Raw genomic sequence first — 55084 nt, 5'->3', positions numbered from 1 at the left:
CGGCGCGCTGAAAAAGCGCGTCGGCGGGTTCGAGGCGGTCCCCCGCCGGTTCGAGATAACCGCCGACGGCCTTCAGGTCGGCGACCCCGTCTCGGGGATGCACGGCGTGTTCGAGGGCGTGCCCGAACGGCATGGAGACAGCGGCGGACGCTCATCCACTCGCTAACCACCGATGGCCGACGTCCAATTACTGCTGGCCGGCGACGGCAACCGGGAGGCACTCGCCTCCGTCGTCGCCGAACACCACACGCCGATCACGGACGACGAGTTCCGGGAAGTCGACCTCCACATCGTCGACGAGTCGTCGTTTCCGAAGTACAGAGAGTCGATAGAGCAGTACAAACACCGGGCAGATCCGGTGTTTTGCCCCGTGATTCTGGTGCGTCGTGAGGGGACGCCAGTCAGGATTGACCTGCCCGATATCGACGCGGCCGAGCAGCCACTCGTCGTCGATGATATCATGACAGCGCCGCTGGACACGCAGGCGCTCTTTCGAACCATCGCGAACCTCCTCGCCCGGCGCAGCCACACCGAGGACCTCGTTGCGGACCTCAGAGAACAAAACAGCGAACTCCGGCGGTTCAGGAACGCCGTCGAGCATGCGGGCCACGCGATTCTGATAACGAACACCTACGGCGTCATCGAGTACGTCAACCCGGCGTTCGAGGAACTCACCGGATTCAGCGCCGAAGAGGCAATCGGTCGAACACCGCGGATACTCAAGTCCGGTGAACAGAGCGAACAGTTCTACGAACGGCTCTGGGACACGATCTGTCGCGGCGAGGTCTGGACGAGCGAGATCGTAAACGAGCGCAAGTCCGGCGAGCGGTTCATCATCAACCAGACCATCGCCCCGATTCAGGACGCGGACGGGACGATCCAGGGGTTCGTCGGGATGCAGGACGAAATCACCGGTCGCCGACTGCGCGAGCAACAGCTCACCGTGTTCCATCGGATTCTCCGGCACAATCTCCGGAACAACGGAACGACGATCAGTGGACGTGCGGATATTCTGTCAGAGTTAGTGGATGACGACGCCGCTCTCGACCACCTCGAGACGATCAAAGCGAACGTGCAGTCCCTGCTCGACATCAGTGAGAAAGCGCACCACGTACAGGAACTGCTCGCGGACTCGCTTACCGACGATGTCGAGCGCGAACTCGAAGACGCCCTCAGTGACATCACGGACGGGCTGGCCGCAGCGTACCCCGACGCCGAGTTCGTCGTCGAGAGCGACTCCGTCCCGTCGCCGACGATAGACGCGAAGGTCATTCCGGCGTTGCAGGAACTCATCGAGAACGGTATCAAGCACTCGGACGCATCGGCACCGCGGGTCACCGTCCGGACGGAGCGCCACGACTCGACAGCGACAGTGACGATTGCGGACAACGGGCCGGGGGTCCCGGACCAAGAGCGGCGGGTCATCGAGGCGGCGGAAGAGAAGCCGCTCGAACACGGGTCCGGGCTGGGGCTGTGGTTCGCGTACTGGCTCGTCAGCTACGTCGGTGGCGATATCGACATCCGGGCCGATACCGACGGGACGAGTGTGTCCGTGACTGTGCCCGTCCGGTGACGACGGACGCGCGTTCAGATAGCGACCCAGGCCAGCACGATGACAGCAGCGCCGACCAGCGTCGACGCGACGGCGTGCGTACGGAGTTCGTCGAGCAGGTCGTGGGAGTGGTCGTGGAGTTCACAGACCTCGTCGATCTCGCTGCCGGCCTCGCAGTTCGGCAGGAAGTCCATCGCGACGTGGAGGAAGATGCCGGCGGCGAACCCGAAGATAACTGCGTTGAGAAGGGCGGACTCCGGGACCGGCAGGAGCGCGGACGGGATCGCCGTCAGGCCGACGCCGGCCGCGGGGAGCAACAGCGCGGTGGCGGACTTGCCGCTGCGTCCGAGCCGCCGGGCTGCGGCGTAGCCGGCCGGCCCTTTGTGTGAGACGATAGCGAGGCCGAGCAGGATACCTAGTTCCGGCATCGAGGCGTAGACCAGCCCGATGACCAGGCCGGCCGAGAGGGCGTGGGCGGCGATGGCAAGCGTCGTCATGTCGAAGGCAGTCTCGACGTGGGTCAGCCGGTGGCCGATAGTGTGGGTGCCGTAGCCGGTGACCAGTCCGGCGGCGATGCCGACGCCGCCGATACGCGCTGCGCCGGCCTGGCCGCCCAGTCCCATCGCCTGTGGAACGAGGAACATGGCCGCCGAGGTGACCATCGCCCCGCTCGCGAGCCCGTAGCCCCAGACCAGTCGGTAGGGGTTCGTTTCATCGGCCCGCGCCCCAAGCCACGCGCCCAGTGCCATTGCCACGAACGCGACCCAGGAGATGACCAGAACCTTACTCGCCCCGCCGGTGACTGCGACGCCGGACAGGATCACCAGGCCGACAACACTCGCGAGGCCGGCGGTGGAGATTCGGCCAGCGTTATTAAAAACTGAGGTTGAGTTAATAGACATTATCTACAATCACCGGCCTGTTGCTAATAAACCCATCGGTGGCGGTCACCGGGTCGCCGACCGATAGTCGCCCCAGTCGATGACGCCGCCGTCCAGTGCTGACGGGTCAGCGTCCCGGAGCGCCCAGAGGACCATTTCGGCGACGGATTCCGGGTCGCGTCCGCCGTCGCCGGAGAGGTCCGTCGCGACCTGTCCGGGGTCGACTGCACCGACCGGGATGTCGAGGTCGGCGGCGAACCCGCGGGCAACGGCCTCCGCGGCGGCCTTCGAGACTGCGTAGGAACCGTATCCGGGCATCCCTTCGCGGGCGACGACGCCCGTCGGGACGACGATGCGGGCGTCCGGACCGAGGTGTGGGACGGCTTCGCGGATCGTCGAGAACACGCCCCGAGCGTTCGTCCGGAGGTGGTCGTCGAAGGCGGCGTAGGATTCCTCGGTAAGCGGTGTCTCGCCGGCGGTTCCGTGGTAGACGCCGGCGTTAGCGACAACGTACTGTATTGCGCCGTCACCGTCTCGTGTGGCAGTTTCGACCAGTCGTTCCACGTCGTACTCGTCGCGCACGTCCGTCCGAATCGCGGTCACGGAGCCGCCTGCATCCCGTATATCGGCTTCGACACGCTCGAGCGCCTCCGCGTCGCGGGCACAGATGACCGTATGTGCGCCCGCTCCCGCTACCGCGTGGGCTATCTGCTCGCCGATACCTTTACTCGCACCCGTGACGACAACGGTCGCGCCGTCCATCGCTGGGACCATAGCGGTGGTACCGCTGCCAGCCACAAGGTCGTTGCTCCCACCGTCGGTGGGGTGAGAGAGCGGTAGCCTCTTGTCGAACGCCCGCTACCGACCGGGCATGGACATCACGATTACCGAATCGACGGTCGAGGGGACGGCGCAAGCACCGCCGTCGAAGAGCTACACGCACCGGGCGGTGCTGGCTGCGGGCTACGCCGACGGCGCGGTCGTCCACGACCCGCTCGTGAGTGCGGATACGAAGGCCACAATGCGAGCGGTCGAGGCCTACGGCGGGAGCGTCTCACTGGCTGAAGACGAGTCGACGGTCGAAGTGACGGGCTTCGACGGCCGGCCGGAGACGCCGGACGACGTGATCGACTGTGCCAACAGCGGGACGACGATGCGGCTGGTCACCGCGACAGCCGCACTGCAGGACGGCCTCGCGGTACTGACTGGCGACGAGTCCCTCCGGTCGCGTCCCCAGGGGCCACTGCTCGACGCCATCGAACAACTTGATGGCAACGCCGAATCGACTCGCCGGAACGGGCAGGCCCCGCTCGTGGTCGGCGGCGGCATCGACGGCGGCGGGGTCGAAATTCCCGGCGACGTGTCCTCGCAGTACATCACCGCCTTGCTGATGGCGGGGGCCGTCTCGCCGGACGGCATCGATATCGACCTGACGACCGAGCTGAAATCGTCGCCGTACGTCGATATCACGCTGGAGGTGCTGGACGCCTTCGACATCAACGCCCAGAAGACCGATACCGGGTTCACCGTCGAGGGCGGTCAGTCCTACACGCCAGCGGGCGGCGACTACAACGTCCCCGGGGACTTCTCGTCGATGAGCTACCTGCTCGCGGCCGGTGCGCTCGCCGCCGAGGACGGCCTGCGCGTCACGTCGGCGTTCCCCAGCGCTCAGGGCGACGCCGCCATCGTCGACATCCTCGACCGGATGGGGGCCGACCTCGACTGGGACGAGGAAACCGGCGAAATCACCGTCACGCAGTCCGAGCTAACCGGTATCGAGGTCGGCGTCGAAGACACGCCGGACCTCCTGCCGACCATCGCGACGCTTGGGGCCGCCGCCGACGGCGTCACCCGAATTACCGACGCCGAGCACGTCCGGTACAAGGAGACTGACCGCGTGAGCGCGATGGCTGAAGAACTGACGAAGATGGGCGCTGAGGTGGAGGAACACCAGGACGAACTGTTCGTCTACGGCGCTGACAGCGACCTCGTCGGCACGACCGTCGAGGGCCGTGCGGACCACCGCATCATCATGTCGCTGGCCGTCGCCGGCCTCGTCGCCGACGGCGAGACAACTGTGACCGGCGCGGAACACGTCGACGTGTCCTTCCCGGACTTCTTCGACGTGCTCGATTCGCTCGGCGCGGCCGTCGAGCGGTAGATAGCGGGGATACCGACGCTATCGTCGCCTATAGCGGGACAAGCACCGGCCACATCTACAAGGTTCAAATGCCCCCAACCCCGACACCACTGTAATGAACGGCAACGAGTTCGGTCGTCTGTTCCGCATGACGACCTACGGCGAGTCCCACGGGGAGGCGATGGGCTGTACCGTCTCCGGCGTCCCGGCGGGCGTCGAACTCTCAGCGGAAGAGATACAGAAAGACCTCGACCGGCGCAAGCCCGGCCAGTCGATGATTACCACCTCCCGGGGCGAACCGGATAAGGTGACGATTAACTCCGGGATTCAGGACGGGTACACGACGGGCACGCCCATCGGAATGGTTATCGAGAACAAGGACGCCCGCTCGGGCAAGTACGAGCCATTCATTACGGCTCCGCGACCGTCCCACGGCGACTACACCTACTCCGCGAAGTTCGGGACCCGAAACTGGGGCGGCGGCGGCCGGTCCTCGGCCCGCGAGACAGTCAACTGGGTCGCCGCCGGCGGCGTCGCCAAGCAGATCCTCGAACAGTCCGACTACGACGTCCAGATCAAGGCCCACGTCTGCCAGATCGGCGACGTCGAGGCCGGCCCGGTGACCTTCGAGGACATGCTCGAACACAGCGAGGAAAACGAGGTCCGCTGTGCCGACCCCGACGCGGCCAAGGAGATGCGCGACCTGGCCGACAAGCACCAGAAGGAGGGCGACTCCATCGGCGGCGCGATTTACTTCGAATGTCGCGGCGTCCCGTCCGGCCTCGGCGCGCCACGGTTCGATAGCTTCCCGTCCCGGCTCGGCCAGGCGATGTACTCGATTCCGGCGGTCAACGACTTCGAGTACGGCATCGGCCGCGAGGCCCGGACGACGAAGGGCAGCGAGTACACCGAGAACTGGGAGTTTAGTGAGGACGGCCACCCCACGCCTGTCGGCAACGACCACGGCGGCATCCAGGGGGGCATCACGACCGGCCAGCCAATCTACGGCGAGGTGTCGTGGCACGCGCCGGTGTCGATTCCCAAGACCCAGAAGACGGTCGACTGGGAGACGGGCGAAGGCAAGGAAATTACCGTCACCGGCCGCCACGACCCGGTCCTGCCGCCGCGGGCGGTCCCGGTCGTCGAGGCCATGCTGGCCTGTACGGTCCTCGACTTCATGCTGCTCGGCGGCCGCATCAACCCCGACCGGATCGACGACCGACCGGGCGAGTACGACACCGACTACCACCCGTCCAGCCCACAGAACGACCCCGAGGACGCGGACACCCACGCGAAAACCATCGACGACGAGTAAGATGGACGCACATCAGGAGTCAAAGTCGAACCCGTTCGGGATGGACGAGGAGTGCCAGAACTGCCCCGCACTGTGTGAGACGCGAGAGAACGTCGTCCACGGCTACGGGGACGTGGGCGCTGAGTTCATCGTCCTCGGCGACTCGCCTGCGGCCGGGGCCGATGAGTCCGGCATCCCGTTCACCGGCGAGAGTGAGCGCGAACTGCTCGACATCCTCGCCGCAGTCGACATGTGCTCGGACCCGGACGCCGACAGGCCGCAGTTAGAGAACACCTTCCTGACCTACGTGACCCGCTGTCGCCATCCCGAAAGGGACGCAACCGACGAAGAGGTCGTCAACTGCGAACCGTATCTCAACAGCGAGATACGGATGATAAATCCCGAGATATTGCTACCGGTCGGCCAGCGTCCCCTCGAAGAGTTAGCCTTCGAATACACGACGATGAGCGAGGACGAACTCGACATCGAGGACCGGCACGCGACGACGATCCGCGGTCGGGGATTCGAGATCCTCCCGATGATTCCGCCGAGTGAACAGACCGATGCGGAACGGACAGCGTTTCTGGAGCACCTCAGCGAGACGCTTGGACAGGACTACCGGCAGACGAAGGGCCGACGCGGGCGGTAGTCAGGTATCGGACTGGACTTCGGTCTCAGCGGACTGGAGCAACTCTTCCGGGCTCGACACTGTCCCGTACTCCGTCGCTGCCTGTAGCCGGTTTTCGGCGTCGTGGCGGTACTGGCTCGCCTGTGTCGATTCGCCCTGTTCGCTGGCGTAAGTCATGCCGCTGAGCCACTCGGCGGCCTGCCAGAGACAGGTCGCTTTCTTGCGCGCCCGTTCCGCTAACTCGGTCAGCGAGTCGTCGTCCGCTTCGCGAACAGTCGTCGTGAACTCCTCGACGCTTTCCTCGAAGTCCGACGCGGCACTGTCGAACCCACCGCGAGCGAGCGCCATCTCCCCGTCTTCGACGGTCGCTAGCGCGTCGGATAGCTGCCGGCGCGCTTCGCGATACCGCGTGTAGCCGATATGGTACGCCCGTTGTGCCGCCGCAGTCCCGGACAACGTGGCCTCGCGTTCGCAGTCGCGGCATACGATCTTGGGTCGTGGCTCCCCGAGAACCCGGTACTCCGACCCACATCCGTCACATCTGTAGGTCTGGGATTGCTCCATATAGTTTCTCTTAGTTATCAAATACTGCTAACATTTTATAATTGTTCTGTAGCTGCGTCGGAACACAAGCGACTAATCACAGTCGGGCCGAGAAGACAGTATGACTACGGTAACTGTACTGGCTGATCCGCCAGTCGAAGGGTTCGTGTTACAGGACCTGGCGGGCGACCTCTTGGACGACGCCGAGGCGGCCAAGCTGTACGAAGCCATGCTGCTCGACGTCTGTCGTGCGGTGGAGATCAGCGGGGCCGAGCTGTTGGTGAACTACCGTGCCTCGGAGCAGGTCCCGGACGGCGTAGACCCCGAGACCGCGGTGCGAGAGCCAGTGACAGAGGCCCTCGAATCACCGGGCAACGCCCGGTTCGAGGTACAGGTCGGCTCGACGTTCGCCGGTCGGGTCGGGAACACTGTCACACACCTCCTCAACCGGGAAGACGTCGCAACCGTCGCCGCCGTCGAACCGACAGCGGCACTGTTGAACCGCCAACTCATCGACAGCGCGGCGATGAAACTCCGATCCAGCGGCGTGGTACTCGGCCCTGCTGAGGGCGGCCGTGTCTACTACGCGGGTTTCGGCGAGCCGATAGATTTCGAGGACAGCTACGCCACCCCGGCGGTCGAAACCATCGGCGAGCGCGCCGCGGATGCCGGCCTCGACGTGGACTTTCTCCCGTCGACGCCGGTCCTCGAAACGCAATCGGATCTCAAAACGATGGTTCCGCTGCTACGCGCCCGGAACCGAGCTGGTCGGGTCGTACCGGAACGGACGATGACGTTCTTCGATGACCTCGGAATCCGTGTTGTCGACAACGGCGGCGAGCCGACCGTGGTCCAAGAGACCGACAGGTCTTAGAAGGCCCACGCAGTATGCCCGACTGCGGTGGGATGGCAGAGCGGCCTATTGCGCCTGCCTTGAAAGCAGGTATCCTCACGGATTCCTGGGTTCAAATCCCAGTCCCACCGTATTTTGCCACGAACAAACCGTGAGTGGCAAGTGCACCAGCTGAGATTTGAAGCCGACGAGTCGCAGCCCTCGCAACGGCGTGAGCAGGGCCGTCTCGGCTCGGTTCAAATCCCAGTCCCACCGTATTGCTCCGAGCAAATGCGCGAGGAGCCATCGTATGTACTGGCGGTTTGAACCCTGCAAGTCGCAGCTCACACAGTGAGTGCGACCGTCTTGCTCTGGTTCGAACGCAACTACAGCAACGTTCGGTCCAGTCTAAGAGCCTACAGAAGAGGTGGACAGAATTCGCTGCCTTCCGATGTGTAGGCACAGTTTACCGAACCGAAGCAATCGGGCGGTTTTATGTCGATGGTCCGGATTATATCCGTGTAATGGTACGTGAAGATAGGTCCCCAAGACAGCATCTTCCGGGCCTCCCAATCGTCTGTGTCGTCTCTCTCCTCCTCGCAGCCACGGTAGCGGGCCCCGCTGTTGCTGAACCGAGTCTGTTCGTGTCCGGCGCGTCGAAAGACGCGAACACGATACTGGCCGGTGAATCAGTAAACGTTACCGCAACGGTCCATAACACCGGCAGTTCGGGCGGTGCGATGGGTATCGAGTACGTAGTAAACGGCACGACTAGAGCGACCGAACGGGTGGTCGTCGACGCCGACTCGTCGGTCGAGCGGACGCGGGCACTGGAGTTCGATGCCCCCGGAACGTACAGGATTAAGGTCCAGAGCCCAGGGAAATCAGCTGGGCGAGTCAAGGTCAAGCCGGCACTAGTCGAGACAACGCGTACGGACTCGACTACGCGGCAGCTCAAGATACGCGGTGGGACAGTCCCGACGAACGAACCCTACGAACTGAACGTATCGGAACAAACGAACCGATCCTTTGCCGTCCAGTCCTGGACGGTCAACGCATCACGGCAGGCATTCACGCAGGACGTGACCGAGTACACTGATCCCAGCGCGGCAGACCTTGCGGTACCGTCCGGTGACGACGCATCGGTGTTCGGTGTGGTGACTGTCGGGTCGTCGGACGGCGTCGAGCCGTCGTCGATGCAGTTCGCGCTGGACCGCTCAACACTCCAGTCAGCCGGAATAGCACCACAGGATGTCCGCGTGTATCATCGCATCAACGGATCCTGGAAAGCCGCCGAAACGACCGTCGCCACGGAGCAGCCCGACCGTATCGTTTACGAGGCGGATACCGCAGGGACGACGGCCTACGCCATCGGGAAAATTGAGCCGTCGTTCTCCGTCACACGAACGTCAGTCGTCAGCGAACAGGCGACAGACGGATATCGGGTCAGCGTCAGAGGGACTGTCGAAAACGCCGGCAGTGCCCCAGGCACGTACGACGCGCAGATGCGGGTAGACGACGAGGTCGTCAACCAGACCTCAGTGACTGTCCCGGCAGACACCGAACAGACCGTGACGCTGTCGACGGTCGTGACGACGCCGGGGACGTTCCAGATCAGCTTCAACGACGCCAACGCCGGTGAAATCAAAGTAACCGAGAGCCAGCTCCAGACCGACGAGAACGGCGGTGCCGAGCCGAAGACAGAGCCGACGGGAACGGAGCCAGCAGTCCAGACCGAACCCGCGGGTGACGGTGACGGCGGACTCGGGCCGCTCCCGGCGACGGTCATGGGCCTCAGTACAGTGCTGGTCATCGGCGGACTTCTCGGTGCGTTGCTCCTGTTCGGCGTCGTCATCGTGCTCCTCCGACGGGGTGGCAGCCGGAACGACAGCGGCTTCGAACTGTAGGCGGGGAGAGAAACCCTTTTTGTGCCAGTGTCCAGAGAATCGCGTATGGATTGGCCACACGATCCGGACGGTGAGGAAGGAAGCGAGGGCCGGCGCAAGTACGGCCACGCTGTGCTGGCGAAGAAAGTCGACGAGGACGAGGACTTCCCACTGACTGCCGAGGAATACGTCGAACAGTACGGGGACCACCCGGTTCGGATCGACTACGAGACGGTCGTCAGCGTGGCGGACATCTTCGAATACGTCGATCAGGAGGAGTTCGAAGACTTCCCGGACTTCCACAAATCTCTCGGGCGCGCGCTGCGCGAAGCGGACTGGTGGCCGTACAGACTCGAACAGGCCTGACTGCGAAGTGTGTGGGCACGACACATACTTGTGGGAGGCCGATGTAGCGTCGCGTATGGCGACGACATCTTCAAGCGGCGACCGCACCGAGCAGGGACTCCCCGAGGAGGTTGTTGCCGATCTGTTGTCGGACGGCACTCGCCGTCGTGCGCTCTCGATACTGGCAGACCGCGGTGAACCGGTTGTCGTCGCAGACCTCGCGGCGGCGGTTCTGGCGGCCCAGCGTGACATCGAGCCAGCGGCAGTCCCTGACACTGACAGGGACGAACTCACCGAGGAACTGTTCACCGAACACCTCCCGAAACTGACGGCAACAGATATCGTAACATACGATTCGATGGTCGGGACCGTCGAGATACAGCGCCCCGACGCGGTGCCGACTGACCCCCGTTGAATCTGCTCGCATGTCCGGAGTCCGACACCGGCCGGACCGGCCTTCAGTCCACTCTGCCGGTTAATTTCGACAGAGCAATACCCGTTGCTTCTAAACGAACGATGGACAGTGACCAACACCCAGATCACCCATATACAGATTGATAACTACGGGCCGTGGACTGTGACGCCTGAGCCCCGCCGTGAAGTCGACCTGCAGACGCTCCAGTCCCGGTTGTACGCTGACCTCGCACAGTTGTTCGGGAACCGCGACGGCTACATCTTCTTCTCGCGGTTCGACAACATGATCGCCGTGACGAACGGACTGGACGAGGCGGCACACGCACTCATTCAGGAGTCCGTCGGCAATCGCTACCCGGTGACGATGAGCCTCTCGGTCGCGACGGGAACGACACCCGTCTCGGCGCTGGGAACGGCAACAGAGCAGCTACAGGAGGCCGGTAGCGCACAGGACAAGGGCCGGCGAGAAGTGCTACGCGGTCAGACGATCGACGAGGAGTTCCGGAAGCCCACAGACGTGCAACTCGCGCATTTCGATGTCGACGACGCCACCGAGAAGTACACCGACCAGCTCAACGAGTTCGACACGTTCATCCAGATCGAGCAGGGGTACGCGGCGCTCATGAAGTATATGCGCGAAGCCCACGACTCGTTGTCGTTTTTCGTCGGCGGCGACAACGTCATCGCGGTCTGTCCGGACCTGGACGAGGCGGACTACCACGACGCAATCAACCACGTCCGTGACGCGGTCGACGTAGAGTTGAAAGTCGGTGTCGGACGCGGGCGGACGGCAGCTACGGCCGGGATGGACGCCAAGCACGCGTTAGAGACCTGTCGGGCGACTGGCGAGGCCGTTACCATCGAAACCGAGACAACCGAGTAAGTTGTGAACCACGCGATATAAACGTAGTGGAGGTATCTTTTAGACCGGTCGTGTGGTACTTAGACACATGAACGGTGAGGTCACTGTGCGGGAGGTTATGAACAGAGAGTACGTCGGCGCAAGCGAGTCCGACGACCTCCTCGAAACGACGGAGTTGCTGATCCGAGAGGACCAGCATCCGATTCTCGTGTTACGGGGGAACGAACCGGTCGGTGTCGCGACGGACAGAGACGTACTGGCATACATCGTCGACGGCGGTGACCCGGAGACTGCCACCGTCGGCGACGTGATGCGTGAATCCATTCCGACAATCGGACCCGATGCTGGACTCCCGGCGGCCCGGGACCGAATGGCGACACGGTCCGCGGAGTTTCTCCTGGTAACGGCTGACGGAGAACCCCTCGGAACGCTGACCGAGCACGACATCCTCTCGACTGCGAGGTTAGAGAGCGAGTCGACGGAGGTCGCCGAGCAACCCTCGACGGTTGCGACGACCGGGCAGGAAGCCACCACCGACGGGATGCAGTCCGCCGTCGAGGATTCGTTCGATAATCAGGGCATCTGTTCCGCCTGTAGCACGTTTACACGGGACCTGGCGTCGTTCAACGGGCAACTCCTCTGTGCGGACTGTCGTGACGTCTGACCCACGCCAGCCGGCCCCGCCTCTCACAGCGGACGGATACGGCGGCGTAGCCGAACTGTTTTGACCGTACGACACGGAGTACCACCGTGGAAATCGCCACCGCCTCGATGGACGACGTGGACACCATCGTCGACCTGTGGGTCCGACTGGCGGAGAGCCAACGTACCCACGGGTCACATCTGTTCGGGGACCGGAACCGGACCGCGGTCCGGGAGACTGTCGTACAGCGCGTTGTCGCCGAGAACGTCCGTATCGCCCGGATAGACCGGCAGATCGTCGGGTTCGTCATGGTGACCATCGACAGCGGCCGGTACGAACAAGACGAAACGCGGGGCATCATCGAGAACATCTTCGTGGAACCGGTCCACAGGAGTCAGGGAGTCGGTAGCGAACTGCTCGATACGGCGGAGGAACTACTTCGCGAAGCCGGTGCGGATATCCTCGCGCTGGAGGCGATGGCGGACAACGAATCCGCCCGACAGTTCTACCGAGCGCACGGCTACGCACCACACCGGATCGAGCTCGAAAAGCCGACCGAAAACGATACTCTCTAAACGGTCCCCACACAACGCAGGTATGCAACCGCGCCAGGGGAGCTTGGGTGGTCCAAGCACTCGACTTGTAATCGAGAGTTCGTGGGTTCAAATCCCACCCCTGGCTTCACGTTTTTACCGCTGGGGCGCATACGGTGGCGCATGAGTGAATCCGAAGGAGAACTCCCGGACAACGACGAAGAGTGGCGCGAAATTCTCTCCGACGAGGAGTACCGAATCCTCCGCGAGTCCGGAACAGAGCCGCGGTTCAGCAGCGACCTCATCGACGTAGAAGACGAGGGCGTGTTCACCTGTGCCGGCTGTGGGACAGAACTGTTCGATAGCGACAGGAAGTTCGAATCGGAGACTGGCTGGCCGAGCTTCTGGGACGTGTATCAGGAAGGCAACGTCGAGACACAGGCGGACAACAGCCACGGGATGGAGCGAACGGAAGTCGTCTGTGCCGAGTGTGGCGGTCATCTAGGCCACGTATTCGACGACGGACCGGAGCCGAGCGGGAAGCGATACTGCATCAACGGCGCGGCGCTCGACTTCGAGTCGGAGTAGCGACCACCGGAACCCTTTTTTCCGTCATTGAAGTTGATACGGCTAGACGTGACTGAACACGGGACCGACGAGGCGGACAACGAGGGGGCCGGGGCGCCGGTCGACGAGTCGCTGGTGGACGAGCCACCGACCGCCGCTGCCGAGCAGCCACAGCCGGAGAGTCACCTGCTAGCTGAGAGCCTCCGAACGTTTCCGTGGCTCCGGGCTGCCGGCGTCGCCGCCGGGACGCTGGCTGTCGAGTATCTGCTCGTCACGCTGCTGTTTCTCGTCGGCCCGCCGGAGGTCGGCCTGCAGGAGCTGTCGGACCGGCTGATCCAGTACGGGTTCGTGCTGTACAACGCCCATCATGTGCCGACACTGGTGACTGCGACAGGTGCCGAGGTGTACGGCTCGGCCGCGCGGAACGTCCTGTACGGTGTTGAGAACGCGAGCATCCCCCCTATCGTCTATTTCCTGATACCAATCGTCTCGCTGCTCACCGTCGGCGCACTGTTCGAACGCTACCGCGGCGATTCCCGGTCGGACAGCCTGCTCGAAGAGGCGGCGCTCGTCGGGACCGGCATCGGCTTTGGCTACGTCGTCACTGGGTTTATCGGGAGCTTCGTATTCGTCCGGACAGTTATGTTCGACGGCGGGGGCGAGGGACAGGCCGCGCCAGCGGTGCTGTGGCTCCTGATTCTGATGTTCTTCCTCCCACTGATATTTGCGAGCCTCGGCGCGGCCGCCCGCTACCTCTACACCGACTGGGCTTCGGGCGCGTAGGTCGTCTCGATAAATTCGAGGATGCGCTCGGACTCGGCCATCGTGACCCCGCGGTCGTCGTCGACCAGCACCGGGACGCCCCGCTGGCCGGAGACCCGCTTCACTTCGTCACGTTCTGAGTGCAGCGCCTCGACCCAGACGCTGTCGTAGTCGATGTCGAGTTCGTCCAGTCGGTCGGCGACCTTCTCGCAGTACGGACAGCCGTCGAGCTGGTAGAGCGTCAGGCTCATACTGAGCGGTACGGACGCCGCCCTCAAGGTGGTTGTGCTCGAAAAAACGCGACAGCCGATCTGTCGTTACTCGTACAGCCAGGGCGCGTCGATCTGGTCCCAGTCGACGAGTTCGTCCTCGTCGAAGAACAGCTCGATTTCGCGCTCGTTTGCGCCCTCGTCCTCGTGGTCGGAGCCGTGGATGACGTTCCGACCGAGGTCGAGGCCGTAGTCGCCGCGGATGGTGCCGGGAGCCGACTCGGCCGGGTCAGTCTCGCCCATCATGGTGCGGACCTGCCGGGTCGCGTCCTGACCTTCCCAGACCATCGCGAACACGGGACCGGAGGTGATGAAGTCGACGAGCCCGTCGAAGAACGGCTTGTCCTCGTGCTCGCCGTAGTGCTCCTCAGCGAGCTCCTGGTCGATCTGCATGAACTTGCCGCCGACCATCTTCAGGCCGCGGTCCTCAAAACGGGAGACGATGTCCCCGATGAGGCCGCGCTGGACGCCGTCGGGCTTGACCATCACGAACGTGCGCTCGTGCTCGGACATTACGCTTCAGCCTCCTCGGCTTCTTCGTCCTCGACGTCTTCGTCCGCGTCGGTCTCGTCAGCGTCGTCGGCGTCAGCTTCGTCCGCAGCCGCTTCCTCGTCGGTGTCTGCGTCAGCTTCCTCGGCATCAGCTGCCGGCTCTGCTTCCGCCTCTTCAGCTTCGTCTTCAACCTCTGTCTCGACCGCACCGGCTTCGCCGCGGGCAGTGTCGGTCCATTCGAGGTTGCGGGCCTCGCGGCCCAGATCGGCGTTGTTCTCGCACTTCGAGGAACAGAAGTGCGTGGTCGCGCCGTCCTTGTGGACGAACATCGTGCCCGTGCCGGGTTCGATGTCTGTGCCGCAGTAGTCACATTCGCGTGTCCGGGGCATGGTTACTGCCCTCCGATGGTGTCGGCCTCGCGAGCCGTCTCGCGGAGCTGGAGCACGTCACCTTCGCGGACCGGACCGAGAACGTTGCGCGTGATGATGCGCCCCTGGTTCTCGCCTTCGCGGATGCGGCACTTGACCTGCATGGCCTCGCCGTGCATCCCCGTCCGGCCCACGACTTCGATAACCTCGGCGGGCGTGGAACCGCTGCTTTCGGATTCCTCAGCGCTCATCCGAGGTCACCTCACCGAAGCTCCTCGACCTTGTCGGCGATGTCCTCGACATCGGCGTCAGCCTCACCGGCGTCGGTGACGGCTGCGGCGGCCGAGCCGACTTCGAGCCCGGCGGCGTGTCCGAGGTCGTCCTGCTGCTCGACGAAGATGAAGGGGACACCCTTCTCGTCGGCGAGTTCCGGAATGTGCATGACGATCTCCTCGGGCTGGACGTCTTCGGCGACGAAGACGAGCTCGGCGGAGCCGCGCTCGATGGACTTGGTCGTTTCGTTTGTACCCTTCTTTACAGCGCCTGTGTCCCGGGCGACCTCGAGCGCCTCGAGGGCGTCGTCTTCGAGGTCCGCGGGAACGTCGAAATCTACGTATACTGGCATTTGTATGTTCACCTCCTGCGCGCGAGCTCAGGCTCCCCCGCCGTGTCCGGGCCGCGGGGCCCGTCACACCGTGATGGTGTGTATCCTGAAAAGGCTGGGAGCATCATCAACTCGGCGCAGGCTGTACCCCATTCTGTGCCACCGGCCCTAAAAGCGCTTTCGAAGCCGAAATCGCGTGCCAGGCCGGCACACGGGTGCTGTCGGTGGGTCTGCCTACTTTACGGCCGCCGACGCATCGGCCAGCGCAGCCCTCGCGTCGGAGACAAGACGGGCAACCACCTCACCGGCGGGCCGAACGTTCTGTGCGAGGCCGGCGCTCTGACCGGCGTAGTGGGGCAGGGCTTCGACGTCGCCGGTCATGCCCGCAAGCGGGGGCATATCAGCAAGCCGACTGATCGGCTCGCCGTCGGGCATCTGTGCGACTTGTTCGGAATCGTTACCGTCGCTTTCCCCACCTGAATCGGCACCGGCCTGCTGCCTGACCTCATCAGTTTCGAGTACCCGGTGTGGCTGGTCCGGCCAGCCCCGGTCGAACAGTTCGGTGAACCGCGTCGCCGTCTCGGGCGCGTCGACGATGCGTTCCCGGTAGGTCTCGTGTGCCCCCGATTCTGTGGTCGCCACGAACCGAGTGCCGAACCAGCCGCCGTCAGCCCCAAGTGTCAGCGCCGCCGCGAGGCCGCGACCGTCGCCGAGACCGCCGGCCGCGACCACCGGGACGGAAACCGCGTCGGCCACCCGCGGGAGCAGGGCGAAAGTCGTCACGTCGCTCTGAACGTGGCCGCCGGCTTCCCGACCCTGTGCGACCACGACATCGGCTCCGGCGTCGACGGCCGCCCTGGCCTCGGCCGCGCTCGCGACCGTGACCATTACCGTCCCACCAGCCTCGTGGACCCGGTCGATGTACGGCCTGGCATCGCCAAAGGAGAAGGAGACGACCGACGCGCCCGCGTCCAGACACGCATCGAGACATGCCGACGGCGAGAGCACGCCCGTCGACTCGTCGAGGACGACGTTGACGCCGACCACGCCGTCGGTCGCGCTCGCGGCCGCCGTGTACGCATCACGGATCGCGTCGGCGTCGCGCCACGACATCGCCAGCATCCCGAGGCCGCCCGCGTCCGCGACTGCCGCAGCCAGTGCCGGTGTGGAGACGCTCCCGACCGGTGCCTGTACGACTGGGTGGTCGATACCTATCGCAGAGCAGAGCGGGGTCTGGAGGGGTGCCATGCCGGCGACTGTGTCCGATCCGGTAAAAGCGTACCTCGATAGCGCCGTGACCGTCAGGTCCATACTGGCGCGTCCGCCACCACCGGTATGGACATCGCGCGCTCGCTCCGAGCCGAGGCCCGCCGCGCAAACGAGCGGCGACTGCTCGTGCTGGCGGGCGACCCCGACCGGACGCGGGAGCGAGCGAGGGCAGCCCTCGACGCTGCGGATATCCCCAGCGCTGAGACGACCGTCGTCGGGCCGGAGCCGTTCCTCGACTGTGAACACCACGAGCAGTCCCGCGCCGAGGAACTCCTCGGGCGGACCCGGACGGCCGTCGTCGTCGATGCGCACGAGGAACTGCGGCCGGACGCGGTCGGGCGGACCGTCGGCGCGGTCGACGGCGGCGGCCTCTACGTTCTCCTCGCGCCGCCGCTGGACCGATGGCCCGAGGAGCGGGACGGGTTCGATGGCTCCCTCGCGGTCCCGCCGTTCAGGGTCGAGGACGTGACCGGCCACTTCCGCCAGCGGTTCGTCGAAACGCTGCGAGCGCACCGGGGCATCGCCATCGTGGACGCCAACACAGACACAATAGAGCAGGACGGCCTGACGGACCCGCCACCGAGCCGCCCGGTTCCGGCACCGACACCGCCCGCTGATTCGTGGTTCCGCTCCGAGACCTACGCCCAGTGTCTCACCGACGACCAGCGGGACGCAGTCCAGGCGTTCGAGACGCTGCGGAACGAGGGCGAGGCAGTCGTGGTCGAGGCCGACCGCGGCCGGGGGAAATCCAGCGCCGCCGGACTGGCCGCCGGAAACCTCGCCGTCGAGGGGCGGGACGTACTGGTGACCGCGCCACAGTACCGTAGCGCCGGCGAGGTGTTCGCGCGGGCGGCACATCTACTGGAGACGCTTGGCGTTGATTTCACGCGCGACCGGCCGTCGGACCCCCAGCGGCTCGACGTTGCAGGGGCGGGCTGTGTGTGGTACGCACCGCCGGACGAAGCCGCGGCACTTCCGGACGACCCCGACGTGGTCATCGTCGACGAGGCCGCGGCCCTGCCGGTCCGGCGACTCGAACAGTACCTCGACGCCCCGGCGGTCGCCTTTACCACGACCGTCCACGGCTACGAGGGGGCAGGCCGGGGCTTCTCCGTCCGGTTCCGTGACCGACTTGCCGAAAGCGACCTCGCCGTCACCGACGTGTCGATGACGACGCCGATTCGATACAGCGACGCCGACCCTGTGGAGGTGTGGGCGTTCCGGGCGCTGTTGCTGGACGCGCGCCCGCCGGTCGACCAGCTTATCGCAGATGCGACGCCGGAGACCGTGGAGTACCGACAGCTGTCGGCGGCTGACCTGCTCGCCGACACGCACCTGCTCCGGGAGGTGTTTGGCCTGCTCGTGCTGGCGCATTACCGGACGGAACCCTCGGACCTGGCCCGACTGCTTGATGCACCGAACCTCACCGTCCGGGCGCTGACCCACGAAGGCCACGTCGTTGCAGTGGCGTTGCTGGCACAGGAAGGCGGGCTCTCGGCGTCGACCCGGGCCACGATGTACGAAGGTGGACGCGTTCGCGGGAATATGCTCCCAGACGTGCTATCGACACAACTCCGGGACGAAGCCGCCGGGGTTCCGGTCGGCCAGCGAGTCCTCCGCATCGCGACCCACGCCGCGGTCCGGTCCCGCGGGCTCGGCTCCGAACTCCTCTCAGAAATCAAGACGGAGTTCGCCGACCATGTGGACTGGGTTGGGGTCAGCTACGGTGCAACGCCGGAACTCGTCCGCTTCTGGGCGGATAACGGCTACAACACCGTCCACCTCGCAACCTCACGGAACGCGACCAGCGGCGAGTACTCCGTCGTGATGCTCGACCCCTGTTCCGACGACGGGGCGGCGCTCGCGGCGCGCCACAGGGAGTGGTTTCAGGACCGAATCGCGGCGGTGCTGTCGGACCCACTCGACGACTGTGACCCCGACGTGGTTCGGGCCGTGCTTCGAGCGACCGACGGCGAGCGGCCGGTATCGCTCTCGGAGTGGGAATGGCGGCTGGTCGCCGGCGTCCCCGGCGGCGCGTCGGTTCTCGACACGAACCCGAAGCCGTTCCGTGACCTCACCCGCCGACACCTGTCGCACCCAGCCGACGCGACCGCGCTCTCGCCGCGGGAGGAACGCCTGCTTGTCCGAAAGGTCTTGCAGGCACATCCATGGTCAACTGTCACCGAGGAACTGGCGTTCGTCTCTGAGCGTGAGTGCATGCGTACCCTCGGCGGAATAGTCGAAAGGTTGACGCGTCTGTACGGCGACCCTTGGGTACAGGAGGAACTCGACAGACACCTATGAGCCTGCTTGGCCTCGAAGCGCTGTTGTTTGTACTCGCGTTTGCGCTCCTGATCGGCGGTGTCATCGGCAGCCTCACGCCCCAAGTCCCCGGCGCGCTCGTCTCGCTCGCCGGCGTCTATCTCTACTGGGTCGCCAGCGGCATGACCGACCCCGGGACGCTCTTGCTGGCCCTGTTGACGCTGGTTGGCCTGCTGACGTGGGCCGTCGATATCGCGGGCGGAGCCGTTGCTGCACGCGTTGGCGGGGCGTCGAACTGGACGGCGGCCCTCGCCGGCGTCGTAGCGCTCGTTCTCTTTTTCGTCACCGGCCCGCTCGGCATCCTGCTGGGCGTCGCCGGGACGGTGTTCGTCGTCGAGTTCTATCGGCAGGAGGACGCCAGAGGGAGCGCGAAGGCCGCGCTGGTAACCACCGTCGGAATGCTGGCCTCCGGCGTCGTCCAGGCCTTGCTGACCGCGTCGATACTGGTCACTATGATTGCCGTCGCGCTCCTATGACACAGTGTGCGGAGGACGGCTGCGAAAACGAGGCCGCGGTCGAACTCCACATCCCCTGGGACGCGAACCGGGACGTGTGTCCGGACCACGCCCGCGTCTGGGCGCAGAAGGACGGCGTCGTCCCCGCGCCGATGGACGGCCACGAGGACGAGTGGCCGTAGGCCGTTGTTCTCCAGAGAGGCATATTAGTTCACACGAAGGTATCGATTCGGGCGGCTGTCAACCGTTCACGAAGAAAATATAATAATAATTGGGATTGAATACGACAAGTGAGGCGTGTTATCATGAAACGCGAGATGCTCACCACCGACTTCATCGACCGTGCAGCGGACATCTACGACGACGTAACCGGTATTGTCGCCCATGACGGTACCGAGTACACGTACGCGGAGGTAAACAAGCGGGTCAATCGACTGGCACACGCGCTGTCGGACCGGGGCGTCTCGAAGGGAAGTCGCGTGGCCGTCCTCGCGCCGAACACACACTACTTCATCGAGACGCTGTACGCGACGAACAAACTCGGCGCGGTGTTCGTCCCGCTGAACTACCGGCTCGATCCCGCGAAAATCGAGTATATTCTGAACGACTGTGAAGCCGCGACAGTCATCGCCGACTACGACTTCGCGGAAAAGGTCCAGCCGGTACGGGACGACATTCCTGCGGAGACGTTCATCGGCTACGAGCCCGACCGTATCGACGGGGAATGGGAAGCCTACAGCGGTATCCTCGACGGGCAGCCGACAGCCGAACCGGACCGGCCGGACATGGCCGAGGACGACGACGCCAGCATCAACTACACGTCCGGCACGACGGGGGACCCGAAGGGCGTGGTCAGAACCCATCGGACCGAGAGTTGGCACGCGCTGGTGCTCAATCAGCACATGGAGATACGCGACGACGACACGTACCTCTGGACGCTCCCGATGTTCCACTGCAACGGCTGGGGCCACACCTACGCCATCACCGGGACCGGCGGCACCCACGTCTGTCAGCGGACCTTCGACGCCGCGGACACCTTCCGCCGGGTCCGTGAGTACGACGTGTCGTTCATGTGCGGCGCGCCGACGGTGCTGAACAAACTCATCCAGCACTACCGGGCTAACGACGGCGACGTCGTGACACAGGGCGACCGCGACGTGCGGATCGCGACAGCCGGGAGCGCGCCGGCGACGGCGACTATCGAACGCGTCGAAGACGAGTTCGGCTGGCGCATCATCCACATCTACGGCCTGACCGAGACGGCCCCGATCATCACGACCAGCAACTCCCCGCGGCGTATCGCCGAACGGGGCCGTGAACTCAAGGTCAAGCAGGGGTCCGAGGCGCTGTGTACCGACATCAGGGTCGTCGACGAGGACGGCACCGACGTGCCACACGATGGGACGGCCATCGGCGAGGTCGTGGTGCAGGGCAACCAGGTGATGGACCGCTATCTCAACAAGCCCGAGATTACCGAGGAGGCGTTCAACGACCGCGTCGAGGGGTACTTCCACACCGGCGACCTCGCGACGTGGGACGAGGACGGGATGATACAGATCATGGACCGCCGGAAGGACATCATCATCTCCGGCGGCGAGAACATCTCCTCTATCGAACTGGAAGACGAACTGTACGATCACCCCGATGTCCTGAAAGCCGCAGTCATTCCGGCTCCGAGCGAAGACTGGGGCGAGACGCCGATGGCAATTGTCGTTCCGACGGCCGACAGCGACGTGACCGAACAGGATATTCTCGAATTTCTCAGGGAACGCGTCGCGAGCTACAAGGTCCCCGCAGGCATCGACTTCCGGGACTCGCTCCCTGAAACGGCGACCGGTAAAATCCAGAAGTACGAACTCCGCGAGGAGTACTGGCAGGAACAGGAGCGCATGATCGGCCAGGAGTGAGCCTGCCGGAGTAGAGAAGAACAGCTTCGAGTTATCAACACGATTCTTTATTAGGGTTCCAGCGGTCGGTTACACCATGCATCTGGGAGTCGTCGTGCCACGCGTCGAGGACCACAGCACAATCGACCTGGCTGTCGAGGCCGAAAACTGGGGCTACGACTCGGTCTGGCTGAACGAACTGTGGGGTGCCAGCTCCGTCGTCGAACTCACAGACATTGCGACACGGACAGAGGACATCGAAATCGGCAGCGCGATACTCAACGTCTTTTCGCGGTCGCCGGCCGTGCTGGCGATGACAGCGACGACCCTCGACAGGGTCTCAGACGGGCGAGCGGTGCTGGGCCTGGGAACGAGTACAGCCCGGTCCATCGAGAACATGCACAGCATGGAGTTCGAGCGACCGGTCCGTCGCGCCCACGAAACCATCGACATCGTCAAACAGCTCATGACGAGCGACGAGCGGGTGACCCACGACGGCGAGGTTGCGTCGGTGAGGGGGGTTCCGCCGCTAGACCGCGACGTGCCGGTGTACCACGCCGCGCTCGGGCCGGCGAACAGGCGAGTCGTCGCCAGACTCGCCGACGGCTGGCTCCCACACATGATCCCGTTCTCCGAACTGGAGTCGGCGTTCGACTACATCGTGGAGACGGCACGCGATGCCGACCGCGACCCGAGCGAGATTACCGTCGCACCGTACGTGCCGGCGGTGGTCCACGAGGATTCCGAGCGGGCGACCGAGGAACTCCGTCAGCACATCGCCTACTACGTCGGCAGCGGCGAGGGGTATCGCCGGGCTGTCGCGGAGACGTATCCGGACCGGGCGGAGCGCATCGCCGACGCCTGGCAAGCGGGTGACCGCGGGGAGGCGACGGAGCTCGTCACTGACGAGATGACGGCTGACCTCGGCATCGCCGGGACGCCGGAACAGGCACAGGAGAAACGGGATAGAATTGCGGACAGGGCTGTCATCGACCGGCTTCTGCTAACTGTGCCACAGCAGGTCGACGGGGAGCTTGCTCGAACGGCGATTCGGGCGCTGGGGCGGACGTAGCGCGCTACAGGTCGATCTCCATCATCACCTCATCGGCGTACTCGTCGCCGAACTTGTAGTGGTCTTCACGGACGGCTTCGGTGTCCCAGCCGTGGCCTTCGAGGAACTCGATCGCGTCTTCGTTCGTCGATGGGACAGAGTTGTACAGCTTCTCGTAGCCGTTCGACGCCGCCCACTCGGTGCCCCGGGCGAGCAGCTGGGAGCCGATGCCGTGACCCCGATAGCGGTCAAGCACGCCCAGCGTTAGCTCTGCGGTGTGGCTGAGTTTCTCCACTTCAGGGTGTTTGAGGTGGACCCACCCGACAACGTCGTCGTCGATGCAGGCGACGAAGAAGATGCGCGACTCCAGTTCGTTGTGCCGGAGCAGCACGCCCTCGCTGTCCACCACGTCGGCGACGGTCTCCGCGTCGACGTACTCGCCGCCGCCGATAGCGGCTCGGATGGCCCCGACAAGGCCGGTCAGGTCCTCCTGACGGGCCTGCCGAATGGTGAACTCGATGTCGTCGGCCTCGAACTCCTCCTCGACGGTGTCGTTGTACGCGATGCGGAGTTCCCCGTCGATTTCTGCCAGCACGCCGTCCCGTTTGAGTATCGCGACGTGATGGCCGAACGGGCGCGGGTCCATCTGCAGCGACGTCCGTGCGGCTCGTGGCTCAACTGACCCGTGCGATTCGATGTACTCGTAGATGTCCCGTCGGTCCTCGTGGTCGAACTGCAGTGGCTCTGTTAACTCCATGGTATCTGCTACCACGAGACAGTACTTAATCCTTTATCAAAAACCATGTACTTCTCAGTAAACGGTCGCTACTGCTCCGGAACGCCGGTCAGAAGGACTGCCACGTCACGGGCGTTATGCGTGTCGACGAGCAGTTCTGCGGCCGCTCTGACGCTGTAGGTGCCGGCTAACTCCACGCCGTAGCAGGCGGCGTAGCAGTCCAGCCAGTCGTTCATCGTCCGTTCGAGCCGCTCAAACTCCGCTTCGGAGAACCGGACCCACGACCCGCCGGTCCGGGCCTCGCAGTACAGAGCCACCGTTGGACCGAACCCCTCACGCAACAGTTCCATCGCTCGCTCCTCGTCCGGCGGGTCGGGGTCCAGCGACTCGTGGACCTGCTCGGCCCGGCGGGAGAGCGCCCGAATCCGGTCGTCGTACTGGCCGCTCATCACCGAACAGGTCACCCCTGCTTGAACTCGACGCCCTTGCCGCCGGCGGGGTGTTCCCACTCGGTATCGGCGACGATGGCACAGGTGCCACACTCGACGCAGGGCTGGGTATCGAGGCTCACGAGGTGTTCCTTGGTCCCGTTGGTCTGGACCATCTCGTCGCGGTAACAGCCACCGCCGAAGTCCTCGGCGCTGACCGGGCAGGCCGTGACGGCGGTGCCGGACGCCTCGAACGACTTGTCGACCAGTTCGATGTGGGGGTCGCCCACGTCGTAGGTCAGGTCGCCGATACGGTCGGCCAGGTCCGGCGGCGAGACGGTGTTCTCGTCGGTCACGGGCTCGCCCAGTTCCTCGGCGATAATCGTCGGGAGCGTCACGTAGGGCAGTTTCGTGTCTGGGATCATCGACACCATGCGCGGCGACGAGTAGGCCCGTTCGAGCAGTCCGCCTGCCGCGCGGACCCCGAACCGGCCGACGGCGGACTCGGCGATAGCGTTCGAGAGGTCGTCGACGGGGCCGAGTTCGCCGAGCTGTCCGAACACCTTGTATCCGGTTGGCCGGAGCTTGTCCATCACGCCCTCGTCGTGGAGTTTCTTTTCGTACAGTTTGCCGGCCTGAGACGTGTCCCCGCGTGCCCTCGCGTCGGCGAACGCCTCGGCGGCCAGCGCTCCGGCGGTGACCGCGTGGTTCATCCCCTTGATGATGGGGCCCTGAGCCTGCATCTGACCGGCGGCGTCGCCGACCAGCACGAGGCGGTCCTTGTGCGGGGAGGGATGGGCCGCCTTCTTCGAGTCCGGAACCAGTTTCGCACTGTACTCGCGCTCGTCGTACTCGTCGCCGAGCCACTGGGCCATGAGCGGATGCGTGAGCAGGCTGTCGAGCAGTTCGTGGGGCTCCGCCCGTTCCTCAGCGATAGAATCGAGGTGGAACACGGTGCCGATAGACAGCGAGGACTCATTGGTGTAGAGGAAGCCGCCACCACGGACGCCGTCGAACAGGTCGCCCGAGAACAGGTGGGCCGCGCCGTCGTCGGGAGCCACGTCGAACCGGTCGTTGATGACCTCGGGCTCCATGTCGACGACCGCCTTCACGCCCTGGAACCACTCCTCGGGCTCTTCCCAGTCCATCAGCCCGGCGTCCCGGGCGAGTTCGGAGTTGACGCCGTCGGCCGCCACCACGAGGTCGGCTTTGATTGGGTCTAGTTCCTCGGTCGTCACGCCGACGATTTCGCCCCGCTCGCGGAGCAGGCCGGTGACGTGGACCTCGGTCAGCAGGCCGCCGCCGGTCTCGCGGGTGCGCTCGTGGACCTGCTGGGCGAGCCACGAGTCCATCTTCCGGCGGAGCACGGCGTCGGCCCACGCCGTGTCGTGGTGGTGCAGGTCGCCGATGTCGAAGGATTTCACCTTGTCGCCGGCGATGTTGTGGATGAGGTTCTCCGTCACCGGCCGCTCCGTCGCTTCCTCGCGGAAGTCCGGGAACAGCCCGTCGATGGTGTAGGGGGCCGACTCCTCGGCGTAGATGAGCCCGCCCGAGACGTTCTTCGAGCCGGCGTCGACGCCGCGTTCGAGCACCAGCGTCTCCACGCCGTTCCGCGCGAGGGTCGCCGCCGCGGCCGCTCCGCCCGGTCCGCAACCGACGACGACCGCCTCGTACTCCTCGTAGGCGTCAGTCATCGCTGGCCTCCATCATCGCACCGAGTTCACCGGCTTCGACGGCCTCGGTCAACCGCGGGAGCACCTCGAACAGGTCGCCCTCGATGAGGTAGTCCGAGAAGTCCCGGATGTCGGCATCCGGATCGGTGTTGACGGCGATGATTGTATCGGACTCGTCACAGCCCACCTTGTGCTGGATCGCGCCGGAGATGCCCGCCGCGATGTACACGTCGGGTTCGACTTCCTGTCCGGATTCGCCGATCTGGCGCTCTTCCGTAACGTACTGCTCGACGTGACCGTCGAAGGAGTACGACGAGGTGATGACGCCCCGCGAGAGCCCCAGGTCGGCGTCCTCGAAGGCGTCCACGAGGTCCAGCGCCTGCTCGATGCCCCGCGTCGGGTCGTCGCCGATGCCCCGGCCGACGGCGACGACGACGTCGTTGCCGGTGAGGTCGACGCCGCCGGAGAGGCGGTCGTACTCCTCGACCTCGACTGTGAACCACTCCTCGTCGAGGTCCATCTCGTAGTCGACGACCTCGCCGTCGCGTTCGTACTCTGGGTCGGGCATCTCGAAGCTCCCCGGAATCACCGACGCCCCTTGCGGGTGGAAGTCCCGGTTGGGCTTGTCGATACAGAGAATCGTCGAGTACTCGAACCCGGAGAAGTCCGGGCGCTTCATGTGCAACACCCGTTCGAACTCCTTCTTGTCACCGGCGGTGCCGACTTTCGCGGGGTTGGAGATCATCGCGCTCTCGATGTACAGCCCCGAGCAGTCCGACGCCAGCCCGGAGTCCAGTTCGCCCTGGACGAGCGCGGAGAGGTCCCGGCCGTTGTTCGTCGCCGGGAAGACGGTGTAGCGCGGCTCGTGGTAGTCCTTCCACGCCACCTCTTCGCGGCCCTCCGCAGCCAGTTCTCCACCGGACCGGGCCATGTCACAGAAGATTTCGGTGTATGGCTGGTGACGGAACCGTTCTAGACGGGGGTCCTCGTGGTAGACGACGAGGTCCGCGCCGTAGGCGATGACGTCCTCGACGTGGTCGCTCGCGTCGGACCCGATGAGCACGGCGACCACGCGCTCGTCCTCATCGTAGTCCTCGTTGTAGGTGTCCATCAGTTCCCGGGCCTTCCCGAGCATCTCCTTCGAGACGTCGACGAGTTCGCCGGCCTGGGTCTCGCAGTACACCCACATGTCGCGGTACTCTGCCCCGACGGTCCCTTCGACCCACTGTTTGTCGTTGGTCGGGTGGTCGAGTTCGGGATACTTCTCCTCCGGCGGAACGTACTCGACTTCCGCCGTCTCCTCACCTTCGGTTTCCTCGGTCCCCTCGACGGACTCGATGCGGCTCTCTATCTGGGACTTCGCCGTCTTGCGGTCCTGGCCCGCTTTCTCGCGTTCGAGCAGGTCTCTGAGCACGTCGCCGTCGTCGACCTCTCGAACCATGTTCGCCACGTCGGCGACAGTGAGAGCAGAGAGGTCGACGCTCTCCGGATCGAGTTCGCCGTCGTCTTCTGATTCGACCTTGTCGATGCGGTCCTCGATGAGCGTCTTGACCGGGACTCGATCCTCGCCGTCTTCCTCCAGCGCCAGCATCGCCCGCAGTTCGTCCGCGTCGTCGACGTCCTTGATTTTCGGGCCTAGCTCGGCGATCTCGTGTTCCGTGGGGTCGATGTCAGGCATGGTCAGTCACCTACCGCGTACGGCGTAAGTTCGTCCAGTATCGGCTCCAGCGCCTCGCTGTCGTCGGCTTCAATAATCGTCGCCTCACGCTCGGAGGGAGCCTTCGGAATCGGGTCGACGCCGGAGACGATGGTCGGGGACCCGTCGAGACCGATGTAGTCCGGGTCGAGATTGAGGTCCTCGTGGTCCCAGACCGTGAGATAGTCCTCGTACTCTTCGGCCCGCTTCTGGGTCTCCTCGCGGAGGTCCTTGTGGTTCAGCCGGTGGCTCGCCTTCCGGTAGGTCGGTTCGAACTCGGGGTCAGCGACGATGAAACACGGCATCGGCGCTTCGACCGTCTCGATCTCGGAGATGTCGCCATCGACCAGCCGCTTGGCCCGGACGGTACCGGCGTCCTCGTCGATGTCGAGCGAGACGACGTGGGTAATCATCGGCCAGTCCAGACACCAGCAGGTCTGTGGGCCGGTGTGACCCGTCTCGCCGTCAGCAGTTTTGAACCCGGCAAACACCAGGTCGGGCTGCTCCGCTAGTTTCTGCAGGCCGGTGGCGACGGTCATCGCCGTGGCCCAGGTGTCCGCGGCCCCCATCTCGCGGTCCGAGAGGAGGTACAGGTCGTCAGCGTACACGTCCCGCATCCCCTCCTGTAAGACCTCTTTGTATCCCGGCGGCCCCATGCTCATCAGCGAGACGTGCCCCCCGTTGCGGACTTTCGTCTGGAACGCCGCCCGAAGCGCGTGCTTGTCGTTGGGGTTCATCACCGTCGGTGTCTTCCCGCGTTCGAGATGGCCATCCTCGTCGAACGATACCTGTCCCTCGCGGAAGTCCGGAACGCCTTTCGTCATAACGACTGTGTGCATGGTATCACGACCCTCGTGAGTGTATCTCACACAAGAATCTATAATAAATGTATGTTTACAAATCTGTATGACAGGTAGGCGTATCTGTCTCAGGGGTTGTAGAATCCAGGTAACACGCTGTATGACGACAGCCTGACAGCTATGGGGCGTTTATATTTAGGGTGTGGAATGCTGTAATCCCGCGGAAACAGGGGGTCCGATAGCTCAGATGCGACCGGCGCGGCCCGGGTCCACGTCGATGGCATCGACCGGACACACGTCGACACAGAGCATGCAGTCGATGCACTGCTCCTCGTGGGCGGGGTCGGCCTTGATTTCGCTCTCCGGATGATCCGGCGTGTCGACCCACTCGAATACGTCGACAGGGCAATCCTCCAGACACGCGCCGTCGGCGATGCAGATATCGAAGTCGACGGCGACGTGTGTCCCGTGGATACCCAGTTCCTCGGGTTCGTCGACCGGCCCCCAAACGTCGTGTCCGTCGTGCTGTTCGACAACGTCGCGGTTCTCCTCGAACTCCGGATCTATGGCCATTGGTATCTTATCTCACTTTTGGGAGCTACTTAACTTTTCGACCTGACCGTCAGAATCCGGGGCCGTCGCGGCGATCCGGGCCCCGAGTGTCCCCCGGTCCGAGATCATCGATACGGTCGGCCGGTCCCGGCAGGTTGCCGCCGGGCAAGCCGGTTCTCTCGCCTGCACCGGCCGCGTCACCGGTATCCGGACCGCCGACTCCGACCCGCCGGATGAACTCGACGGTCCGTTCGTACACGTCATCGTAGTTCGCCCCGTGGAAGGGGAAGCCGTGATCCGACGGCACCGTCTCGTGGACGACATCGGTCATCGGCCCGAGCGCGTCGGCCAGTAGCTCGGACTGGGCTGGCGGGACGACGTCGTCGTTGGTCCCGTGGAGCAACAGCGTCGGCGGGGCGTCGGTGTTCACCTGCCCGACCGGCGAGGCGAGGTCGTAGGCCGCGGGTTCGTCGTCGGGTCCGCCGGTGAGATACGCGCGGTGGGGCGCGTCGGCTTCGTCGTCAGCGGCGTTATCGAGTGCGTGGAAGTCGTAGATGCCGGCGTAGCCGACGACAGCCGACAGTCCCGAGGACGCGCCGGGGTACAGCTCGGGTTCAAAACCGGGTTCATCCGCCGTCAGAGCTGCCAAGACAACGAGATTCGCGCCCGCCGAGTGGCCAACGCCGACGATGTGGTCAGTGTCCGCGCCGTAGCTCTCGCCCTCCGTTCTGGCCCACTCGATAGCGGCTTTCACGTCGACCAACGCCGCCGGGAACGTCCACTCCGGCGCGAGGCGGTACTGGGGCTCAATGACGAGGAAGCCGTCCGCCGCGAGGTCGAGTGCGTGCCGTGCGAACTCGCCCTTGTCGCCGGACCTGAACGCGCCACCGCGGACAAGCACGGCAACCGGTTTCGGGCCGCTGGCCGCTGGCGAGTCGTACAGGTCAAGCGTCAGCGTCACGCCGTCCATCTCGTGGAACGGGATATCCCGCTGGACGGTTACCGACTCGGGAGCGGTATCTGTCACGGGCTACAGTCGGGCCGTCGCGGACATAAGCCCGACGCTATTCGCTCTCGACGCCGTGGTCGAGCGAGGCGTCGGCATCGCGGGCGTCCAACGACGCCTCAGCACCGACCAGTGCCACCACAGTCGCTGGATCACACGGTCGCGATAGCCGACTGGTCACTGCTGCGTTCCTGCAGGCGAACGAAGTCACCGCTGCTGAACTCGCTGTCCGCCGGAGCCTGCCGGTCGATGACTGCCATCCCACTCCCCGGCTCTCTGTTCTTGAGTGGCCTGACAGTCAGTTGCATCGTTCTGAACGAAGCGAAAAAGCTCGGTTCTCGGGCGGTACGCCTGTGGCCCGACGGTCAGCCTTCGACCTCGATCTGCTTGCCGCGGGCCGTCGCGCCTACCTCGACGGGCAGGCGCACCTTGAGGATACCGTTGGTGTAGTTCGCGGCGATACCCTCGTCGTCGACCCGCTTCGGGAACCGGAAGCGTCGGTGGTACGTCCGACGCTCGCCGCGCTGTTCGTCCTCACGTTCGGCGGCGATGTTCAACATGCCGTCGTCCCAGGAGACGTCGATGTCCTCGACGTCAAAGCCCGGGAGCTCGACGTTGAGGACGAACTCGTCGTCCTCTTCATATAGTTCGTAGTCGTCGCTACCGGTTTCGAGTAGGCGGGACGGGAGGTCAAGACCGCGCATCCAGGAACTCGGTGTGGTTGTTGGCAGTGCCATTGGCCATCACCTCGTGACCATTTGACACTAGTGTTGCAGTTCGTAAAAAGTCTTACTAACCATGGTATATGACAACAAACAGTAATTCAGCTCATCGAGAGTTTAAAATAACCACTGCAAGTAGCCCCAGTCGAGTTAGAAGGCATGATTCGGGTAATGAGGAGACCGACTACAGGCAAGCGTATTTTTTTTTACTAATAATACCCATCTATCGATAAGATGAAGTGGGAATAGGAGTATCGTTACTGGAACGATGTACGGCCGCTTCGTGACGGCCCTGTGGGTCCTGACGGGCCTTTCCGCGGTGTTTTCACTGCTCGCGTGGCGCAAGCGGGAGGACCCTGGCGGGACGCCGATGGTGGTGTTTCACCTCGCTCTGTCAGTCGGTGCTGCCAGCTACGCCGTCGACATCACCGCGACGACGCTGTCGACCCAGTTGCTCGCCCGACAGGTCGCGACCATCGCGCAGGGTGCAGTCGCCATCTCCTGGCTGCACGCCGCGTTGCAGTACGCCGACTTCGACCGGGCGGTGACGCGCCGGGCCGTCGGGCTACTGTCGCTTGATCTACTGATGCTGATGGCCGTGTTCGTCTTTCCGGGCGTATCGCTGTTCGACCTCCCGCCCAGCGGCTCCGTGGGGTCGCTGGTGGTGACGCCCGGGACCGGCCTCACAGCGGTGTTCGTCGCCCACATGGCGACGATTCTGATTGCGGCGCTCGCCGGGACAATCGTTCTCGTTCAGTTGTTCGTCCGCTCGCGACACCTGTACCGAACACAGGCCGCTGCCGTCCTCGTCGCGGCGCTGGCTCCCTGGACCATTGCGCTGACCCAGCAGTACTTCCTACAGATACCCGAAGACGCCACGATTTTCGCCTGGGGGGTCTCCGGGATAGCGATGACGACCGGGCTCTACACGTTCAAGACACTCGACCCGGTGCCAGCCGCCCAGGAGACCATCGTCGAGCAGATGGGCGATGGAACGCTCGTTCTGGACGTCGACGGTTGTATCAGCCACGCGAACCCAGCGGCCGAGACCCTCCTCGCTGGCCCCGAGGAAACGCTCGTGGGCCAGCAAGTAGACGCCGTCATCCCGACCTGGGACAAAGTCACGGTCGACGACGACGGACAGTCAGACTGGTCGGAACTCGCGCTCTCCGTGGACGGCCAGCAGCGGTTCGTCGAACTAGAAGTGTCACCGTTTACCGACCGGTTCGATGGACTCGTTGGCCGGCTCGTCGTCCTCCGGGATGTCACGGAGCGGAAACAGCGCGAACAGCGGCTGGCGCAGTACAAGACGATTTTCGAGGGCGTCAGCGAACCCGTCTACGTCCTCGACGAGCACGACCGGTTCGTCACGTACAACGACCCGTTCGCCGAACTGGTCGGTACCGTCGAGGACAGTCTCGTCGGCGAACGCTTCGAGACGGTGCTGGGACAGATGGAAACCGAACCGATGGACGACGAGCCGGGAGAGTTCCTGATCCGGACCGCGTCCGGCGAACAGGTCCCCTGTGAAGTCGATGCGGCGGACATCGAACTGGCCAGCGGTGAGTCCGGCCGAGTCGGCATCGTCCGTGACATCTCACAGCGAAAGGAAATCGAGTCCGAACTCGCAGTGACGACCGAGCGTCTGGAGACGCTCGTCGAGGCTGCCCCGCTTGCGATTATTGCGACGGACACCGACGGGGTCGTCGAAGTCTGGAACCCCGCCGCGACAGAGCTGTTCGGCTGGTCTGCCGACGAGGTTCTGGGCGAAACAGTCCCCGTCATCCCGGCCGAGAACCGACGGCAGACCGCCGAACTTCACGCGCAGGTACTCGAGGGCGAGCGTCTGGCGGGCCACGAAACGGAACTCCAGCGAAAAGACGGGAGCCGTGTCGACGTGAGTCTTGCCGCCGCCCCGATTCGCGGCCTCAGTGGTTCTGTGGTCGGTAGCGTCTCCGTCATCACGGACATCACCGACCAGAAGCGGCGGGAGCGACAACTCCAACTCCAGAACGAGCGGCTGGACGAGTTCGCCAGCCTCGTCAGCCACGACCTCCGGAACCCCTTGCAGGTCGCCAGCGGCCATCTGGAACTGGCGTCACAGGACGCTTCGGCGGACGTACGCGAGTCGATAACGGCCGCAACGGACGCCCTCAATCGGATGGAGACGCTCATCGACCACACCCTGACGCTGGCCCGCGAGGGGCGTGACATCGGCGACCCCGAACCGGTGTCGCTCCGAGACACGTTCGCTCGAGCGTGGGACGCCGCGCCAACGAGCGCGGCCGAGCGCCGGATTCGGGACCCGCCGGAGCGCGTACTGGCCGACCCCGACCGTCTCGTCGAACTGTTCCAGAACCTCGTACGAAACGCTGTGGAACACGGCAGAGACGGTGCTACTCCCGAATCCGGGCCAGCGGCCGACGGGGCAGGGGCGGTCACCATAACGCTCGGAGCCACGCCGGACGGCTTCTACGTCGCCGACGACGGCCCGGGGATTCCGCCGGACCAGCGCGACGCCGTTCTCGAATCGGGCTACAGTACGAACGATGACGGCACCGGGTTCGGCCTGTCGATAGTCGAGACGATTGCCGAGGCCCACGGCTGGGAACTGAAAATTACCGACAGCGAGGACGGCGGCGCCCAGTTCGAGTTCAGCGGCGTCGAGATCGAGACACAGGGCGAAGAACCGACCGCAGAGTCGTCGTGACGGCGGCCTCAGGGATGGGTGAAGTACGCGACGGACTCCGTGTCCGGGTCGTCCGCGACCTCGTCGAGGCGGGCGAAGCCGATGCGTTCGAACTGAACCACCTCGTCGGCGTCGTAGTGGCGCAGTCCCGGTTCGGCCACGCCTGACACGTCGCCGTCCATCGTCCGGAGGCGGACCTGTGGCCCATCAGCCGGTGCCCAGTGAATCACGTCGACGCCCTCCTCGCGGACGGCGTCGATGTCGTCGCCGGTGTACTCGAAAGCGTCGCGGGTGTGGCGGACACAGCCGTACCCCTTGAGCCAGATGCGAGCGCCGTGGTCCGGCAGGTCGTCGCCCTCGACCACGACGCCACTGGTCACTGGAATCTCACGGCGGCCACGCTCCTCGAAGTCCGGATGCAGGGGCGGTTCGCCGGCGTCCGGACCGCCGACGACCTGGCGCTCGACGAGGCCGCCATGGTCGTCGCTGTCCCGGACGAAGAACGCCCGGTCCGAGTCGTCGTCGATGAGGTCGCGGTTGTTCGAGTAGATCGACGACATCGCCAGATCGACGTTGGAGGTGGACGTGCCCAGTTGAATCATCGCGTCGACGACGGCCTCGCCGCGGATGCCGCGCCGTTCGAGGCTGGCGACGGTCGGCGCGCGGGGGTCGTCCCAGCCCGCGAGTTCGCCGTCCGCGATGAGTTCGGCGATGCTCGACGTGGACAGCGGCACGTCGTACTCGTCGACCTGGACGTGGCCCCAGTGGATGACCTCGGGGTACTCCCAGTCGAAGTAGTCGTAGACGAACTGCTGGCGTTTCGCGGAATCCTGCAGGTCGATGCCGCGGATGATGTGCGTGACGCCAAGCAGGTGGTCGTCCAGCCCGCTCTGGAAGTCCAGCATCGGCCAGCAGCGGTACTCCTCGGCCGCCGCACGCGGGTGTGGGGTGTCGACCATCCGGAAGGCGACGAAGTCCCGCAGCGCGGGGTTCTTGTGCGTGATGTCGGTCCGGACCCGCAGCACCATCTCGCCGCTGTCGTACTCGCCGTCGACCATCGCCTCGAACTCCGAGCGCGTGGTCTCGGCGTCCTTCTCGCGGTGCGGGCAGGCTTCGCCGCTGTTTTTCAGATCGGAGAACTCACCCTGCGGGCACGAGCAGGTGTAGGCCCCGCCTCTGTCGATGAGTTCGCGGGCGTACTCATAGTACGTCTCGACCCGGTCACTGGCGTTGACTACGTCGTCGGGCTCAAAGCCCAGATAGTCAATGGCGTCCAGAATCGCGTCATAGGCGTCCAGATCCGGCCGCTTGGTCTCGGGGTCGGTGTCGTCGAAGCGGCAGATGAACTCCCCGTCGTAGCGCTCCTTGTACGTCCCCACGACGGCGGCCATCCGCGCGTGGCCGATGTGCCACGGGCCGTTGGGGTTCGGTGCGACCCGCATCCGGACGGTATCGTACTCGTCGGCGTTGGGCAGGTCCGGCAGCGGGTGGTCCTCGCCCTCGTCCTCGCTCTCCAGTTCTTCGAGTTTGTCCGGCGCTAACTCCGCCAGCCGCTCACGGCGTTCCTCGGCATCCATGCCGTTGACCCGCTCGACGACCGGGGCGATAACGCCCGGAATCTCGTCGCCGTACTCGCGGAACTCCGGGTTCTCGCCCATGAGTGGCCCCATGATCGCCCCGACCTGTGCCTCGCTGTCGTGTTTGACCGCGTTGAGGAGCGCGTTCGTCTCCGCCGCCTCCGTGATTCGGTCTCGCAGCTCGTCGTCCATTACCGGGACCTGCGACTGGGAGGGTCAAAACGCCGTCGGGTTCGGCTAGCTATTGGGGCAGGGTGTCAGCAAACGGTTCACATAGCTCCTTGGTCTGCAACGATTCGCTTCATTCAGTACAGGGTGCAGACACACTGATTAGTACAGCGAGCACCGTCAACAGCCCATACTTGTGGAGACAGTCCGAGAACCAACTGTTCCGTTGCTATCGATACGGACTTCTGCAAACCGGGAATTACAGTCGAAATGGTCAGTTGTTACTGGGTACGTTCCAGTCGTCTGTGTTGATTCGTCCGTCACTGTGAGGAGGTACCCTGGAGACGGGATTTCCAACCAAAGTGTCCCGTTCGGTGGGAGTGTTTCTGTCCGGGTTACGACTGAGGAATCACTGTCATTGTGTATTATCTCGACGGATACGGTTCGATTCATCGGGCTAGCATTCCAAACCTGAATCGGCAAGCCATTCCCAGTTTCACCGACCTGGATGATGACAGAGGGTTCGGCTTTTGTTCCTTGGTATGGGGCTGGAACAGATGGATCAAGCGTCGGCTTGTCAGTCGTCGTTACATCGGGCGGGCCGCTGTGGGCAGAGAGGGTGGGAAACAGGAGTAGTGAAGCTACGATACCGACAGTGATGATGAGAAACACCGCAAGAAACGGACGAATATTCATCACGCAAGCAACTCATCTATGGCGGTATGTGTTTTCCGGTTGTTAAGTTTGCAGACGAATCGTGTATTCTACGCACGACGGGTCACCCGCAAACGGAGAGTGGTCACTCCACAGCACTTAACGAGCCCGCGACCCGTTCCAGCGCGCTAAGACCAGTCACCTCGCCGGACTGGTCGGGAATCGTCCACACGTCAAGGTCGGGCAGCGACTCCCGGAGTTGTGCTATCGCCTCCTCCTGCACCGCCTGTTTGCCCTGACAGCGCTGGCAGTCGCCGGCGTCCTCGATGACCTTGTTCACGACCAGCGTCGTCACCGGCACCTCGAACTCCCGGAGCTTCCCGACCAAGCGCTCCGTCTCGCGGACGGCCATCGTCTCCGGAATCGTGACGACCCGGAACGCCGTCTGTTCGGGGTCCCGCAGGACCATCCCGACCCGCTCCATCCGCTCGCGCATCGCGGTGAAGTCGTCCGGGCCGTCGTCGCGCCGGTTCGCCATCGGGCCGAACATCATGGTCCGGGCGGTGTTGACCTTCCGGCGGACCTGATCCCGGAGGTCCATCGCCGTCGCGACGCCGCGGTCCATCACGGACGGGAGGTCGAGCAGGCGGAGCGTGTGGCCGGTCGGCGCAGTGTCGAACACCACGCGGTCCCAGCGGTCGCTCTCGATGTACGTCGCCATGCCCTCGATGGCCGCCAGTTCGTCGCTGCCGGGCATCACGCCGGTCGTGAACAGGTCGGCGATTTCGTCCTCGTCCATCCGAATGCCGGCGTCAGCAAACTCCGACGCCAGCGCCTCGAACAGCGACCGGTAGCGGTCGATACCGGTCTGTGGGTCGATCTCGACACCCCATAGCCCCGACTTGATTTCCGTCGGGTCGCCGCCGACGTCGGTTTCGACGGCGTCGGCCAGCGAGTGTGCGGGGTCGGTGGAGACGACCAGTGTCTCGTGGCCCGCTGTTGCCAGCCGGTGACCGGTCGCCGCCGCAACTGTGGTCTTGCCCACGCCGCCCTTGCCGCCGTAGAGGAGGAACCGAGTCACACGACTGCCTAGGGGCTGACCGGTCTTAGTTGCTGACCAGCACTGTTCAGGGTCGAAGGACGCGGGAAAAACGGACTGTCGGAGCGCTCAGTAGTCGCGCTCGACGAGGTAGTTCGCGATGCCTTCGAGCAGATACCGGGACTCGTTGTCCGGCAGGACTTCGAGGTTCTGCTTGCCGCTCGCGATGAGGTCCTGCCCGGTCTGGCGGGCGTACTCGATTGACCCTACCTCTCGCAGACGCTCGACGGCGTCGTCGATTTCGGCTTCCGAAACGGCCTCGACAGAGTCCGTGTCGACGAGGTCGCCCACGTCGACGCCCTGCTGGCGAGCGTGCAGCGTCACCAGCGTCTGCTTGTTCTCGACGAGGTCGGACCCGCGCTGCTTGCCGAGTTTCTCAGAGGGCGTCGTCAGGTCCAGCAGGTCGTCCTGAATCTGGAACGCACGCCCCACGTCGAGCCCATAGTTGTACAGGGCGTCGACGGTCTCCGCGTCGGCCCCGAGCAGCGTGGCCGGGATCGAGGCGGCCGCGCCGTACAGCACGGCCGTCTTGAGTTCGACCATCTCCAGGTACTCCTCGGGCGTGACGACGTCGCGTTGCTCGAACTCGATGTCGAGGGACTGGCCCTCGCAGATGCGGGTACACGTCGTCGCGAGTCGCTTGTTCGCCTCGACGGTCCGCTCGGGGGCCGCGCCCGTATCGAGCAGGAACTCGAACGCCTTCGAGTACAGCGTGTCGCCGGCGAGAATCGCCGTCGAGAGGTCGTACTCCTTGTGGACGGCGGGCACCCCGCGTCGGAGCGCGTCGTCGTCCATGATGTCGTCGTGGATAAGCGTGAACGTCTGGATGACCTCGATAGCGAGGGCGGCCGACATCATATCGGCCTGCCCGCCCTCGAGCGTCGGGAAGTCACGGTAGTCTGCCGTCAGCGGGTCGACGTCGAGCAGCGACTCCGCGACCAGCAGCAGGACCGTCGGGCGGAGCCGTTTCCCGCCCGCGTCCAGCAGGTAACGCGACGCCTCGTAGAGGTGGTCCGGCTTCTGCACCGGAAGGTCCTCGGGGAGGGCGTCGTTGACCCGGTCTCGTCGGGCGACAATCGCGTCTTCGACCTGCTGATGGCGTTCGGACATCGATTTACTCGGTGAGCTGGATCATGTTGCCGTTGCGGGTGATGTGGAGGTCCCGCCCGGCTTTGTAGCCCATGTTTTCCGCGAGGTCGACGTACGGTGCGAACCCTTCGAGGCTCTGGTGGGCCGGAATGACGTTCTTCGGCTGGAGCGCGTCGAGCATCTCGTAGTGGCCCTCCTCGCGGAGGTGGCCCGAAACGTGGATGTCGTCGTAGATGCGCGCGCCCTGCATGCCCAGGAGCTTCTCGGACTGGTAGCGCTGGCCCTCGTTGGTCGGCTCCGGAATGACCCGGGCCGAGAAGATGACTTTGTCGCCGTCGTCTAGCTCGTATGGCGTCTCGCCGCGGCCCATACGGGTGAGCATCGCGCGGGGCTCGCCCTGATGGCCGGTGACGATGGGGAGGAAGTTCTCCTTGCCTTCGTTCATGATCCGCTTGAACGTCCGGTCGACGGATTTCCGGTGGCCGTACATGCCCAGGTCCTCCGGGAAGTCGACGAAGTCGAGTCGTTCGGCGGTGCCGGAGTACTTCTCCATCGAGCGACCGAGCAGCACCGGCTGGCGGCCGATGTCGTCAGCGAACTCGACGAGGCTCTTGACACGAGCGATGTGTGAGGAGAACGTCGTGGCGACGATGCCGCCGTCGTAGTCGGCGACGCTGTCCATCACGTCTTTGAGGTGGCGACGCGCGACGGATTCGGAGGGCGTGCGGCCCTTCTTGCCCGCGTTCGTACAGTCCTCGATATAACAGAGGACACCCTCGCCCTCGCGGCCGATCTCGCGGAACCGCTTCATGTCGATGGGGTCGCCGATGACCGGCGTGTGGTCCATCCGCTTGTCGAGCCCGTAGACGACTGCGCCTTCCGGCGTGTGAAGCACGGGGTTGATGGCGTCGATGATGGAGTGTGTGACGTTGACGAACTCCAGTTCGTTGCGCTCGCCGATGGACATCGTCTCGCCGGCGTCCATCTTGACGAGGTCGTTCTGGACGCCGAACTTCTCCTCGCTCTTGATCTGCTGTTTGACGAGTTCGATGGTGAACGGCGTCGCGACGATGGGTGCGTCGTAGCGGTGGGCGAGCTTGGAAATCGCGCCGATGTGGTCGAGGTGACCGTGTGTCGGCACGATAGCCTTCACGTCGCCTTCCAGGTCGGACATGACCCGGTCGTCCGGGATGGCACCCATGTCGATGAGGTCCAGCGAGTGCATCCGTTCCGTCTCGACGTTGTCGTGAATCAGTACCTTCGAGAGGTTCAGGCCCATGTCGAAGATGACGACGTCGTCCCCTGCACGGACGGCCGTCATCTGTCGGCCTACAGCCTCGTAACCGCCAATTGTCGCAATTTCGACTTCCATAGTTGTAGCTCCGAGTGGAAAGCCGGCCGCGGGCATCCGGTGGGGCACGGCAACGACGGTATCTGCAATGTAGGCGACTTCGTCCGCGTCGGCGCTCCAGGCCAGTCGGGTACGCCCGTAGCCTGGGCAACCGCAGTGAGAGGGACTTCCGTCCCGCAACTTACATCCGCCGTCTGCCGGCCGCCGAACCGCGGTCCGCGGGCGGCCGTGCGCTCGGTTACTCCGGACTACAACGGCGCTTCTTAAAACGGTGTGGGTTCGTCGCTACTCGTCGTCTAAGGGGTCCGAGAGCGGGTCGTCGTCACTGGAGACGTCGAAACCAGTGACACCGTCGTCCGCGAGCGTTGCGTCCTCGTCGTCAGTCGCGTCCGCGTCCTGAGACTCCGCCTCGCTCTGCACGCTCTCGTCATCCTCGGCCTCGGGTGAGTCATCGTCAGCACCACCGAACAGGTCGTCCGTCGTCCGCGGGCCACTGGACGTGTCTGGCCTACCGGATTCGTCAAGTAGTCGGGTGTCCTCGGTTACGGCGTCGTGCTGGTCCGCCTCGGCGGCATCTGGTGAGCCGACAGCAGTGGGTTCGGTGTCGGCTTCAGGTTCGGTTTCCCAGTCGTCGGCTGGTGCTGGTTCGTCCGCTCCCCAGTCGTCAGCCGCAGCGGGTTCCTCGCTCTGCGTGTCGAACTCCGCGGGGTCCGGCGGAGTCCACTCCTGTGGTTCCGTGCTCGATTCTGGTTCCTCGGCGGCGTCCTCAGCGAGCAGGTCGCGGTCCGACTGCTCGCTGGCTTCGGACTGGGGTTCCATCGTTTCCGGCTCACCGGCGAGATTCGTCGGGGATGGCTCCGCAGTAGTGTCGTCCACTGCTTCGGATTCCGGTCCAGCAACGTTTTCCGCCGGCTGTTGGTTCGATAGCTGTTCGTTCTGGGCCGTCTCCACTGCGTCTCCGTCCGTCGCCGCGGCCATCGTGTCGTCGGTCGACGGTGGTTCTGAAGTGTCGTCGGTGTCCAGAAGGTCCTTGTCTGTCACTGGGACATCGCCTGCCACCGGGTCATCAGCTGTCGCCGGGTCAGCATCCGCCAGCGGATCTTCGTCGGCTGCCGTCGCCGGTGCGTCATCAGTCCCGGCCGCCGAAGCGTCGGACGTAGCGGACGCCACTGTCCCGTCGGATGGGTCGGAGGGTTCCTGTGCGGACGCATGGATCTCCGAGTCTCCGGACGAGTCCGCGTCCGGCTCGGAGTCAGCGACCGGCTCCGATACCTCGGGTTCGGCCGTTGCCGGCTCGACAGCCGCTGAGTCGGCGGCCGGTTCCGTCTCCTGAGAAACCGCCGGTTCAGTCCCGACCGGCTCCGGCGTCGGTTCTTCCGATTCCGTGGCCGATTCGGTCGCCGCTGCGGCGCTATCATCGGCAGTTTCAGTTGCTGCCTGGTCGCTCGCTGGAGGACTGGCGGCTGCCACATCGCTCGCACCACGCTGTGCTGTCTGGGCCGCGAGCGTGCCCGCCATCGTCGCGTCGGCGATGAGCTTGTGGCTCAGGCCGAGCAGGCCGGAGAGCAACAGGAGCCCACCGAGCGCACCGACAACGACGCCGAGTACCGCGCGATAGCCTTGCGTCCCCGAGAACGAGTCGAGAGAGCCGTTCTGTATCAGCACGTACCCTGCAGCGATGAGGCCGCCACCGACGCCGGCGACGACAAGCAATGTCCCGAGAAACCTCGTTCCGTATCGATAGACGTCGGTCAGACCTACTGCAGACATAGTCGCATAATTGATAACAGAGGACAAATATGTTACGACAGCCGAAGAAGTGATATTTAAGCTACCAGTCTGCCAGACCTGGGCAGAGATACCCTGCATCAGCCAGCCTGGGCACACTATGGACTAAATCGCTTTCTGGGACGGGCCAGTCGACGACAGTAGTAGCAGTCTCACCAGTCGTCGTCATCACCAGCGATAGTCGTTCCCGGGCTCTCACCGGCGAGAAACGCGGGGAGTGCGTCGGGCCCGAACACGACGGCGGGGGCCGAGAGGGCGAGCAGCGCACGGACCTTGCCGGCCATCCCACCCGACACGTCCGTCGCGTCGCTCCCGCCCAGTGCCGATGCGACGGCCTCGAATGTCTCGATGCGGTCGATGACGGTCCCGTCTTCGTCGAGGACGCCGGGAACAGTCGAGCAGACGCCGACGCGGTCCGCGTCGACGGCGGGCGCGAGTTCGACGACCAGTTCGTCGCCGCTCAGAACCGTCGCGCCCGCACCGGCGTGTGCGACGAGGTCGCCGTGGAGGACCGGGACAAACCCCTCGTCGAGCAGCGTCGTGACCTGCGCCGTCGGCAGCGAAAGGTCACTGTCGGCGTCGCGTGTGGCCGCCGAGAACGGGTGGATCGGGACAGCCGGAACTCCCTGCCCAGTGAGTTCATCGACGACAGCGGCGTTGAGCCGACACATCGCGCCGTGGATGGCCTGTACGCCGTCCACGTCGTGGGTCCCCGCGGTCGTGCTGACACCGTAATCGGCGGCGTGGTGGTGGCCGAAGCTCCCGCCGCCGTGAACGACGACGATATCCTCCCCGACTGCCGATTCGGCGATAGCCGACGCCGCCGCCGACAGAGCGGCCGTATCGACCGTCTCGGGTTCGTCTTTCTCCGTGATGACACTCCCACCGAGTTTGAGGACGGCCGTCATTCCTGCCGGACCCCGTCGGTGTCCAGTTCGGCCCGGAAGACGTCCTCACACCCCGGCGTGTACTTCAGCGCCGTGAGCGCGTCGTCCGTCTCGTCCAGCGCGACGATACAGCCACCGCCACCGGCTCCGGTGAGTTTCGCGCCATGTGCGTCGGCGTCGCGGGCCGCCCACACCATCGAGTCCAGCGACCGCGAGGAGACGCCCAGCGCCGAGAGCAGTCCGTGGTTGAAGTCCATCAGTTCCCCGAGCCGCTCGTAATCGCCCGTTTCCAGCACCGCTTCGCCCTCGCGGACGATATCGCCGATTGCCGCGACGGTGTCGGCAGCGAAGTCGTATTCATCGCGGAGGGTCCGGACGCCGGCGACCAGTGCGCCGGTGTCGCCGGCCCCGCCGTCGTAGCCGATGACGAAGGGGAGGGTGTCGATGCCGTCCAGCCGCCGGCAGTCGTTGCCCTCCACGCGGACCGCCCCGCCCATCGCCGAGCAGAACGTGTCCGCCCGCGAGGCCTGCCCGTCCTGTACCTCGTGTTCGACCTGATAGGCGCGGTCGGCGATTTCGCTCGCCGGCAGTTCGACGCCGAGTTCCCGGGTCGCCGCGTCTATCGCCGCGACGACGAGCGCGGCAGACGACCCCAGCCCCGCCCCGAGCGGGATGTCGCCCTCGACAGATATCTCGAAGCCCGCTTCCGGCGCGTCGGCCGCGTCACGGGCCTGTGCCACTGCCTCGTTGACGTACCCCATGCCGGCTTCGACGAGCGATTCGGCGACGTCCACGTCCGGATGGCTCTCCCCGTCGCCGGTGTACTCGACGGTAAAGCCGTCCAGTTGCAAGTCGTTCGCGTGGATTCGCAACCCCTCGTCGATCTCGGTTGCCGTCACATGCACTCGCCGCTCGATGGCGCAGGGCACCGCCGGCTCACCGTAGACGACCGCGTGCTCCCCGAACAGGTACACCTTCCCGGGAGCGCTCGACGTGACCATACCCGCTCGTGTGCACCCAGGGCGTTAGGCGTTTTCGGAGTCGATGGTCAGGACGACCCTCGGGATACTACTCAGAGACAGTGTCGACGTCGGTGAACTCAAACCGGGCTCCGCCGTCGCTGCCGCTGCCGACGCGGACCGCCCAGCTGTGGGCGTCAGCGACCTGTTTCACGATGCTCAGGCCGAAGCCGGTCCCTTCGACCGCCGTCGAGTAGCCGGCATCGAACACGTCCCCGCGGTCGGCCACAGGGATACCGGGACCGTCGTCCGCGACGTAGAAGCCGTCGGCCAGTTCGCCCACGGTCACAGTCACGCCGTCACCGCCGTGCTCAACCGCGTTGCGGACGAGATTCTCGAACAGTTGTCTGAGGCGGCTCTCGTCGGCGCGGATGGGCCGGTCTATGTCAGTGCGGAGCGTCGCGGCTTTCGTGTCGACGTTTTGCCAGCACGTCTGGACGAACGGTTCGAGGTCAACTACGACGGGCGACGCGGGTGACGTACCGTCGCGTGCGAGCGTGAGCAGGTCGTCGATGAGCGTATCCATTCGCTGGTGTGCGCCGTCGATAGCGTCGATGTGCTCGCTATCGGACTCCTCACGCAATAGTTCGAGGCGTCCGCGGGCGACAGTCAACGGGTTCCGGAGGTCGTGACTGACGACGCTGGCGAACTGTTCGAGCTGTTCGTTTTGCTGTTCGAGTTCCTGCTCGCGCTCCTTGCGCTCCGTGAGATCACGGCTGATCGCCAGGAACCGGTCCTCGCCGTCGAGGCTGAGTCGGAGCAGATGTACTTCGACCGGCATCGTCGACCCGTCGCGGCGTTCGTACAGGCCCTCGAACTTGCGGCGCTCGTTGACACTGAACCCCGAAAGCTGTGTCTGCACGTCCTCGGCGTCGAACGTCAGGTCGAACTCCCAGATCGACCGCCCGAGCACCTCGCTCTCGTCGTACCCCAGTTCCGCACAGAACCGCTGGTTCACGTCGCGGATCGTCCCATCGGCGTCGAGCACGTCGATCATGTCCGGTGAGTTCTCGAAGAGGGCTTCCAGCCGCGACGACGTTTCCTCTAACCGTTTCTCGCGTCGTTTCCGCTCCGTGATGTCCTGCTGGAACCCGACATAGTTGACGACTGCCCCGTCGTCATCGCGAACCGGCGCGATCCGAACCCTGTTCCAGAACTCGGTCCCGTTCTTCCGGTAGTTCCTGAGTTCGACCGTCACCCGCTCCTCTGCGTCAATCGCGTCCCGCATTGTAGCGACGGACTCCGGATCGGTGTTCTCGCCCTGTAGCATTCGGCAGTTCTTCCCGAGTAACTCCGGAAGCGAATAGCCAGTCAGGTCGCGGTAGTGGTCGTTGGCGTAGATCAGCGGATTGTCCGTCTGGCCAGGGTCGGTGATAACGACACCGACCGGGGCCTCGTCTATCGCGCGTTTGTTCCGGAGTAGCTTCTGTTCGCGCTCTTTCCGGTCGGTGACGTCCCGAGCGACGCCGACGATGCCGTCGATAACACCATCGACGACCAGCGGCGTTAGCTGGTACGCGACCACCGCGTGTCCGTGGCCGGGGAACTCCGCTTCGATTTCGCCGCTAAGCTGCTCCCGCGTTCCGTCGAGCAGTTCCTGGTAGCGGTCTCTCTCACCCTCGGTTCGAATACGCGGAACGAGTCTACTGGTCTGTCCTTCGAGCGCAGCGCGCGTCGTGTCGTACCACTCTGCTATGGTCTCGTTGACGATTTCGAACCGCCCCTCCGCATCGTAAATACAGGCTGCCTCCTGCATGGAGTTGACCATCCGCTCGTAGCTCCGGAGCGCTCGGTTCCGCTCGGTGGTCGCCTGCTGTGAGCGGTGATGCTCGACGGCGTCAAAGATTCGGTTCGTCAACTCCACATGCTGTTCGGTGCCCGGCTCTTTCCTGAGGTAGTCCGTGACACCGGCCGAAATCGCCTCGCTGGCGACCGCCTCGCTCCCCCGGGCAGTGTAGATAATAAACGGGAGGGCCGGATGCTCGTCACGGACCGTTTCCAGAAGCTCGACACCGTTCCGTTCGGGCAGGTCGTAGTCGGAGACGAGACAGTCTACGGTATCGTCAGCCAGCCTCGCCACAGCCTCGGGAGCAGTGCGCACCGTTTCGACCGTGAAACGGCCGTTCTCGCGTTCGAGCGCCGTCGACAGCGTTTCGGCGTCGTCCGAATCGGTGCCGACGTAGAGGACCTGAACCCTGTCGTCCCCGTTGACAGCGGTCTCAGACGTCATTCGGTATCCCGTTCGAGTCTGGCCATTGCGCCGGGATAGATATCGTTCCCTGCTCAAGAGCAGTCGGAGTGATATGGCTCTGGGAACTGTCTCGGGACAGGTCCGGTCGCAGGACAACTGCAAACGGCGCGGGACGAGTGCCGCCAGTGGTGTTCTGCAGCAGTGTCATGATGGTCGAGTAGTCGGCTGTGAACGGGGACCTCCCACAGTGACCGTGGCTGAAATCGGTCATCGGGAGACGTTCAGGTCCGCTGTTCTTGTACGCTTACACGGGGCTCTGCAGTAAATAGCTGATGACCAAGTCCCAGTCACGTCGAACCCGCACTGTGAGGCGACGACGACACCGGAGGGGTCACATCGGAGTCCGCGCTACCGTTCCTGCACGCGCATCGACATTTCCTGCCGAGGATGGGCGGTCAGCGACGGCAACAACTCCAGAGGCGTCTCCCCCTGAAACTCCAGTCGGTACTGGCTAGCCGTCGTCGCGGTGATGAGTTGCGCTTCGAGCATGGCGAGATGCTTCCCGATACAGTGGCGCGGGCCACCACCGAACGGGAAGTAGGCGAACCGCGGGCGCTCGCCCGCTCGTTCGGGCTTCCAGCGCTCCGGGTCGAACGTCTCTGGGTCGTCGTAGAACCGCTCGGAGCGGTGGACGCCCCACTGAGGGACCATCAGCGTCGTCCCCGGCTCGACCTCGTAGCCCGACAGCGTCACGTCCTCGGTCGGCTCCCGGAATATGGTGTACACCGGTGGGTAGAGCCGCATCGCTTCCTGAATCACCCATTCGAGGTAGTCCAGTTCGCGGACGTGCTCCATCCCCGGCCGGTCGTCGCCGATGACGTCGTCGAGTTCCTCGTGGACCCGCTGTTCGACTTCGGGGTGTTCCGACAGCAGGAACCAGGTGTAGGTCAGCGTCAGCGCCGTCGTGTCGTGACCGGCAAGCAGCATGGTCATCATCTCGTCGCGCAGTTGCTCGGGCGACTGGTTCCCCTCGTCGCGTGCACGCAAGAGCACCGACAGGAAATCCATCGGGCCGTCCTCAGCCGTCCCAAGCGATTCTTCACGGACCGCGATGATGTCGTCCAGCACCTCGTCCAGCGTCCGCACGGCGCGGTCGAACTCGGCGTCGTCGGGCATCGGCATCCACTGCGGCATGGCGAACCGGATAGGGTCCGGCTCGAACCGCTGGCCAAGCGGCAACAGTTGTTCCTCGATGGTCCGGACTCGCTGCTCGGAAAGCTCGACGCCCATCATCAGGTCCAGAATTACGTCCAGCGTGACCCGGGTCATCGACTGCTCGGCGTCGATGACGTCGCCGTGGGACCAGTCGGCGATCCGGTCCTCCGCGTGGTCGGTGATGCGGTCGGCCATCCCCGACAACCGAGCCATCGAGAACGCGGGGTTGGCGAGCTTTCGCTGCTGCTCCCACGTCTCCCCTTCGCTCAACAGCAGTCCGTCACCTAGCAGGTCCCCCAGCGCGTCGCCCTGGAAGTCGGGCTTGCGGAACTGGTCGGCCTCCGAGACCAGTACGCGCTCGATTGCCGTCGGATCACACAGCATGACCGTATCCATCGGCCCCATGTCGAAGCGGGCGACATCGCCGTATGCTCGCTCCAGCGCCGAGATGAACCGGAACGGGTCCCGAGCGTACGTGCGGCTACTGCCGAACAGCGGTTCGCCCTTCGGTCCGGGCGGCGTCTTTGACATCGGCTGACGTTAGTGTCGGACACGCTTGAATGGCATGCCAAATGTCGGGCAGCGGGCGGTTCACGTGCATTCAGAGCCAGCGGTTGGCGTCTAGGTCCCAGTCGGTGTGTGCCGATATCCAGACGCCGCCGAGACCACCGAGAGCGCTGAGACCGACCGTGTATAGCAGAAAGAACGTGAACACGAGCGCCAGAAACAAGTCGTACCCCGGTGCGCCGGGCGGAATCCCGAACCCGAGGAGGCCGGCGATGTACAGCGCTGGGAGAAAGAGGGCAAGCAAGGGAACCATCGCGCAGACGCCGGCCAGCGTTCCCAGCCAGAGCCCCGTCCGGTAGCTGCCGCCGTGGTTCGCCGCGGCCACGGCACCCCCAGCCACCGACGAAAAGGGAACGAACGACAGCGCAACCGTGACGAGCGCCCCGATACCGGCGTTGGTCACCGACTCACGCATATGCGTTCTCGGTAGTGGCGTCCCCCGTGATGTAGTTACCGACAGCGCGGCTGGCCAGTCAGTCGCCGATGGTCGTGTCGTGCTTGACGTAGTTACCCAGCCAGCCGCCGAGCGCGCTCAAGCCGAGGAAATACGCGGCCGTCATGACTGTTCCGAGGACGAGCACGAGCAGTCCCACCGCGCCGAACACGCCCAGTGCTTCGGGCACAAATGCCAGAAATGCGGCCAGAAAGACGAACACGACCACGAAGAAGACCAGCGATATCGCCAGCCCGACGGCGCCGGACAGCAATCCGACACGGACGCCGTCGTCTCGCTCGCCGCCTTCGAGATAGCCGGCGATGCCACCACCGAGTAGCGGCGCAAGCGGGACGAATCCACTCAGCAGAGCGGTTGCGACGGCACCGATAATCGCGTTAACGAGTGTGTCTCCCTCTGCCATTTGCCAGCCCTACTCCGGGGCTTGTGGTAGGTCTTGTGTTGGCGATACTGGCATCGCCACTCGCACTTCGACAGCGAGAAAACGAAACAGTTCAGCGACGTTAGATGTCGGACTCGAAGTCGTCGAGTCCGTACGTCGGCTCGGCACCGCGGCGGTCGAGCGTCTCGTTGGCCAGCAGCCAGTAGACGACCGACAGCGCCTTGCGCCCCTTGTTGTTCGTCGGGACGACCAGGTCGACGTTCGACGTGGTGTTGTTGGAGTCACACATCGCGATGACCGGGATGCCGACCGTGATGGCCTCCTTGACAGCCTGGGCATCACCGATCGGGTCGGTGACGACCACGATGTCAGGCTCGATGTAGCCGTCGTAGTCGGGGTTGGTCAGCGTGCCGGGGATGAACCGGCCGGTGCGGACGCGCGCGCCGATCGCTTCGGCGAACTTCTCGGCCGGGAACCGGCCGTACTGGCGCGACGACGCGGCCAGAATCTGCTCCGGTTCGTAGTTGGACAGGAAGTCCGCGGCTGTGCGGATGCGCTCGTCGGTCATCGAGACGTCCAGCACGTAGAGCCCGTCAGTCCGGACGCGGTGGATGAACCGCTCCATGTCCTGGGTCTTCTGCTGGGTCCCGATGTGGACACCGGCGCCGAGGTAGTCCTCGACGGGGATGAGGAGGTCGGCCTCCGACTGCTCGTCGGGCATGACGTCCTCGTCCAGCTGTGGGCCGGCGGCCTCGTCGGCGTCGGCCGCTTCGTCGGCCTCCGTGTCGGCATCGGTTGGTTCGGCCTCTGTCGCCTCTGCGGCGTCGTCGGCGGGCTGTTCGGCTTCCGTTTCGGTCTCCGCGTCGACCGCTTCGTCGTCCTCGTCGGACGGGTCGAAGTCGGAATCGGACGCGTCGAGACCTTCTTTTTCGTTGCCGCTCATACTGCGTTGTCCTCGATACGGATTAGTTCGTTCAGCTTGGCTGTGCGCTCGCCGCCGACCGCGCCGGTTTTGATGAACGGTGCGTCAGTGGCGACAGCGAGGTGTGCAATCGTCGTGTCTTCCGTCTCGCCGCTGCGGTGGGAGACGACGGACTCATAGCCGCTTGCCGTCGCCAGTTCGATGGCGTCGACAGCGTCGGTGAGCGTCCCGATCTGGTTCGGCTTGATCAGGATGGAGTTCCCGGCGTCGGCGTTGATACCGGCCTGCAGGCGCTCGACGTTCGTGACGAACAGGTCGTCGCCACAGACGAGCGTCTGGTCACCGACCTGTGCGGTCAGGTCGGCGAATGCCTCGTAGTCGTTCTCGTCGAGTGGGTCCTCAACGTAGACGAGGTCGTACTCCTCGACCTTCCCGGCGATGTACTCTATCTGCTCTTGGGTGGACTTGACGCCGTCGTCGTAGACGTACCCGTCCTCGTCGGCATCGTAGAGTTCCGCGCCGGCGACGTCGAGGCCGAACGAGATAGCGAAGCCGAAGTCGTCGGCGACGGTCTCAACAGCCTCGTCCATAATCTCGAACGCTTCGTCGTCCGAAACGGACGGTGCCCAGGCTCCTTCGTCGCCCTTGCCCGCTGGCAGGTCGCGGTCGGCCAGGATGTCGTGGACCTCCTGGTGGACCGCGGCGTTGGCGAAGACAGCCTCTTCGACGCTCGGTGCGCCGACGGGGGCTGCGAGGAACTCTTGGATATTGGTTGCATCCGCGGCGTGCTCGCCGCCGCCGATGATATTGCCCAGCGGCGTTGGGTACTCGTTGCCCCGGAACGTACCGCCGAGATGCTGGTACAGCGGTGCGCCCAGCACGTCGGCACCGGCCTTTGCGGCCGCCATCGAGATGGCGACGGCGCTGTTGGCTCCGATGCCGGAGAAGTCGTCGGTGCCGTCGGCGGCGTGCAGCGCCGCGTCGACGTCACGCTGGTTCCCGGCGTGGACCTCACCGATGAGTCGCGGGAGTGCCTCCTCGCGGGCCTTGGCGATGGCCTCGTTGGCGGGGAGTTCGATGGCCTCGTACTCGCCCGTGCTTGCGCCGCTCGGTGCCTTGCCACGACCGAAGCCCCCACTCTCGGTGAGAACGTCGGCCTCGACAGTCGCGTTCCCGCGGGAGTCGAGGACGCGGCGGAGTCGGATGTCAGTGATGAGCGTCATCGTTAATCACTCCTGTTGACCGTAAACGGTAGGACGCCAGCGTCGTACTCCTCGGCGGCGATGAGTATCGGCTGGGTGTGTTCCGTCTCGATGAGCACGGGAGCACCGTGAGCCAACTGCAGCGCTCGTGCGCCGAGTTTGCGGGCCTTCTCGTAGCGGCTTTCCTGTGCGTTCATTGGTATGGTGAGACGATGTCGACGAGGTCTTTATGTGAGACGAGCATCCGGCGACAGCAGTGCCGCTCGACGCCGAGTTCATCGAGGACCTTCTCCGGGTTCTCGGGCTCCTCGGCCTCGCGGGTGCGTGCTTTGAACTCTTCCCAGTGCTCGCCGACGACGTTACCGCACGTGAAACACCGAACCGGTACCATCATACCTGTATCACCTTAGCGGTACGATTTCTGGTAGCGGGCCCGCGCACCGGGGCCGCCCCACTTCTTGGGTTCGGACTGGCGAACGTCGTTGACCAGCAGCGAGCGGTCGAACTCCATGAACGCGTCACGGAGTTCGGCGTCGTTGGTGTGGTCGACGAGCCCGCGAGCGATGGCGGTTCGGGCGGCGTCTGCCTGCCCCATGACGCCGCCACCTTCGACGGACACTTCGACGTCGACCTCGCCGCGGAGGTCGTCCTCGGCGATGCGGAACGGTTCCAGCATCTTGAGCTGCGCCAGCTCGGGGTCGACGAGTTCGACCGGCTGCGAGTCGATACGCACGCGGCCCTCGCCCTCGCGAACGGTCGCGCGGGCGACGGCGGTCTTCTTCTTGCCAGACGTGTTCGTTACCATGTCTTGTTCGCTCCAAGCGTTTCGCTGATCTCGCCCAGCGTGACGAACTTGATGTTCGACAGTCGGTCAAGCGACGTGCCGTCTAGGACCTCGCCGTCCTCGTCGTACGGGTTGCCGAGGTAGACACGGACGTTCTCGAACGCCTCGCGGCCACGCTGCTTCTTGTGGGGCAGCATGCCACGGATGGTGCGCTTGAAGATGCCGTCCGGTCGCTTGGGGTAGAAGTACCCGTTGTCGTTACCGATGTCGACACGTTTCTTGTACTTCTCTGTGATCTGCTCCTCTCGGCCGGTGATCACAGCGCGCTCGGCGTTGACGACGGCGACCGTCTCGCCATCGAGAGCCTGTTCGGCGACCTGTGATGCGACGCGGCCCATGATACAGTCGCGGGCGTCAACGATGACATCCGCGTCGAATTCTGCGACGCTCATCGGATCACCCGGACGTGGGAGCCTTCTGGGTTGTTTTCGATTGCCTGTTCGAGTGATACAGCCTCTCCAACCTGGTCGATCTTCGTCTCGGCGGTTCCGGAGAAGTCGACAGCGGCGACGGTGACGTCCTTCTGCAGGACACCGGAGCCAAGCACCTTGCCGGGCACAACGACGGTTTCGTCTTCCTGGGCGTATCGTTCGATACGGCCGAGGTTGACTTCCGCGTGTGTGCGCCGTGGCTTTTCTAAGCGCTCGGCGACGTCGCCCCAGACAGCACCGCCCGAACTGCGGGCGGCTGACTTCAGGTCGGCGATGAGACTACTGAGTCTCGGGTTCGTCTTACTCATATGATTCCTCCGTTGTGGGAAAAGTGCAGGGAGCAGGATTTGAACCTGCGGACCCCTACGGGACAGCGCCCTGAACGCTGCGCCGTTGGCCAAACTTGGCTATCCCTGCGTGCGATTGTTCGTTTTGCGTGCCCCGTAAAACCCCTTTCGGTCCTCGCGCTCGGGGAGCGGGCGGTCATCGGTAGTGGTGGGGTGTGTCGGGGCATTGTGTCGTTACAGTTGGACTGCGTCTTTCAGTTCGGTCGCGCGGTCACGCAGCGTCTCGACCGCGCGCAGGACCAGTTCCTCGGTGGTGAACGACCCGTCCGTCTCGACGTGGAACACGAACGCGTTCGGCACGTCCGAGACCTCGACGTCTTTGCCGGGGTAGCGGTTCCGGAGGTCGTTGTCGAACTCGTCTGTCGCGACGAGTTCGCCGTTGGTGGCGTCGCCGGCGGCGTGTTCGGCCGCCTGCTCTTCGATGACGCCACGCAGGATGTTCGGGTCGTCGTCCTCGAACTCGCCGAGGTCGCCGACGACCTCCACCTGCTGGAGGTGTCGGTAGCCGACGGCCACGCCGCCCTGATGTTTGGCGTGTTCCCGACCGGTGTCGAGGACGGCGTCGGCCTCGACTTCGAGACGTTGGCCCTCCTTGAGATCGATGATCGGGATGTTGTCGTCGGCCGCCTCGACCATCGGGTCCGAGGAGACGAGGTCGCTGGAGTAGGCCGTGCTCGGCCCGTCGACGGACAGCGACAGCGTCACCTCGTCGCCGATCTCGAAGTCGTCGAGGTCGGTCGTCAGCGGGACCAGTCCCAGTCGGAGACCGATCTGCTCGTTGAACATCACGCTGGTGTTCTCGATGACGCGGACGGTGTCGATACTGAACGTCGGCACGTCCGCGACCATCGCTCGCCGGATGCCGTTGGCAAACGCCGGCGTGATGCCGCGCACGAGGATGCGGGCCTCGCGCTCGCCGCGTTCGACGAACTCAACCTCGTAGTCCTGTGTCATTGGTTAGAATCCGGAGTTCTTGGGTGCACGAGTGCCGTCGTGCGGGGTCGGCGTGACGTCCTCGATGCGACCGATCTCCAGGCCCGCTCGGGCGAGTGCGCGGATCGTCGCCTGCGCACCCGGACCGGGCGAGGTCTGGAGGTTGCCGCCGGGACCGCGGACCCGAACGTCGACGCCCTCGACGCCGCGGTCGAGGGCTTTCTCCGCAACGACCTCGGCCATCTGCATCGCCGCGTACGGCGACGCTTCGTCGCGGTTCTGCTTGACAACCGTCCCGCCGGAGCTCTTTGCGAGCGTTTCCGCGCCGGTCTGGTCGGTGATGGTGATGATCGTGTTGTTGAACGATGCGTGCACGTGGGCGATGCCCCAGATGTCTTCGGTTTCTTCGCTCATTCTTGGGCCTCCGCGCGCTCAGGATGGAGTTCGTCCGACAGCGAGCTGTGCTCGTCGAAGCCGACCGAGCTCTCGACGGCGGTCTCGACCGTCATGCCGGGTCGGGTGACACGAGCGTCGTCCAGCACGATGTGGCCGTGGACGATGAACTGGCGGGCCTGCTCGGGCGTGTTCGCGTAGCCCTTGCGGTAGACGACCGTCTGCAGGCGACGTTCCAGCACGTCGGTCACGTCGAGCGACAGCACGTCGTCGAGCTGGTCCTGCTCGTTGAGGATGCCGTAGCGCTTGAGCCGAGCGAGGAACTCCTCGGACTCGGTCTCGTGCTCGCCGGCGCTGCCCAGCAGCTTCCGGGCCTCACGGCGGTAGCCACGAAGCTCGGACTGTGCGCGCCAGAGCTCTTCTTTGTTCTTCAGGCCGTAGCGGCCGATGAGGTTGGCCTCGTCGGCGATTCGCTCGCCCTGGAAGGGATGATTCGGCGTCTCGTAGAACTTCGTGTTCGAACCAAGCGCCATTATTCGTCATCCTCCGCGGCGGCTTCCTCAGCCTGCTCCTCTTTGATCGCCTCGACGTTGACGCCGATGGTCCCCTCCGTCCGGCCGGTGGACTTGGTACGCTGTCCACGGACCTTCTGGCCGCGCTTGTGGCGGACACCGCGGTAGGAGTCGATCATCTTCATGCGGTTGATGTCCTGCCGGCGGGTGAGCTGGAGGTCGTTGCCAGTCTCGTGGGTGGTCTCACCAGTGAAGTAGTCCTTCTGGTGGTTGGCCATCCATTCGGGCACCTCGTCGGCGAAGTTCTCGACGTGGTCGACGACGCGCTCGATGACGTCGTCGTCGAGCTTGCCGAAGACCGCGCGCCGGTCCACGTCCGCCTTCTGGGTGATGATTCGGGCGGCCCGGTGGCCGATACCGTTCAGTTCTGTCAGTGCTCGCTCGACGGATTTCGTCCCGTCGAGGTCTGTCTGTCCGATACGGACGAAATAGCGGATGTCCTCCTCCTCTTCGGCATCCGCGTCCTCGCCCGCGTTGGGGTCTTCTGCACTCATATGTAGGTACTGATGGGTGAGCGTCGTGGCGGGGATTCGAACCCCGGAGGCTGTACGCCACAGAGTTAGCAACCCTGCGCCTTGGGCCAGGCTTGGCTACCACGACACGCGTTCTATGACACTCGCGCCCGCAGCACGCGGACTCGGGGGCCGGTCCCCCTACACGAGTCTATCCGATTCTATTCCGGGGTTGTATTTAAACGCAACGAAGGGGCCCGACAGCGTGACTTCGGGACATACCCACAGAGACATGGAATCGCAAGCATCGCTGCACTTGTCAGGTGCCAGCACAACACATTCGTCGCTAGGCGCCCATGTCGGCGTATGCGTCGGTGCATCACTGACGGCGGCAACAGCGTCGACCCGACCGACCGAACAGCGGTCCGTGACCACCTGGAACGGTTCGCAGGGTCCGGCACGGTTACCGAAACGGACGACGGCACGCTCCGGGCCGACTTCAGCGGCCGAACCCACGTCGCAGTGGCTCCCGATGGTACGATAGACACCGGGATGCCGCTCCACTCGTTTGCCGGGACGCCGGAGCGGCTCGTGTTCGACCACGACAGCGGCGAGTTGCGCGCCGAACTGGACGGAGAGAACGTCTATGTGTTTCGACATCCATAGAGAGATGCGTTCTTCGCGCACGCGAGAGTGACCTTAGAACTTATCCGCTGTTGCGGGGCCGGGGCAGCGGACTGCCCGCATTCGACGGGTCACAATCCTTATCGCACCTCCGGGACCTACTCCTGTGCATGAATACAGACGACGTACGCGAGCGCCTGCGAACGGTCGAGGACCCGGATCTGGGAGCCGACATCGTCTCACTCGGGCTGATCAACAGCATCGACGTGACTGACGACGAGGTCAGCATCGACCTGGCGCTCGGTGCGCCGTACTCGCCGACGGAGACGAGCATCGCGAACGAGGTCCGCGAGGCGATGGGCGACATCGACCGTGAGATAGACCTCTCCGCGAGCGTCGACCGCGGTGTCCCGGAGGCCGAAGACCCACTGCCGAAGGTCAAGAACGTCATCGCGGTCGCCTCGGGGAAGGGCGGGGTCGGCAAGTCCACCGTCGCGGTGAACCTCGCCGCCGGCCTCTCGCGGCTCGGCGCCCGCGTCGGCCTGTTCGACGCCGACGTGTACGGGCCGAACGTCCCGCGGATGCTCGACGCCGACGAATCGCCCCGCGCAACCGAGGACGAGGAGATCATCCCCGTCGAGAAACACGGGATGAAGCTGATGAGCATGGACTTCCTCGTCGGCAAGGACGACCCGGTCATCTTCCGCGGACCGATGGTCGACAACGTCCTCACGCAGCTCTGGGACGACGTGCTCTGGGGCGAACTCGACTACATGGTCGTCGACCTGCCGCCGGGGACCGGCGACACGCAGTTGACGATGCTCCAGCAAGTGCCCGTCTCCGGGGCTGTCATCGTCACCACGCCGGAGGAAGTCGCCCTCGATGACGCCCGGAAGGGGCTCCGGATGTTCGGTCGCCACGAGACGCCAGTGCTTGGCATCGTCGAAAATATGTCGTCGTTCGTCTGTCCCGACTGTGGCGGCACGCACGACATCTTCGGCAGCGGCGGCGGCCGCGAGTTCG

General features: G+C 64.6%; 62 protein-coding genes and 4 tRNA genes (2 of these 66 cut by a window edge). 24 read left to right on the top strand and 42 right to left on the bottom strand.

Annotated features, from left to right (window positions below):
- On the top strand, window positions 1–166 hold the end of the coding sequence (locus tag HAH_RS04290; protein ID WP_044951732.1) for an ATPase domain-containing protein. Its footprint begins 1325 nt before the window's first position; 166 of the gene's 1491 nt are visible here — the last part of the coding sequence; its start codon lies beyond the left edge, outside the window; it ends in the stop codon at window positions 164–166.
- 6 nt (window positions 167–172) lie between these two features.
- Complete coding sequence (locus tag HAH_RS04285; RefSeq protein WP_014039801.1) at window positions 173–1573, top strand: PAS domain S-box protein; 1401 nt, start codon at window positions 173–175, stop codon at window positions 1571–1573.
- A 14-nt stretch (window positions 1574–1587) separates the two neighbouring features.
- Here the strand turns inward: HAH_RS04285 and HAH_RS04280 are convergent, their stop codons facing one another.
- Together HAH_RS04280 and HAH_RS04275 are read right to left on the bottom strand one after the other, a co-directional pair.
- On the bottom strand, window positions 1588–2454 hold the full coding sequence (locus tag HAH_RS04280) for a ZIP family metal transporter (protein WP_014039800.1): 867 nt from the start codon (window positions 2452–2454) through the stop codon (window positions 1588–1590).
- Window positions 2455–2499: 45 nt separating this feature from the next.
- Entirely contained in the window at window positions 2500–3207 is a 708-nt protein-coding gene (locus HAH_RS04275) for an SDR family NAD(P)-dependent oxidoreductase (RefSeq protein WP_174878657.1), read from the bottom strand.
- Window positions 3208–3304: 97 nt separating this feature from the next.
- On the opposite strand from HAH_RS04275, the gene aroA reads away from it, so the two are divergent.
- The 3 genes from aroA to HAH_RS04260 all read left to right on the top strand — a co-directional run bounded on the left by aroA (window position 3305) and on the right by HAH_RS04260 (window position 6516).
- Complete coding sequence (gene aroA / locus HAH_RS04270; protein ID WP_014039798.1) at window positions 3305–4594, top strand: 3-phosphoshikimate 1-carboxyvinyltransferase; 1290 nt, start codon at window positions 3305–3307, stop codon at window positions 4592–4594.
- Window positions 4595–4688: 94 nt separating this feature from the next.
- On the top strand, window positions 4689–5888 hold the full coding sequence (gene aroC / locus HAH_RS04265; RefSeq protein WP_014039797.1) for a chorismate synthase: 1200 nt from the start codon (window positions 4689–4691) through the stop codon (window positions 5886–5888).
- A 1-nt stretch (window position 5889) separates the two neighbouring features.
- Complete coding sequence (locus HAH_RS04260) at window positions 5890–6516, top strand: uracil-DNA glycosylase (RefSeq protein WP_014039796.1); 627 nt, start codon at window positions 5890–5892, stop codon at window positions 6514–6516.
- On the opposite strand, the gene HAH_RS04255 is transcribed toward HAH_RS04260, so the two are convergent.
- The gene (locus tag HAH_RS04255; protein ID WP_023843164.1) at window positions 6517–7059 is read right to left on the bottom strand and encodes a hypothetical protein; all 543 of its coding nucleotides are present in this window, start codon (window positions 7057–7059) and stop codon (window positions 6517–6519) included.
- 100 nt (window positions 7060–7159) lie between these two features.
- On the opposite strand from HAH_RS04255, the gene HAH_RS04250 reads away from it, so the two are divergent.
- The 11 genes from HAH_RS04250 to HAH_RS04200 all read left to right on the top strand — a co-directional run bounded on the left by HAH_RS04250 (window position 7160) and on the right by HAH_RS04200 (window position 13903).
- Window positions 7160–7912, top strand: a complete 753-nt coding sequence (locus tag HAH_RS04250) for a glycosyltransferase family protein (protein WP_014039794.1) — start codon at window positions 7160–7162, stop codon at window positions 7910–7912.
- A gap of 26 nt (window positions 7913–7938) precedes the next feature.
- Window positions 7939–8022, top strand: a tRNA-Ser gene (locus HAH_RS04245).
- A 492-nt stretch (window positions 8023–8514) separates the two neighbouring features.
- Window positions 8515–9777: a PGF-pre-PGF domain-containing protein gene (locus tag HAH_RS04240; protein ID WP_014039793.1), complete on the top strand. Its 1263-nt coding sequence runs from the start codon at window positions 8515–8517 to the stop codon at window positions 9775–9777.
- 45 nt (window positions 9778–9822) lie between these two features.
- Window positions 9823–10122 (top strand): DUF5785 family protein, encoded by a 300-nt coding sequence (locus HAH_RS04235; RefSeq protein WP_004593490.1) that lies wholly within the window; start codon window positions 9823–9825, stop codon window positions 10120–10122.
- Between the two features lie 55 nt (window positions 10123–10177).
- Window positions 10178–10516, top strand: a complete 339-nt coding sequence (locus HAH_RS04230; protein WP_014039792.1) for a DUF7344 domain-containing protein — start codon at window positions 10178–10180, stop codon at window positions 10514–10516.
- Window positions 10517–10624: 108 nt separating this feature from the next.
- The gene (locus HAH_RS04225) at window positions 10625–11398 is read left to right on the top strand and encodes a GTP cyclohydrolase III (RefSeq protein WP_014039791.1); all 774 of its coding nucleotides are present in this window, start codon (window positions 10625–10627) and stop codon (window positions 11396–11398) included.
- A 67-nt stretch (window positions 11399–11465) separates the two neighbouring features.
- Window positions 11466–12041, top strand: coding sequence for a CBS domain-containing protein (locus HAH_RS04220; RefSeq protein WP_044951729.1), 576 nt, complete (start codon window positions 11466–11468; stop codon window positions 12039–12041).
- A gap of 86 nt (window positions 12042–12127) precedes the next feature.
- Window positions 12128–12595, top strand: a complete 468-nt coding sequence (locus tag HAH_RS04215; RefSeq protein ID WP_014039789.1) for a GNAT family N-acetyltransferase — start codon at window positions 12128–12130, stop codon at window positions 12593–12595.
- A gap of 32 nt (window positions 12596–12627) precedes the next feature.
- Window positions 12628–12701, top strand: a tRNA-Thr gene (locus HAH_RS04210).
- A gap of 35 nt (window positions 12702–12736) precedes the next feature.
- Window positions 12737–13141 carry a peptide-methionine (R)-S-oxide reductase MsrB gene (gene msrB, locus HAH_RS04205; protein ID WP_014039788.1) on the top strand — a complete coding sequence of 135 codons (405 nt, stop codon included), beginning with the start codon at window positions 12737–12739 and terminating at the stop codon, window positions 13139–13141.
- Window positions 13142–13189: 48 nt separating this feature from the next.
- Entirely contained in the window at window positions 13190–13903 is a 714-nt protein-coding gene (locus HAH_RS04200) for a hypothetical protein (RefSeq protein WP_014039787.1), read from the top strand.
- Here HAH_RS04200 and HAH_RS04195 read toward each other — a convergent pair.
- The 6 genes from HAH_RS04195 to HAH_RS04170 all read right to left on the bottom strand — a co-directional run bounded on the left by HAH_RS04195 (window position 13876) and on the right by HAH_RS04170 (window position 16863).
- Entirely contained in the window at window positions 13876–14133 is a 258-nt protein-coding gene (locus HAH_RS04195) for a glutaredoxin family protein (protein ID WP_014039786.1), read from the bottom strand. The two genes, HAH_RS04200 and HAH_RS04195, sit on opposite strands and share 28 nt — an antisense overlap.
- 66 nt (window positions 14134–14199) lie before the next feature.
- On the bottom strand, window positions 14200–14664 hold the full coding sequence (gene ndk / locus HAH_RS04190) for a nucleoside-diphosphate kinase (RefSeq protein ID WP_008310318.1): 465 nt from the start codon (window positions 14662–14664) through the stop codon (window positions 14200–14202).
- The gene (locus HAH_RS04185; RefSeq protein WP_014039785.1) at window positions 14664–15032 is read right to left on the bottom strand and encodes a 50S ribosomal protein L24e; all 369 of its coding nucleotides are present in this window, start codon (window positions 15030–15032) and stop codon (window positions 14664–14666) included. The genes ndk and HAH_RS04185 overlap by 1 nt, the downstream gene beginning before the upstream one ends.
- 2 nt (window positions 15033–15034) lie before the next feature.
- The gene (locus HAH_RS04180) at window positions 15035–15262 is read right to left on the bottom strand and encodes a 30S ribosomal protein S28e (protein WP_004516764.1); all 228 of its coding nucleotides are present in this window, start codon (window positions 15260–15262) and stop codon (window positions 15035–15037) included.
- An 11-nt stretch (window positions 15263–15273) separates the two neighbouring features.
- Window positions 15274–15636 (bottom strand): 50S ribosomal protein L7Ae, encoded by a 363-nt coding sequence (rpl7ae, locus tag HAH_RS04175; protein ID WP_004593501.1) that lies wholly within the window; start codon window positions 15634–15636, stop codon window positions 15274–15276.
- Between the two features lie 213 nt (window positions 15637–15849).
- A complete protein-coding gene (locus HAH_RS04170; RefSeq protein WP_044951725.1) occupies window positions 15850–16863 on the bottom strand; it encodes an NAD(P)H-dependent flavin oxidoreductase in 1014 nt (337 codons plus the stop codon).
- An 87-nt stretch (window positions 16864–16950) separates the two neighbouring features.
- On the opposite strand from HAH_RS04170, the gene tmcA reads away from it, so the two are divergent.
- The 5 genes from tmcA to HAH_RS04150 all read left to right on the top strand — a co-directional run bounded on the left by tmcA (window position 16951) and on the right by HAH_RS04150 (window position 22619).
- Window positions 16951–19188: a tRNA(Met) cytidine acetyltransferase TmcA gene (tmcA, locus tag HAH_RS04165; RefSeq protein WP_014039783.1), complete on the top strand. Its 2238-nt coding sequence runs from the start codon at window positions 16951–16953 to the stop codon at window positions 19186–19188.
- The gene (locus HAH_RS04160; protein WP_007188257.1) at window positions 19185–19682 is read left to right on the top strand and encodes a DUF456 domain-containing protein; all 498 of its coding nucleotides are present in this window, start codon (window positions 19185–19187) and stop codon (window positions 19680–19682) included. Before tmcA ends, HAH_RS04160 begins: the two co-directional genes overlap by 4 nt.
- Window positions 19679–19843 carry a hypothetical protein gene (locus HAH_RS19865; RefSeq protein WP_014039782.1) on the top strand — a complete coding sequence of 55 codons (165 nt, stop codon included), beginning with the start codon at window positions 19679–19681 and terminating at the stop codon, window positions 19841–19843. The genes HAH_RS04160 and HAH_RS19865 overlap by 4 nt, the downstream gene beginning before the upstream one ends.
- A 123-nt stretch (window positions 19844–19966) precedes the next feature.
- Window positions 19967–21568: a class I adenylate-forming enzyme family protein gene (locus HAH_RS04155; RefSeq protein WP_014039781.1), complete on the top strand. Its 1602-nt coding sequence runs from the start codon at window positions 19967–19969 to the stop codon at window positions 21566–21568.
- Window positions 21569–21644: 76 nt separating this feature from the next.
- Window positions 21645–22619: an LLM class flavin-dependent oxidoreductase gene (locus tag HAH_RS04150; RefSeq protein ID WP_014039780.1), complete on the top strand. Its 975-nt coding sequence runs from the start codon at window positions 21645–21647 to the stop codon at window positions 22617–22619.
- A 4-nt stretch (window positions 22620–22623) separates the two neighbouring features.
- Here HAH_RS04150 and HAH_RS04145 read toward each other — a convergent pair whose 3' ends face one another.
- The 9 genes from HAH_RS04145 to HAH_RS04110 form a co-directional block, all read right to left on the bottom strand.
- Window positions 22624–23355 carry a GNAT family N-acetyltransferase gene (locus HAH_RS04145; RefSeq protein WP_014039779.1) on the bottom strand — a complete coding sequence of 244 codons (732 nt, stop codon included), beginning with the start codon at window positions 23353–23355 and terminating at the stop codon, window positions 22624–22626.
- 68 nt (window positions 23356–23423) lie between these two features.
- A complete protein-coding gene (locus tag HAH_RS04140) occupies window positions 23424–23783 on the bottom strand; it encodes a hypothetical protein (RefSeq protein WP_044951721.1) in 360 nt (119 codons plus the stop codon).
- An 11-nt stretch (window positions 23784–23794) separates the two neighbouring features.
- Window positions 23795–25456, bottom strand: a complete 1662-nt coding sequence (locus HAH_RS04135; protein ID WP_014039777.1) for an FAD-dependent monooxygenase — start codon at window positions 25454–25456, stop codon at window positions 23795–23797.
- Window positions 25449–27113: an electron transfer flavoprotein subunit alpha/FixB family protein gene (locus HAH_RS04130; protein WP_014039776.1), complete on the bottom strand. Its 1665-nt coding sequence runs from the start codon at window positions 27111–27113 to the stop codon at window positions 25449–25451. Before HAH_RS04130 ends, HAH_RS04135 begins: the two co-directional genes overlap by 8 nt.
- A gap of 2 nt (window positions 27114–27115) precedes the next feature.
- Window positions 27116–27970, bottom strand: coding sequence for an electron transfer flavoprotein subunit beta/FixA family protein (locus HAH_RS04125; RefSeq protein ID WP_023843160.1), 855 nt, complete (start codon window positions 27968–27970; stop codon window positions 27116–27118).
- Between the two features lie 204 nt (window positions 27971–28174).
- Window positions 28175–28504, bottom strand: coding sequence for a 4Fe-4S dicluster domain-containing protein (locus HAH_RS04120; RefSeq protein ID WP_004593526.1), 330 nt, complete (start codon window positions 28502–28504; stop codon window positions 28175–28177).
- Between the two features lie 49 nt (window positions 28505–28553).
- On the bottom strand, window positions 28554–29510 hold the full coding sequence (locus tag HAH_RS04115; RefSeq protein ID WP_014039774.1) for an alpha/beta hydrolase: 957 nt from the start codon (window positions 29508–29510) through the stop codon (window positions 28554–28556).
- Between the two features lie 131 nt (window positions 29511–29641).
- On the bottom strand, window positions 29642–29797 hold the full coding sequence (locus HAH_RS19675; protein ID WP_014039772.1) for a hypothetical protein: 156 nt from the start codon (window positions 29795–29797) through the stop codon (window positions 29642–29644).
- A 57-nt stretch (window positions 29798–29854) separates the two neighbouring features.
- Window positions 29855–30226 (bottom strand): Hsp20/alpha crystallin family protein, encoded by a 372-nt coding sequence (locus HAH_RS04110; protein WP_023843159.1) that lies wholly within the window; start codon window positions 30224–30226, stop codon window positions 29855–29857.
- A gap of 253 nt (window positions 30227–30479) precedes the next feature.
- Here HAH_RS04110 and HAH_RS04105 point away from each other — a divergent pair, with 253 nt between their 5' ends.
- On the top strand, window positions 30480–32921 hold the full coding sequence (locus HAH_RS04105) for a PAS domain S-box protein (RefSeq protein ID WP_014039770.1): 2442 nt from the start codon (window positions 30480–30482) through the stop codon (window positions 32919–32921).
- 8 nt (window positions 32922–32929) lie between these two features.
- Here the strand turns inward: HAH_RS04105 and HAH_RS04100 are convergent, their stop codons facing one another.
- The 24 genes from HAH_RS04100 to HAH_RS03985 all read right to left on the bottom strand — a co-directional run bounded on the left by HAH_RS04100 (window position 32930) and on the right by HAH_RS03985 (window position 53585).
- The gene (locus HAH_RS04100; protein WP_014039769.1) at window positions 32930–34669 is read right to left on the bottom strand and encodes a glutamate--tRNA ligase; all 1740 of its coding nucleotides are present in this window, start codon (window positions 34667–34669) and stop codon (window positions 32930–32932) included.
- Between the two features lie 775 nt (window positions 34670–35444).
- Window positions 35445–36380, bottom strand: a complete 936-nt coding sequence (locus HAH_RS04095) for an ArsA family ATPase (RefSeq protein ID WP_014039768.1) — start codon at window positions 36378–36380, stop codon at window positions 35445–35447.
- An 87-nt stretch (window positions 36381–36467) separates the two neighbouring features.
- Complete coding sequence (gene idsA3 / locus HAH_RS04090) at window positions 36468–37508, bottom strand: geranylfarnesyl diphosphate synthase (protein ID WP_014039767.1); 1041 nt, start codon at window positions 37506–37508, stop codon at window positions 36468–36470.
- A 4-nt stretch (window positions 37509–37512) separates the two neighbouring features.
- Window positions 37513–38859, bottom strand: a complete 1347-nt coding sequence (locus tag HAH_RS04085; RefSeq protein ID WP_014039766.1) for a ribonuclease J — start codon at window positions 38857–38859, stop codon at window positions 37513–37515.
- Between the two features lie 264 nt (window positions 38860–39123).
- Window positions 39124–40608, bottom strand: a complete 1485-nt coding sequence (locus HAH_RS04080) for a hypothetical protein (protein ID WP_014039765.1) — start codon at window positions 40606–40608, stop codon at window positions 39124–39126.
- Between the two features lie 170 nt (window positions 40609–40778).
- A complete protein-coding gene (locus HAH_RS04075; RefSeq protein ID WP_014039764.1) occupies window positions 40779–41534 on the bottom strand; it encodes an isopentenyl phosphate kinase in 756 nt (251 codons plus the stop codon).
- On the bottom strand, window positions 41531–42514 hold the full coding sequence (gene mvk, locus HAH_RS04070; RefSeq protein WP_014039763.1) for a mevalonate kinase: 984 nt from the start codon (window positions 42512–42514) through the stop codon (window positions 41531–41533). The genes HAH_RS04075 and mvk overlap by 4 nt, the downstream gene beginning before the upstream one ends.
- Before the next feature lie 67 nt (window positions 42515–42581).
- Window positions 42582–44762, bottom strand: coding sequence for a PAS domain S-box protein (locus HAH_RS04065; RefSeq protein WP_014039762.1), 2181 nt, complete (start codon window positions 44760–44762; stop codon window positions 42582–42584).
- A gap of 369 nt (window positions 44763–45131) precedes the next feature.
- Entirely contained in the window at window positions 45132–46469 is a 1338-nt protein-coding gene (locus HAH_RS04060) for a cytochrome P450 (RefSeq protein ID WP_014039761.1), read from the bottom strand.
- Window positions 46470–46539: 70 nt separating this feature from the next.
- On the bottom strand, window positions 46540–46920 hold the full coding sequence (locus tag HAH_RS04055) for a DUF5518 domain-containing protein (RefSeq protein WP_014039760.1): 381 nt from the start codon (window positions 46918–46920) through the stop codon (window positions 46540–46542).
- 58 nt (window positions 46921–46978) lie between these two features.
- Window positions 46979–47362, bottom strand: a complete 384-nt coding sequence (locus HAH_RS04050) for a DUF5518 domain-containing protein (RefSeq protein ID WP_014039759.1) — start codon at window positions 47360–47362, stop codon at window positions 46979–46981.
- A gap of 100 nt (window positions 47363–47462) precedes the next feature.
- Window positions 47463–48284, bottom strand: coding sequence for a 30S ribosomal protein S2 (gene rpsB / locus HAH_RS04045; protein WP_014039758.1), 822 nt, complete (start codon window positions 48282–48284; stop codon window positions 47463–47465).
- Window positions 48281–49486, bottom strand: coding sequence for a phosphopyruvate hydratase (gene eno, locus HAH_RS04040; RefSeq protein WP_014039757.1), 1206 nt, complete (start codon window positions 49484–49486; stop codon window positions 48281–48283). Before eno ends, rpsB begins: the two co-directional genes overlap by 4 nt.
- 2 nt (window positions 49487–49488) lie before the next feature.
- Window positions 49489–49662: a DNA-directed RNA polymerase subunit K gene (locus HAH_RS04035; RefSeq protein WP_004516796.1), complete on the bottom strand. Its 174-nt coding sequence runs from the start codon at window positions 49660–49662 to the stop codon at window positions 49489–49491.
- Entirely contained in the window at window positions 49659–49859 is a 201-nt protein-coding gene (locus tag HAH_RS04030; protein ID WP_023843157.1) for a DNA-directed RNA polymerase subunit N, read from the bottom strand. The genes HAH_RS04035 and HAH_RS04030 overlap by 4 nt, the downstream gene beginning before the upstream one ends.
- Before the next feature lie 12 nt (window positions 49860–49871).
- A complete protein-coding gene (locus HAH_RS04025; RefSeq protein ID WP_004516798.1) occupies window positions 49872–50270 on the bottom strand; it encodes a 30S ribosomal protein S9 in 399 nt (132 codons plus the stop codon).
- Window positions 50264–50701: a 50S ribosomal protein L13 gene (locus tag HAH_RS04020; protein ID WP_008310363.1), complete on the bottom strand. Its 438-nt coding sequence runs from the start codon at window positions 50699–50701 to the stop codon at window positions 50264–50266. The genes HAH_RS04025 and HAH_RS04020 overlap by 7 nt, the downstream gene beginning before the upstream one ends.
- The gene (locus HAH_RS04015) at window positions 50698–51048 is read right to left on the bottom strand and encodes a 50S ribosomal protein L18e (protein ID WP_004516800.1); all 351 of its coding nucleotides are present in this window, start codon (window positions 51046–51048) and stop codon (window positions 50698–50700) included. Before HAH_RS04015 ends, HAH_RS04020 begins: the two co-directional genes overlap by 4 nt.
- A 24-nt stretch (window positions 51049–51072) precedes the next feature.
- Window positions 51073–51157: transfer RNA gene (locus HAH_RS04010), tRNA-Leu, on the bottom strand.
- Between the two features lie 104 nt (window positions 51158–51261).
- A complete protein-coding gene (locus tag HAH_RS04005; RefSeq protein ID WP_004963344.1) occupies window positions 51262–52041 on the bottom strand; it encodes a DNA-directed RNA polymerase subunit D in 780 nt (259 codons plus the stop codon).
- A 3-nt stretch (window positions 52042–52044) separates the two neighbouring features.
- Window positions 52045–52434, bottom strand: a complete 390-nt coding sequence (locus HAH_RS04000) for a 30S ribosomal protein S11 (protein ID WP_004516802.1) — start codon at window positions 52432–52434, stop codon at window positions 52045–52047.
- Entirely contained in the window at window positions 52431–52946 is a 516-nt protein-coding gene (locus HAH_RS03995) for a 30S ribosomal protein S4 (protein WP_004593562.1), read from the bottom strand. Before HAH_RS03995 ends, HAH_RS04000 begins: the two co-directional genes overlap by 4 nt.
- Entirely contained in the window at window positions 52946–53479 is a 534-nt protein-coding gene (locus HAH_RS03990; protein WP_008310371.1) for a 30S ribosomal protein S13, read from the bottom strand. The genes HAH_RS03995 and HAH_RS03990 overlap by 1 nt, the downstream gene beginning before the upstream one ends.
- A gap of 21 nt (window positions 53480–53500) precedes the next feature.
- Window positions 53501–53585: transfer RNA gene (locus HAH_RS03985), tRNA-Ser, on the bottom strand.
- Window positions 53586–53803: 218 nt separating this feature from the next.
- Here HAH_RS03985 and HAH_RS03980 point away from each other — a divergent pair.
- On the top strand, window positions 53804–54103 hold the full coding sequence (locus HAH_RS03980) for a hypothetical protein (protein WP_014039755.1): 300 nt from the start codon (window positions 53804–53806) through the stop codon (window positions 54101–54103).
- Between the two features lie 128 nt (window positions 54104–54231).
- On the top strand, window positions 54232–55084 hold the 5' portion of the coding sequence (locus HAH_RS03975; protein ID WP_014039754.1) for an Mrp/NBP35 family ATP-binding protein. 209 nt of this gene lie beyond the right edge of the window; the window shows 853 of its 1062 coding nt (coding positions 1–853); it begins with the start codon at window positions 54232–54234; its stop codon lies off the right edge, out of view.

Source organism: Haloarcula hispanica ATCC 33960, assembly GCF_000223905.1.
Taxonomy (GTDB): Archaea; Halobacteriota; Halobacteria; order Halobacteriales; family Haloarculaceae; genus Haloarcula; species Haloarcula hispanica.
Note: the sequence above shows the minus strand (reverse complement) of the source record. Positions and strands in the feature narration are given on the sequence as shown.

Coding starts and splice junctions, on each gene's coding strand:
- HAH_RS04145 (WP_014039779.1), bottom strand. CDS start 23,355: ATGGAGTTAACAGAGCCACTGCAGTTCGACCACGAGGACCGACGGGAC.
- tmcA (WP_014039783.1), top strand. CDS start 16,951: ATGGACATCGCGCGCTCGCTCCGAGCCGAGGCCCGCCGCGCAAACGAG.
- HAH_RS04180 (WP_004516764.1), bottom strand. CDS start 15,262: ATGAGCGCTGAGGAATCCGAAAGCAGCGGTTCCACGCCCGCCGAGGTT.
- HAH_RS04275 (WP_174878657.1), bottom strand. CDS start 3,207: ATGGTCCCAGCGATGGACGGCGCGACCGTTGTCGTCACGGGTGCGAGT.
- HAH_RS04230 (WP_014039792.1), top strand. CDS start 10,178: ATGGCGACGACATCTTCAAGCGGCGACCGCACCGAGCAGGGACTCCCC.
- HAH_RS04065 (WP_014039762.1), bottom strand. CDS start 44,762: ATGACGTCTGAGACCGCTGTCAACGGGGACGACAGGGTTCAGGTCCTC.
- HAH_RS04195 (WP_014039786.1), bottom strand. CDS start 14,133: ATGAGCCTGACGCTCTACCAGCTCGACGGCTGTCCGTACTGCGAGAAG.
- HAH_RS04075 (WP_014039764.1), bottom strand. CDS start 41,534: ATGACGGCCGTCCTCAAACTCGGTGGGAGTGTCATCACGGAGAAAGAC.
- HAH_RS04035 (WP_004516796.1), bottom strand. CDS start 49,662: ATGAACGCACAGGAAAGCCGCTACGAGAAGGCCCGCAAACTCGGCGCA.
- HAH_RS04185 (WP_014039785.1), bottom strand. CDS start 15,032: ATGCCCCGGACACGCGAATGTGACTACTGCGGCACAGACATCGAACCC.
- ndk (WP_008310318.1), bottom strand. CDS start 14,664: ATGTCCGAGCACGAGCGCACGTTCGTGATGGTCAAGCCCGACGGCGTC.
- HAH_RS04235 (WP_004593490.1), top strand. CDS start 9,823: ATGGATTGGCCACACGATCCGGACGGTGAGGAAGGAAGCGAGGGCCGG.
- HAH_RS04025 (WP_004516798.1), bottom strand. CDS start 50,270: ATGGTAACGAACACGTCTGGCAAGAAGAAGACCGCCGTCGCCCGCGCG.
- HAH_RS04220 (WP_044951729.1), top strand. CDS start 11,466: ATGAACGGTGAGGTCACTGTGCGGGAGGTTATGAACAGAGAGTACGTC.
- rpl7ae (WP_004593501.1), bottom strand. CDS start 15,636: ATGCCAGTATACGTAGATTTCGACGTTCCCGCGGACCTCGAAGACGAC.
- HAH_RS04030 (WP_023843157.1), bottom strand. CDS start 49,859: ATGATGGTACCGGTTCGGTGTTTCACGTGCGGTAACGTCGTCGGCGAG.
- HAH_RS04055 (WP_014039760.1), bottom strand. CDS start 46,920: ATGCGTGAGTCGGTGACCAACGCCGGTATCGGGGCGCTCGTCACGGTT.
- HAH_RS04080 (WP_014039765.1), bottom strand. CDS start 40,608: ATGTCTGCAGTAGGTCTGACCGACGTCTATCGATACGGAACGAGGTTT.
- rpsB (WP_014039758.1), bottom strand. CDS start 48,284: ATGAGCGGCAACGAAAAAGAAGGTCTCGACGCGTCCGATTCCGACTTC.
- HAH_RS04250 (WP_014039794.1), top strand. CDS start 7,160: ATGACTACGGTAACTGTACTGGCTGATCCGCCAGTCGAAGGGTTCGTG.
- HAH_RS04050 (WP_014039759.1), bottom strand. CDS start 47,362: ATGGCAGAGGGAGACACACTCGTTAACGCGATTATCGGTGCCGTCGCA.
- HAH_RS04085 (WP_014039766.1), bottom strand. CDS start 38,859: ATGGAAGTCGAAATTGCGACAATTGGCGGTTACGAGGCTGTAGGCCGA.
- HAH_RS19675 (WP_014039772.1), bottom strand. CDS start 29,797: ATGCAACTGACTGTCAGGCCACTCAAGAACAGAGAGCCGGGGAGTGGG.
- mvk (WP_014039763.1), bottom strand. CDS start 42,514: ATGGTCACGTCGAGCGCTCCCGGGAAGGTGTACCTGTTCGGGGAGCAC.
- HAH_RS04005 (WP_004963344.1), bottom strand. CDS start 52,041: ATGACACAGGACTACGAGGTTGAGTTCGTCGAACGCGGCGAGCGCGAG.
- aroA (WP_014039798.1), top strand. CDS start 3,305: ATGGACATCACGATTACCGAATCGACGGTCGAGGGGACGGCGCAAGCA.
- idsA3 (WP_014039767.1), bottom strand. CDS start 37,508: ATGTCCGAACGCCATCAGCAGGTCGAAGACGCGATTGTCGCCCGACGA.
- HAH_RS04000 (WP_004516802.1), bottom strand. CDS start 52,434: ATGAGCGAAGAAACCGAAGACATCTGGGGCATCGCCCACGTGCACGCA.
- HAH_RS04015 (WP_004516800.1), bottom strand. CDS start 51,048: ATGAGTAAGACGAACCCGAGACTCAGTAGTCTCATCGCCGACCTGAAG.
- HAH_RS03995 (WP_004593562.1), bottom strand. CDS start 52,946: ATGGCGCTTGGTTCGAACACGAAGTTCTACGAGACGCCGAATCATCCC.
- HAH_RS04135 (WP_014039777.1), bottom strand. CDS start 25,456: ATGACTGACGCCTACGAGGAGTACGAGGCGGTCGTCGTCGGTTGCGGA.
- HAH_RS04100 (WP_014039769.1), bottom strand. CDS start 34,669: ATGGACGACGAGCTGCGAGACCGAATCACGGAGGCGGCGGAGACGAAC.
- HAH_RS04280 (WP_014039800.1), bottom strand. CDS start 2,454: ATGTCTATTAACTCAACCTCAGTTTTTAATAACGCTGGCCGAATCTCC.
- HAH_RS04125 (WP_023843160.1), bottom strand. CDS start 27,970: ATGCACACAGTCGTTATGACGAAAGGCGTTCCGGACTTCCGCGAGGGA.
- HAH_RS04130 (WP_014039776.1), bottom strand. CDS start 27,113: ATGCCTGACATCGACCCCACGGAACACGAGATCGCCGAGCTAGGCCCG.
- HAH_RS04260 (WP_014039796.1), top strand. CDS start 5,890: ATGGACGCACATCAGGAGTCAAAGTCGAACCCGTTCGGGATGGACGAG.
- HAH_RS04060 (WP_014039761.1), bottom strand. CDS start 46,469: ATGTCAAAGACGCCGCCCGGACCGAAGGGCGAACCGCTGTTCGGCAGT.
- aroC (WP_014039797.1), top strand. CDS start 4,689: ATGAACGGCAACGAGTTCGGTCGTCTGTTCCGCATGACGACCTACGGC.
- HAH_RS04255 (WP_023843164.1), bottom strand. CDS start 7,059: ATGGAGCAATCCCAGACCTACAGATGTGACGGATGTGGGTCGGAGTAC.
- HAH_RS03990 (WP_008310371.1), bottom strand. CDS start 53,479: ATGAGTGCAGAAGACCCCAACGCGGGCGAGGACGCGGATGCCGAAGAG.
- HAH_RS04140 (WP_044951721.1), bottom strand. CDS start 23,783: ATGAGCGGCCAGTACGACGACCGGATTCGGGCGCTCTCCCGCCGGGCC.
- HAH_RS04160 (WP_007188257.1), top strand. CDS start 19,185: ATGAGCCTGCTTGGCCTCGAAGCGCTGTTGTTTGTACTCGCGTTTGCG.
- HAH_RS04150 (WP_014039780.1), top strand. CDS start 21,645: ATGCATCTGGGAGTCGTCGTGCCACGCGTCGAGGACCACAGCACAATC.
- HAH_RS04105 (WP_014039770.1), top strand. CDS start 30,480: ATGTACGGCCGCTTCGTGACGGCCCTGTGGGTCCTGACGGGCCTTTCC.
- msrB (WP_014039788.1), top strand. CDS start 12,737: ATGAGTGAATCCGAAGGAGAACTCCCGGACAACGACGAAGAGTGGCGC.
- HAH_RS04170 (WP_044951725.1), bottom strand. CDS start 16,863: ATGGCACCCCTCCAGACCCCGCTCTGCTCTGCGATAGGTATCGACCAC.
- HAH_RS04110 (WP_023843159.1), bottom strand. CDS start 30,226: ATGGCACTGCCAACAACCACACCGAGTTCCTGGATGCGCGGTCTTGAC.
- HAH_RS04020 (WP_008310363.1), bottom strand. CDS start 50,701: ATGAGCGTCGCAGAATTCGACGCGGATGTCATCGTTGACGCCCGCGAC.
- eno (WP_014039757.1), bottom strand. CDS start 49,486: ATGACGCTCATCACTGACATCCGACTCCGCCGCGTCCTCGACTCCCGC.
- HAH_RS03980 (WP_014039755.1), top strand. CDS start 53,804: ATGCGTCGGTGCATCACTGACGGCGGCAACAGCGTCGACCCGACCGAC.
- HAH_RS19865 (WP_014039782.1), top strand. CDS start 19,679: ATGACACAGTGTGCGGAGGACGGCTGCGAAAACGAGGCCGCGGTCGAA.
- HAH_RS04285 (WP_014039801.1), top strand. CDS start 173: ATGGCCGACGTCCAATTACTGCTGGCCGGCGACGGCAACCGGGAGGCA.
- HAH_RS04155 (WP_014039781.1), top strand. CDS start 19,967: ATGAAACGCGAGATGCTCACCACCGACTTCATCGACCGTGCAGCGGAC.
- HAH_RS04120 (WP_004593526.1), bottom strand. CDS start 28,504: ATGGCCATAGATCCGGAGTTCGAGGAGAACCGCGACGTTGTCGAACAG.